General features: G+C 71.6%; 58 protein-coding genes and 1 riboswitch (1 of these 59 cut by a window edge). Of the genes, 30 read left to right on the forward strand and 28 right to left on the reverse strand.

The window, feature by feature from the left end; all coding sequences use genetic code 11:
• Positions 1-447 precede the first annotated feature (447 nt).
• From ACWCRJ_RS11250 to ACWCRJ_RS11265, 4 genes are all read left to right on the forward strand, one after another.
• Positions 448-1794: an MFS transporter gene (locus tag ACWCRJ_RS11250; protein WP_450939028.1), complete on the forward strand. Its 1347-nt coding sequence runs from the start codon at positions 448-450 to the stop codon at positions 1792-1794.
• A gap of 74 nt (positions 1795-1868) precedes the next feature.
• The gene (locus ACWCRJ_RS11255; RefSeq protein WP_450939029.1) at positions 1869-2339 is read left to right on the forward strand and encodes a hypothetical protein; all 471 of its coding nucleotides are present in this window, start codon (positions 1869-1871) and stop codon (positions 2337-2339) included.
• 16 nt (positions 2340-2355) lie between these two features.
• Positions 2356-3099, forward strand: coding sequence for a futalosine hydrolase (locus ACWCRJ_RS11260; protein WP_450939030.1), 744 nt, complete (start codon positions 2356-2358; stop codon positions 3097-3099).
• Positions 3100-3109: 10 nt separating this feature from the next.
• Positions 3110-3979 (forward strand): 1,4-dihydroxy-6-naphthoate synthase, encoded by an 870-nt coding sequence (locus ACWCRJ_RS11265; RefSeq protein ID WP_450939031.1) that lies wholly within the window; start codon positions 3110-3112, stop codon positions 3977-3979.
• Positions 3980-4000: 21 nt separating this feature from the next.
• Here ACWCRJ_RS11265 and ACWCRJ_RS11270 read toward each other — a convergent pair whose 3' ends face one another.
• Positions 4001-4384, reverse strand: a complete 384-nt coding sequence (locus ACWCRJ_RS11270) for a cold-shock protein (protein ID WP_319368057.1) — start codon at positions 4382-4384, stop codon at positions 4001-4003.
• A gap of 193 nt (positions 4385-4577) precedes the next feature.
• Here ACWCRJ_RS11270 and ACWCRJ_RS11275 point away from each other — a divergent pair, with 193 nt between their 5' ends.
• Positions 4578-4829: a hypothetical protein gene (locus ACWCRJ_RS11275; RefSeq protein ID WP_450939032.1), complete on the forward strand. Its 252-nt coding sequence runs from the start codon at positions 4578-4580 to the stop codon at positions 4827-4829.
• Between the two features lie 15 nt (positions 4830-4844).
• On the opposite strand, the gene ACWCRJ_RS11280 is transcribed toward ACWCRJ_RS11275, so the two are convergent.
• Together ACWCRJ_RS11280 and ACWCRJ_RS11285 are read right to left on the reverse strand one after the other, a co-directional pair.
• Entirely contained in the window at positions 4845-5462 is a 618-nt protein-coding gene (locus tag ACWCRJ_RS11280) for an HAD family hydrolase (RefSeq protein WP_450939033.1), read from the reverse strand.
• Between the two features lie 337 nt (positions 5463-5799).
• Positions 5800-6852, reverse strand: coding sequence for a hypothetical protein (locus tag ACWCRJ_RS11285; RefSeq protein ID WP_450939034.1), 1053 nt, complete (start codon positions 6850-6852; stop codon positions 5800-5802).
• Between the two features lie 188 nt (positions 6853-7040).
• Here ACWCRJ_RS11285 and ACWCRJ_RS11290 point away from each other — a divergent pair, with 188 nt between their 5' ends.
• Positions 7041-9647 carry a helicase-associated domain-containing protein gene (locus ACWCRJ_RS11290; protein WP_450939035.1) on the forward strand — a complete coding sequence of 869 codons (2607 nt, stop codon included), beginning with the start codon at positions 7041-7043 and terminating at the stop codon, positions 9645-9647.
• A gap of 215 nt (positions 9648-9862) precedes the next feature.
• Entirely contained in the window at positions 9863-10036 is a 174-nt protein-coding gene (locus ACWCRJ_RS11295; protein WP_450939036.1) for a hypothetical protein, read from the forward strand.
• On the opposite strand, the gene istB is transcribed toward ACWCRJ_RS11295, so the two are convergent.
• On the reverse strand, positions 10020-11486 hold the full coding sequence (gene istB / locus ACWCRJ_RS11300; protein WP_450939037.1) for an IS21-like element helper ATPase IstB: 1467 nt from the start codon (positions 11484-11486) through the stop codon (positions 10020-10022). The two genes, ACWCRJ_RS11295 and istB, sit on opposite strands and share 17 nt — an antisense overlap.
• A 779-nt stretch (positions 11487-12265) precedes the next feature.
• On the opposite strand from istB, the gene ACWCRJ_RS11305 reads away from it, so the two are divergent.
• Both ACWCRJ_RS11305 and ACWCRJ_RS11310 read left to right on the forward strand, forming a co-directional pair.
• The gene (locus ACWCRJ_RS11305) at positions 12266-12790 is read left to right on the forward strand and encodes a hypothetical protein (protein WP_450939038.1); all 525 of its coding nucleotides are present in this window, start codon (positions 12266-12268) and stop codon (positions 12788-12790) included.
• Positions 12791-13367: 577 nt separating this feature from the next.
• On the forward strand, positions 13368-13700 hold the full coding sequence (locus tag ACWCRJ_RS11310; RefSeq protein WP_450939039.1) for a hypothetical protein: 333 nt from the start codon (positions 13368-13370) through the stop codon (positions 13698-13700).
• A gap of 76 nt (positions 13701-13776) precedes the next feature.
• On the opposite strand, the gene ACWCRJ_RS11315 is transcribed toward ACWCRJ_RS11310, so the two are convergent.
• On the reverse strand, positions 13777-15384 hold the full coding sequence (locus ACWCRJ_RS11315) for a recombinase family protein (RefSeq protein ID WP_450939040.1): 1608 nt from the start codon (positions 15382-15384) through the stop codon (positions 13777-13779).
• 60 nt (positions 15385-15444) lie between these two features.
• On the opposite strand from ACWCRJ_RS11315, the gene ACWCRJ_RS11320 reads away from it, so the two are divergent.
• Complete coding sequence (locus tag ACWCRJ_RS11320; RefSeq protein ID WP_450939041.1) at positions 15445-17085, forward strand: DNA repair helicase XPB; 1641 nt, start codon at positions 15445-15447, stop codon at positions 17083-17085.
• A gap of 190 nt (positions 17086-17275) precedes the next feature.
• Here the strand turns inward: ACWCRJ_RS11320 and ACWCRJ_RS11325 are convergent, their stop codons facing one another.
• A complete protein-coding gene (locus ACWCRJ_RS11325) occupies positions 17276-17473 on the reverse strand; it encodes a hypothetical protein (RefSeq protein ID WP_334658743.1) in 198 nt (65 codons plus the stop codon).
• A 314-nt stretch (positions 17474-17787) separates the two neighbouring features.
• On the opposite strand from ACWCRJ_RS11325, the gene ACWCRJ_RS11330 reads away from it, so the two are divergent.
• A complete protein-coding gene (locus ACWCRJ_RS11330; RefSeq protein WP_450939042.1) occupies positions 17788-19863 on the forward strand; it encodes a HelD family protein in 2076 nt (691 codons plus the stop codon).
• On the opposite strand, the gene ACWCRJ_RS11335 is transcribed toward ACWCRJ_RS11330, so the two are convergent.
• Both ACWCRJ_RS11335 and ACWCRJ_RS11340 read right to left on the reverse strand, forming a co-directional pair.
• A complete protein-coding gene (locus ACWCRJ_RS11335; RefSeq protein WP_450939043.1) occupies positions 19860-20426 on the reverse strand; it encodes a hypothetical protein in 567 nt (188 codons plus the stop codon). The two genes, ACWCRJ_RS11330 and ACWCRJ_RS11335, sit on opposite strands and share 4 nt — an antisense overlap.
• A 100-nt stretch (positions 20427-20526) precedes the next feature.
• The gene (locus ACWCRJ_RS11340; RefSeq protein ID WP_450939044.1) at positions 20527-21783 is read right to left on the reverse strand and encodes a trypsin-like serine peptidase; all 1257 of its coding nucleotides are present in this window, start codon (positions 21781-21783) and stop codon (positions 20527-20529) included.
• A gap of 379 nt (positions 21784-22162) precedes the next feature.
• On the opposite strand from ACWCRJ_RS11340, the gene ACWCRJ_RS11345 reads away from it, so the two are divergent.
• Complete coding sequence (locus ACWCRJ_RS11345) at positions 22163-22948, forward strand: NPP1 family protein (protein ID WP_450939045.1); 786 nt, start codon at positions 22163-22165, stop codon at positions 22946-22948.
• Positions 22949-23180: 232 nt separating this feature from the next.
• Here ACWCRJ_RS11345 and ACWCRJ_RS11350 read toward each other — a convergent pair whose 3' ends face one another.
• A complete protein-coding gene (locus ACWCRJ_RS11350; RefSeq protein WP_450939046.1) occupies positions 23181-23882 on the reverse strand; it encodes a copper homeostasis protein CutC in 702 nt (233 codons plus the stop codon).
• Between the two features lie 30 nt (positions 23883-23912).
• Between ACWCRJ_RS11350 and ACWCRJ_RS11355 the strand changes: the two genes are divergently transcribed.
• From ACWCRJ_RS11355 to ACWCRJ_RS11370, 4 genes are all read left to right on the forward strand, one after another.
• Positions 23913-24206, forward strand: coding sequence for a DUF397 domain-containing protein (locus ACWCRJ_RS11355; RefSeq protein ID WP_450939047.1), 294 nt, complete (start codon positions 23913-23915; stop codon positions 24204-24206).
• Positions 24207-24311: 105 nt separating this feature from the next.
• On the forward strand, positions 24312-25022 hold the full coding sequence (locus ACWCRJ_RS11360; protein ID WP_450939048.1) for an HD domain-containing protein: 711 nt from the start codon (positions 24312-24314) through the stop codon (positions 25020-25022).
• A 61-nt stretch (positions 25023-25083) separates the two neighbouring features.
• The gene (locus ACWCRJ_RS11365; protein ID WP_450939049.1) at positions 25084-26340 is read left to right on the forward strand and encodes a Cmx/CmrA family chloramphenicol efflux MFS transporter; all 1257 of its coding nucleotides are present in this window, start codon (positions 25084-25086) and stop codon (positions 26338-26340) included.
• A gap of 29 nt (positions 26341-26369) precedes the next feature.
• Positions 26370-27473 (forward strand): GNAT family N-acetyltransferase, encoded by a 1104-nt coding sequence (locus ACWCRJ_RS11370; protein ID WP_450939184.1) that lies wholly within the window; start codon positions 26370-26372, stop codon positions 27471-27473.
• 82 nt (positions 27474-27555) lie between these two features.
• Here the strand turns inward: ACWCRJ_RS11370 and ACWCRJ_RS11375 are convergent, their stop codons facing one another.
• Entirely contained in the window at positions 27556-27831 is a 276-nt protein-coding gene (locus ACWCRJ_RS11375; RefSeq protein ID WP_450939050.1) for a DUF4031 domain-containing protein, read from the reverse strand.
• Complete coding sequence (locus ACWCRJ_RS11380) at positions 27828-28283, reverse strand: hypothetical protein (RefSeq protein WP_450939051.1); 456 nt, start codon at positions 28281-28283, stop codon at positions 27828-27830. The genes ACWCRJ_RS11375 and ACWCRJ_RS11380 overlap by 4 nt, the downstream gene beginning before the upstream one ends.
• Before the next feature lie 55 nt (positions 28284-28338).
• Between ACWCRJ_RS11380 and ACWCRJ_RS11385 the strand changes: the two genes are divergently transcribed.
• Together ACWCRJ_RS11385 and murQ are read left to right on the forward strand one after the other, a co-directional pair.
• Positions 28339-29322, forward strand: a complete 984-nt coding sequence (locus ACWCRJ_RS11385; RefSeq protein ID WP_450939052.1) for a MurR/RpiR family transcriptional regulator — start codon at positions 28339-28341, stop codon at positions 29320-29322.
• Between the two features lie 99 nt (positions 29323-29421).
• Positions 29422-30405, forward strand: coding sequence for an N-acetylmuramic acid 6-phosphate etherase (murQ, locus tag ACWCRJ_RS11390; RefSeq protein ID WP_450939053.1), 984 nt, complete (start codon positions 29422-29424; stop codon positions 30403-30405).
• Here the strand turns inward: murQ and ACWCRJ_RS11395 are convergent.
• Together ACWCRJ_RS11395 and ACWCRJ_RS11400 are read right to left on the reverse strand one after the other, a co-directional pair.
• A complete protein-coding gene (locus ACWCRJ_RS11395; RefSeq protein WP_450939054.1) occupies positions 30390-30806 on the reverse strand; it encodes a PIN domain-containing protein in 417 nt (138 codons plus the stop codon). The genes murQ and ACWCRJ_RS11395 overlap by 16 nt on opposite strands.
• A complete protein-coding gene (locus ACWCRJ_RS11400; protein ID WP_450939055.1) occupies positions 30803-31027 on the reverse strand; it encodes a type II toxin-antitoxin system VapB family antitoxin in 225 nt (74 codons plus the stop codon). Before ACWCRJ_RS11400 ends, ACWCRJ_RS11395 begins: the two co-directional genes overlap by 4 nt.
• Positions 31028-31203: 176 nt before the next feature.
• On the opposite strand from ACWCRJ_RS11400, the gene ACWCRJ_RS11405 reads away from it, so the two are divergent.
• Together ACWCRJ_RS11405 and ACWCRJ_RS11410 are read left to right on the forward strand one after the other, a co-directional pair.
• A complete protein-coding gene (locus tag ACWCRJ_RS11405) occupies positions 31204-31782 on the forward strand; it encodes a hypothetical protein (RefSeq protein ID WP_450939056.1) in 579 nt (192 codons plus the stop codon).
• 230 nt (positions 31783-32012) lie between these two features.
• Complete coding sequence (locus ACWCRJ_RS11410; protein ID WP_450939057.1) at positions 32013-32906, forward strand: hypothetical protein; 894 nt, start codon at positions 32013-32015, stop codon at positions 32904-32906.
• Here the strand turns inward: ACWCRJ_RS11410 and ACWCRJ_RS11415 are convergent.
• The 3 genes from ACWCRJ_RS11415 to ACWCRJ_RS11425 form a co-directional block, all read right to left on the reverse strand.
• The gene (locus tag ACWCRJ_RS11415) at positions 32897-33580 is read right to left on the reverse strand and encodes a preprotein translocase subunit SecD (protein WP_450939058.1); all 684 of its coding nucleotides are present in this window, start codon (positions 33578-33580) and stop codon (positions 32897-32899) included. The genes ACWCRJ_RS11410 and ACWCRJ_RS11415 overlap by 10 nt on opposite strands.
• A 269-nt stretch (positions 33581-33849) precedes the next feature.
• Complete coding sequence (locus ACWCRJ_RS11420) at positions 33850-34062, reverse strand: hypothetical protein (RefSeq protein ID WP_450939059.1); 213 nt, start codon at positions 34060-34062, stop codon at positions 33850-33852.
• Positions 34059-34289 carry a hypothetical protein gene (locus tag ACWCRJ_RS11425; RefSeq protein WP_450939060.1) on the reverse strand — a complete coding sequence of 77 codons (231 nt, stop codon included), beginning with the start codon at positions 34287-34289 and terminating at the stop codon, positions 34059-34061. The genes ACWCRJ_RS11420 and ACWCRJ_RS11425 overlap by 4 nt, the downstream gene beginning before the upstream one ends.
• Positions 34290-34403: 114 nt before the next feature.
• Between ACWCRJ_RS11425 and ACWCRJ_RS11430 the strand changes: the two genes are divergently transcribed.
• Complete coding sequence (locus tag ACWCRJ_RS11430) at positions 34404-35243, forward strand: helix-turn-helix domain-containing protein (protein WP_450939061.1); 840 nt, start codon at positions 34404-34406, stop codon at positions 35241-35243.
• Positions 35227-35421 carry a DUF397 domain-containing protein gene (locus ACWCRJ_RS11435; protein ID WP_450939062.1) on the forward strand — a complete coding sequence of 65 codons (195 nt, stop codon included), beginning with the start codon at positions 35227-35229 and terminating at the stop codon, positions 35419-35421. The genes ACWCRJ_RS11430 and ACWCRJ_RS11435 overlap by 17 nt, the downstream gene beginning before the upstream one ends.
• On the opposite strand, the gene ACWCRJ_RS11440 is transcribed toward ACWCRJ_RS11435, so the two are convergent.
• Positions 35418-36008: a hypothetical protein gene (locus tag ACWCRJ_RS11440; protein ID WP_450939063.1), complete on the reverse strand. Its 591-nt coding sequence runs from the start codon at positions 36006-36008 to the stop codon at positions 35418-35420. The genes ACWCRJ_RS11435 and ACWCRJ_RS11440 overlap by 4 nt on opposite strands.
• A 76-nt stretch (positions 36009-36084) precedes the next feature.
• Entirely contained in the window at positions 36085-36969 is an 885-nt protein-coding gene (locus ACWCRJ_RS11445) for an LLM class flavin-dependent oxidoreductase (RefSeq protein ID WP_450939064.1), read from the reverse strand.
• A 479-nt stretch (positions 36970-37448) separates the two neighbouring features.
• Here ACWCRJ_RS11445 and ACWCRJ_RS11450 point away from each other — a divergent pair, with 479 nt between their 5' ends.
• From ACWCRJ_RS11450 to ACWCRJ_RS11460, 3 genes are all read left to right on the forward strand, one after another.
• Positions 37449-38309, forward strand: coding sequence for a hypothetical protein (locus ACWCRJ_RS11450; RefSeq protein ID WP_450939065.1), 861 nt, complete (start codon positions 37449-37451; stop codon positions 38307-38309).
• Between the two features lie 88 nt (positions 38310-38397).
• Positions 38398-38625 carry a hypothetical protein gene (locus ACWCRJ_RS11455; protein ID WP_450939066.1) on the forward strand — a complete coding sequence of 76 codons (228 nt, stop codon included), beginning with the start codon at positions 38398-38400 and terminating at the stop codon, positions 38623-38625.
• Positions 38626-38765: 140 nt separating this feature from the next.
• Positions 38766-38888: a hypothetical protein gene (locus ACWCRJ_RS11460; RefSeq protein WP_450939067.1), complete on the forward strand. Its 123-nt coding sequence runs from the start codon at positions 38766-38768 to the stop codon at positions 38886-38888.
• A gap of 44 nt (positions 38889-38932) precedes the next feature.
• On the opposite strand, the gene ACWCRJ_RS11465 is transcribed toward ACWCRJ_RS11460, so the two are convergent.
• The 6 genes from ACWCRJ_RS11465 to thrC all read right to left on the reverse strand — a co-directional run bounded on the left by ACWCRJ_RS11465 (position 38933) and on the right by thrC (position 45496).
• On the reverse strand, positions 38933-39556 hold the full coding sequence (locus ACWCRJ_RS11465) for a superoxide dismutase family protein (protein WP_450939068.1): 624 nt from the start codon (positions 39554-39556) through the stop codon (positions 38933-38935).
• A 188-nt stretch (positions 39557-39744) separates the two neighbouring features.
• Complete coding sequence (locus tag ACWCRJ_RS11470) at positions 39745-40896, reverse strand: NADH:flavin oxidoreductase (RefSeq protein ID WP_450939069.1); 1152 nt, start codon at positions 40894-40896, stop codon at positions 39745-39747.
• 215 nt (positions 40897-41111) lie between these two features.
• On the reverse strand, positions 41112-42734 hold the full coding sequence (gene groL / locus ACWCRJ_RS11475) for a chaperonin GroEL (protein WP_059080350.1): 1623 nt from the start codon (positions 42732-42734) through the stop codon (positions 41112-41114).
• 396 nt (positions 42735-43130) lie between these two features.
• Positions 43131-43337, reverse strand: a complete 207-nt coding sequence (locus ACWCRJ_RS11480) for a cold-shock protein (RefSeq protein ID WP_005486335.1) — start codon at positions 43335-43337, stop codon at positions 43131-43133.
• 462 nt (positions 43338-43799) lie between these two features.
• Positions 43800-44075: a MoaD/ThiS family protein gene (locus tag ACWCRJ_RS11485; protein WP_275457709.1), complete on the reverse strand. Its 276-nt coding sequence runs from the start codon at positions 44073-44075 to the stop codon at positions 43800-43802.
• Between the two features lie 128 nt (positions 44076-44203).
• Positions 44204-45496 carry a threonine synthase gene (gene thrC / locus ACWCRJ_RS11490; protein WP_450939070.1) on the reverse strand — a complete coding sequence of 431 codons (1293 nt, stop codon included), beginning with the start codon at positions 45494-45496 and terminating at the stop codon, positions 44204-44206.
• 17 nt (positions 45497-45513) lie between these two features.
• Positions 45514-45660, reverse strand: a riboswitch (SAM riboswitch).
• Between the two features lie 131 nt (positions 45661-45791).
• Between thrC and ACWCRJ_RS11495 the strand changes: the two genes are divergently transcribed.
• Complete coding sequence (locus ACWCRJ_RS11495) at positions 45792-46736, forward strand: glucosyl-3-phosphoglycerate synthase (RefSeq protein ID WP_450939071.1); 945 nt, start codon at positions 45792-45794, stop codon at positions 46734-46736.
• 285 nt (positions 46737-47021) lie between these two features.
• On the forward strand, positions 47022-48440 hold the full coding sequence (locus tag ACWCRJ_RS11500; RefSeq protein WP_450939072.1) for an alpha,alpha-trehalose-phosphate synthase (UDP-forming): 1419 nt from the start codon (positions 47022-47024) through the stop codon (positions 48438-48440).
• Positions 48441-48474: 34 nt separating this feature from the next.
• On the opposite strand, the gene otsB is transcribed toward ACWCRJ_RS11500, so the two are convergent.
• The 3 genes from otsB to ACWCRJ_RS11515 all read right to left on the reverse strand — a co-directional run bounded on the left by otsB (position 48475) and on the right by ACWCRJ_RS11515 (position 51062).
• Positions 48475-49335, reverse strand: coding sequence for a trehalose-phosphatase (gene otsB, locus ACWCRJ_RS11505; protein ID WP_450939073.1), 861 nt, complete (start codon positions 49333-49335; stop codon positions 48475-48477).
• A 16-nt stretch (positions 49336-49351) separates the two neighbouring features.
• On the reverse strand, positions 49352-49579 hold the full coding sequence (locus ACWCRJ_RS11510; protein ID WP_450939074.1) for a DUF3263 domain-containing protein: 228 nt from the start codon (positions 49577-49579) through the stop codon (positions 49352-49354).
• Positions 49580-49841: 262 nt separating this feature from the next.
• Positions 49842-51062: an extracellular solute-binding protein gene (locus ACWCRJ_RS11515; protein WP_450939075.1), complete on the reverse strand. Its 1221-nt coding sequence runs from the start codon at positions 51060-51062 to the stop codon at positions 49842-49844.
• A gap of 250 nt (positions 51063-51312) precedes the next feature.
• Between ACWCRJ_RS11515 and ACWCRJ_RS11520 the strand changes: the two genes are divergently transcribed.
• From ACWCRJ_RS11520 to ACWCRJ_RS11530, 3 genes are all read left to right on the forward strand, one after another.
• Positions 51313-52293, forward strand: coding sequence for an ROK family protein (locus tag ACWCRJ_RS11520; RefSeq protein ID WP_450939076.1), 981 nt, complete (start codon positions 51313-51315; stop codon positions 52291-52293).
• Entirely contained in the window at positions 52293-53597 is a 1305-nt protein-coding gene (gene nagA / locus ACWCRJ_RS11525) for an N-acetylglucosamine-6-phosphate deacetylase (RefSeq protein ID WP_450939077.1), read from the forward strand. Before ACWCRJ_RS11520 ends, nagA begins: the two co-directional genes overlap by 1 nt.
• Before the next feature lie 116 nt (positions 53598-53713).
• Positions 53714-54640: a 1-phosphofructokinase gene (locus ACWCRJ_RS11530; protein WP_450939078.1), complete on the forward strand. Its 927-nt coding sequence runs from the start codon at positions 53714-53716 to the stop codon at positions 54638-54640.
• A gap of 10 nt (positions 54641-54650) precedes the next feature.
• Here ACWCRJ_RS11530 and ACWCRJ_RS11535 read toward each other — a convergent pair whose 3' ends face one another.
• On the reverse strand, positions 54651-54653 hold the 3' end of the coding sequence (locus ACWCRJ_RS11535) for a carbohydrate-binding protein (protein ID WP_450939079.1). The gene runs 987 nt beyond the window's last position; the window shows 3 of its 990 coding nt (coding positions 988-990); the start codon falls outside the window, past its right edge — the gene reads right to left on this strand; it ends in the stop codon at positions 54651-54653.

Here is a 54653-nt window from a genome sequence, read left to right on the forward strand (position 1 = left end):
ACAACCGACCGCACGAAGGGCCAGGGGCGCAGCCCCAGCCCTCCAGGGGCGCGGGGAACCGCGCGAGAAGCCCCACCAACCCGCACACGCACAACCGACCCCAACAGGCCCGCACCCGAAACCAGCGGATCGACAGCCCGAAAGCACGGGGCGCAGCCCCGGCTTTCCAGGGGCGCGGGGAACTGCGCGAGAAGCCCCACCGACCCGCACACACACAACCGACCGCACGAAGGGCCAGGGGCGCAGCCCCAGCCCTCCAGGGGCGCGGGGAACCGCGCGAGAAGCCCCACCAACCCGCACACGCACAACCAACCCCCGCCCACCCCCACGGCGGCAACCCCCACCCCCGGGGCCATCCGAGCGGTAAACGCACTACGGTCCCCCTTCTCGGGGCACTATGACGAGGTGACCGGCGCCGAGCGGAGCGGAGCGCGCGGATCGGGTCGGGTGACCGGCGCCGTCCGCTCGGTCGGCCGCGCCCTGCACCTGCCGTTCACCGGCCCCGCCCGAGGCATCCGCAGAGCCACCCACGCCCACGGCGCCGGTGAGTCCGGCCTCGGCAAACTCATCGAACTGCACGGAGTGAACGGCGCGGGCGACGTGATGATCACCGTCTCCCTCGCCTCCACGGTGTTCTTCTCCGTCCCCACCGACGAGGCCCGCGGCCGAGTCGCTCTCTACCTCGCCATCACCCTCGCCCCCTTCGCCCTCCTCGCCCCCGTCGTCGGCCCCCTGCTCGACCGCCTCCCGCACGGCCGCCGCGCCGCGATGGCCGGCGCGATGCTGGCCCGCGCCCTCCTCGCCCTGCTCCTCGTCGGCGCCGTCGAGACCGGCAGCCTCCAGCTCTACCCCGCCGCCCTGGGCGTCCTGGTCGCGTCGAAGGCGTACGGAGTGGTCCGCAGCGCCGTCGTACCCCGCCTCCTCCCACCCCGGTTCTCCCTGGTGAAGGCCAACTCCCGCGTCACCCTCTGCGGTCTGCTCGCCACCGGCGTCGCCGCGCCCATCGGCGCCGGACTCCAGGCACTCGGCCCGCGCTGGCCGCTCTACGGCGCCTTCGTGATCTTCGTCGCGGGGACGTTCCTCTCCTTCACACTCCCCGCGAAGGTCGACTCCGCGAAGGGCGAGGACAGGGCCCTGCTCGCGGCCGACCCCGAGCATCTGCACGGCCCGCACCGCAGCGGAACGCTGAAACGGCCCGGCCTGCGGACGGTCGGCCCGGCGGTCACCCACGCCCTCGGCGCCAACGCCGCGCTGCGCGGCCTCTCCGGCTTCCTGATCTTCTTCCTCGCCTTCCTGCTGCGCATCCACCCCCTCCACGGGCAGAGCGCCGCCGTCTCCCTCGGCATGGTGGCCGTGGCCGCCGGCCTCGGCAACGCGCTGGGCACGGCCGTGGGGGCGTGGGCGAAGCAACGGTCGCCGGAGCTGATCATCGTGACCGTCGTCGCCGTCGAACTCGGCGTGGCGATCACGGCGGCCCTGTTCTTCAGCGCGTTCTTCATCGCCTGCCTCGCCGCCGTCGCCGGCTTCTCGCAGGCCCTGTCGAAGCTGTGCCTGGACGCCCTGATCCAGCGTGACGTCCCCGAACTCGTCCGGACCTCCGCCTTCGCCCGCTCCGAGACCCTGCTGCAGATGGCCTGGGTGGTCGGCGGCGCCATCGGTATCGCCCTCCCCCTCAACGGCACCCTCGGGATGGCCGTGGCCGCCGCGATCGTCGCCGCGGGCTGGCTCACCACGGTCCGGGGCCTGCTCTCCTCGGCCCGCCACGGCGGCGCCCCCCGCGCCCGTGTGGCCTGACCGGATCCCCGACCGGCCCGGCACGCCGTACCCCACGTAGGGGCACCCCTGGACGGGCCAGATAGCCTTCGCCCATGACCTTCCCGCGTTCCCGTCGCGCCGCAGCCACTCTCGGCGCCGTTTCCGCCGGACTTCTCGTCCTGTCGGCCTGCGATGAGCCGACGCCGATGGCCACCGTCACGATCGGCACCGAATCGATCAGCGCCGAGGCCGAGTGCTACCGGACCCTCGACGCCGCTCAGGCCAAGGAGTGCGCGGAGGAGAAGCCCTCCAAGTCGATCGAACTGCCGGAGGGCAAGGCCCTGCGCATCGGCGTCGACCCGGAGGTGGCGAAGACGGGCTGGGCCCTGTGGATCAACGGGGAGCAGGCCACCAGCGACACCTTCGACAAGACGTACTGGTCGTTCGACAACCCGGGCCTCTTCGCCACCCAGCCCGGTCAGCCCGCCCAGAAGTCGCTCACGATCAGCATCGTCGAGCAGAACGCCTCGGGCTCGGCGATCAAGGGCGTGTGGAACTTCAAGCTGAAGAACCCGGACGCCTGATCCCCTGCCGCCGCCCATGCGCATCCTCGTAGCCACCGCCGTCCCCGCCGAACGGGACGCGGTGGCACGAGCGCTCCCGGGCCCCGCCACCGAGGTGCGCCTCCCGGCGGGGACCCTCCACCGCTTCCGCACGTCCCCGCACGAGCACGACCTCCTCGCCGCCGGTGTGGGCCCCGCCCTCGCCGCCGCCTCCACCGCCGCCGCGCTGACCGCGGCGGTCCTCGCGGGCAGGCCGTACGGGTTGGTCGTGTCCGCCGGTATCGCGGGCGGCTTCCCGCCCGAGGCCCCCCTCGGCTCGCTCGTCCTCGCCGACGAGATCACGGCCGCCGATCTGGGCGCCGAGACCCCGGACGGCTTCGTCCCGGTCACCGACCTGGGCTTCGGCACCGTCACCCACCGGCCCCCGCACGGCCTCGTCCACGCCGCCGCGACCGCCACCGGCGCCCGCGCGGGCACCGTGCTCACCGTCTCCACGGTCACCGGCAGCGCGGCGCGCGCGGCCGCCCTGCGGGCCCGGCATCCGCGCGCGCTGGCCGAGGCGATGGAGGGCTTCGGGGTCGCCGAGGCCGCCGCCGCGCACACCACGCCCGTCCTCGAACTGCGCGCCGTCTCCAATCCCGTGGGCCCGCGCGACCGCGCCGCCTGGCGCATCGGCGACGCGCTGACCGCACTCACCGAGGCCTACGGGAAGCTGACGCCCGTACTGGAGAGTTGGGACCCCCATGAGCCCTACGAGTCACATGAGCCCCACGAACACTGAGGCGACGCCCATGAACCGCGCGACCACTCCCGCCGGGGCCGGCGGACTGCGGATGGCGTACTCGCCCTGCCCCAACGACACCTTCGTCTTCGACGCCTGGGCGCACGGCCGGATCCCCGGCGCGCCCGCGCTCGACGTGACGTTCGCCGACATCGACATCACCAACGGCATGGCCGAGCGCGGTGAACTCGACGTACTGAAGGTGTCGTACGCCGTGCTGCCGTACGTCCTCGACGAGTACGCGCTGCTGCCCTGCGGCGGTGCGCTCGGGCGGGGCTGCGGCCCGCTGGTGCTGACGCGCGAGCCGGGCACGGACCTCACCGGCCGTACGGTGGCCGTGCCGAGCGAGCGGTCGACGGCGTATCTCCTCTTCCGCCTTTGGGCGGCGGACACCCTGCCCGGCGGGGTCGGCGAGATCGTGGTGCTGCCGTTCCACGAGATCATGCCCGCCGTGCGGGACGGCAAGGTCGACGCCGGACTCGTCATCCACGAGGCCCGCTTCACGTACCGGAACTACGGCCTCCACAAGCTCGCCGACATGGGCGAGCACTGGGAGGACACCACGGGCCTGCCGATCCCGCTGGGCGCGATCATCGCGAAGCGCTCGCTGGGCGCCGACACCCTGACCGGGCTCGCGGAGACGGTCCGCGCCTCCGTCCGCGCGGCCTGGGACGACCCCGAGGCCTCCCGTCCCTACGTCCTCGAACACGCCCAGGAGATGGACCCGGCCGTCGCCGACCAGCACATCGGCCTGTACGTCAACGAGTTCACGGCCGACCTCGGCGAGGACGGTTACGCGGCGGTCAGGGGACTGCTCACACGTGCGGCGGCCGAGGGACTGGTACCGCCCCTCGGCCCGGACGCGCTCGAATTCCCTTGAGCCACCTCGGAAGTTGTCGCTCTACACGTCCAACTGGTCGGCCACGGCACGGAGAAGACCCGCGATCTTCCCGCCCGCGGCGCGGTCGGGATAGCGGCCACGCTCCAACATGGGCGTGATGTTCTCCAGCAGCGTGGTCAGATCCTGCACGATCGAGGCCAGCTCGTCGGGCTTCTTGCGCTGGGCGGCGGCGACCGACGGGGCCGGCTCCAGGATCGTCACGGAGAGGGCCTGGTCACCGCGCTGACCGGCGACGACCCCGAACTCGACCTTCTGGCCCGGCTTCAGGGTGTCGACACCGGCGGGCAGTACGGAGGAGTGGACGAAGACGTCACCGCCGTCGTCACGGGAGAGAAAGCCGAAGCCCTTCTCGGTATTGAACCATTTGACCTTGCCGGTAGGCACGTCTGTCCTCGTCCTCGTACTCGTCGGAAACTGCGTATGGAAAGTGCTCTGAAGGTGTTCTCGGTGGGCGCGAACTGCTCTGGACAGCACTGCAGCGGGTCGTCGGACCCGCCGGTCCCCAGCCTATTGGTCCGGGGGCGGGTGACAAGACGTCGGCCGACTGTTCCCTCGCGCTGGGAACTACCCTGGTCGGGTGCGTGACAAAACCCAACCGAATTCCGCCGAACCCGGTGACCGGCTGATCCGTGCCGGTGCCATCGTGTTCTTCGTCGGCGCCGTGGCCACTCTCGTCACCGTGGCGCCGCTGTTCCTCGGGACGAGTCCTTTCCCGACCTACATGTTCGTCCTGAGCATGCTCATGGGCGTCGGCTTCCTCATCTCCGGCGCGGGAGTCCTGCAGTCCGTCGCGGCGGGGCGCAGGAGGGCGCGCGAGGTGCGTCCCTGACGCTTCCCCGACGCTTCAGGGCCGGTGGTGGGTGGTGAGCCACGCGGGGAACGCGGTCAGGTCCGGGAGGACGACGTCGGCGCCGGCCTCGCGCAGCTCCCGCTCGTCGCAGGGCCCGGTGGCGACCGCGACCGCGTACGCCTGTGCCGTGCGGGCGCCGCGCACGTCGCCGGTGTGGTCGCCGACGTAGACACTCGCGCCGTGCTCGCGCAGCGCGGCCGCCTTGGCCTCGGCCCACAGGTCGCCCACGACCACGTCGGGCTCGATGCCGAGGTGCTCCAGGTGCCGCTTGGCGTTGGGCTCGTACTTGGCGGTGACCACGATCGCCCGCCCACCGGCCGCGCGGACCGCCGCGATGGCCTCCGGCGCGCCCGGCATCGCGGGGGTCGCGGCGATCGCGATCGCCGGGTACATCTCGCGGTAGAGGTCCGCCATCGCCGGGATCTCCGCCGCCGGGAACCAGCACGCCAGCTCGTCCGCGAGCGGGGGGCCGAGCCGGGTGATCGCCAGGTCGGCGTCTATGTACGTCCCCGTCCGCGCCGCCAGCGCCTCGTAGCAGGCGTGGATGCCCGGCCGTGAGTCGATCAACGTCATGTCGAGATCGAACCCGACGGTGAGTGCGCGAGAAGTCATACGCCCATTGTGGGGCGGGGGTCGTGTGGGGTCGGGGGGAGGGGCGAGTGTGGGGTCGTCTGGCTGTGGGGGCGGGGTTGCGGTTCGGGGGCGGGTCCGGTGGGGGGGCGGGTGCGGGCCCGGTGGGGGCTTGTCGCGCAGTTCCCCGCGCCCCTGAAAAGCAGGGGCTGCGCCCCATGCTTTTCGGGCCGGCGGGCCGTCCTCTTCCAGGCCCGCGGGGGCCTGGGCTTTTAGGGGCGCGGGGAACTGCGCAAGCGCCCCCCACCGGGCCGCACCCGCCCACAAGCGCACCTGCCCACAACCGAACCACACCCTCCGGGCGTCCCGCGCCCCGCGCTCACCGGGCGCGTTGGGAGCGCCAGAGCAGGTACAGCGCGGAGGACACCGCCGCGATCCGAAGCATCCAGGGCCACGCCCCGGCGAGCGCCGCGTCCATGTGGCCCTTGGCGATCGGCTCACCCCAACGCCCGTCCGTGCGCCCCCACAGCCAGACGACCCCGCCCGCGGCCACCACCCCCGGAATCCCCATGACCGCCCACTTCGACTCGGAAGGCGTCAACTTCCGCGACAGATAGGCGATCAGCCACCCGAGCCCCAGCGGCACCAGACTCCCCATGACCGCCCCCGCGACCAGCAACGCGGCGGCCAGCAGCAGCAGCGGATTGCTCCACCCCCCGCCTCCCGGGGCCCGCAGCCGGGGCAACGGCAACCGTCGCCGCCGAGCCCCACCCTCCTGTGCGGGGGCCGCGGCAGGCGCGGCGGCAGCACCCTCGGCCGCAGCGGCCTTCCCCGCCACCTCCTCCGCCGCCTCCACCGGAGGCGGCGGGGCCTTCAGCAGCTCGGGAATCTCCACTCCCCCGACGAACCCGGGCACGGAATCCCCCAGCCCGAACCCGATGTCGCCGCCCCCGGGCCCCCCACCGACCCGCCACCAGTCGGGCTGCGCATCCCCGTCGCCCAGCTCGTGCAGCGGAGCGAGATGCGGCGGCGCGGCACCGCCCGCCGACGGCGGCACGGCGTCGGCGGGACGCGGTCGCGGTACGACCCGCCGCAGCCCCTTGCCCGGCTCCCCGGCCCCGTGCGCGTCGTCCCCGTCGTCCCCGTCCGCACCGGTGACCCGCTGCACGGGCACCGCCGCGGCCCGGGGCTCCGGTACGTCGCCGGGCACGCCGGCCGCCTCGACGACCTCACCCGGCGTACCGAGGCGGGCGATGATGCGCCGCACGGCGGCCGGGCTGTCCACCGGCGCCTTCGCCCGCCGCCGGTCGATCTCGTCGCGCAGCCCCGCCACCAGACGCATCCGCGTCGCCGACGGCAACTGCCGCTGCTGAGCCAGATCACCGACCCGGCTCAGATACTCGTAGACGACCTGGTCGCTCTCAATCCCCACGAAGCCCCTCCGGGGTTGGCGCGCGTACTTCCTCCCGACGGTATCGCTTCCGACCACGCGAAAGCCGCGAGGAACTGCGCGACCCCACCCCCACCGGCCCCGCACCGGACCCTCACCCGCCGACGCACCCGCACGCCGACCCATGAGGCGCCCCGGCCCGGCGGAACCCAGGCGCTAACGTTGGCCGGATGAGCACCGAGGAGCACACCCCCACGGAGGCGGCGCCTGCCGGTGGGGCCCCCCGTTCGCTGGCGGAGGCGCTGCGCGGGCGGGACGACCGTTCGCTCGCCGTGCTGCTCCGGGCGCGGCCGGATCTCATCACGCCCGTACCGACCGACCTGACCCAACTGGCGACCCGGGCGGGGACCCGCGCCTCGGTCGTCCGGGCCCTGGAGCGCCTGGACCGGTTCGCCCTGCAGACGGCGCAGGCCCTGGCCGTGGCGGCCGACCCGGCGTCGTACGGCGAGCTCGCGGGCCTGCTGGCCGGTGACGAGGCCGACCCCGCCGTCACCGCCGCGCTGCCCCACGCGCTCGGCACGCTGCGCGACCAGGCCCTGGTGTGGGGCCCCGAGGACCGTCTGCGGCTCGTCCGCACGGCCCGTGAGCTGCTCGCCCCCTCTCCGCAGCACCCGTCCCCCACCGGTCTCGGACCGACCGTCGCGGAGGCCACGGCGGGTATGTCGCCGGGGCGGGTGCAGGAGATCGTGGCGGAGGCGGGTCTGCCGAGCACCCATGACTCGGTGTCGGCCGTCACCGCCCTCAGCGGCCTCTTCTGCGACCGTCGCCGCATGGCCGCGCTCCTCGCCGCCGCGCCCCCCGAGTCCCTCGACGTCCTGACCCGCCTGGTGTGGGGGCCGCCGTACGGGCAGGTCACGGCCAGCCCGGCGGCGCATCTGCGCTGGCTGCTGGACCGGGGGCTGCTGCTGCCGACCGCGCCCGGCACGGTCGTCCTGCCGCGCGAGGTCGCCCTGCATCTGCGGGCGGGCCGGGCGCATCGGGAGGTGCGGCCGGTGCCGCCGCCCGTGGAGGCGTCGGCCGCGCACCGTCCCCAGGTGGTGGACGCGACGGCGGCCGGTCAGGCGTACACCGCGCTGGCGACCGTGGAGGAGTTGCTGAAGGACTGGGACGAGGGCGGGCCGGGTGTCCTGCGCGCGGGCGGGCTCAGTGTGCGGGATCTGAAGCGGACCGCCGTGGCCCTGGACCTGTCCGAGCAGGTCGCCGCGTTCTGGGTCGAACTCGCCTATGCCGCCGGACTGTTGGCGTCCGACGGCGAGGCCGACGAACGGTACGCCGCGACCCCCGCGTACGACGAGTGGCTGGAGCTGCCCGCCGCCGAGCGCTGGGCGCGGCTGGCCACGGCCTGGCTGTCGGCGACCCGTACGGCCGGGGTGATCGGCGAACGGGACGCCAAGGACCGTACGTTGTCGGCGCTGGGCCCGGGTCTGGACCGTTCGGCCGCGCCGGAGGTGCGCCACCGGGTCCTCGCGCTGCTGGCCGGGCTGCCCGCGGGCACGTCGGCCGCCCCCGACTCCGTACTGGCCCGTCTGCACTGGGAACGCCCCACCCGCGGCGGCCGGCAGTCCCCGTCACCGCAGCCGGGGGCCTCGCACACCGGGCAGGGTGAGGATCTGCGGGCCCGGATCGCCCGCTGGACCCTGTCGGAGGCCGAGTCGCTCGGGGTCACCGGGCGCGGCGCGCTGTCCTCGCACGGCCGCGCCCTCCTCGGCTTCCCGCACGAGGCCGGGGCCGGCGCCGATCTGCCGGAGACCCCCGGCGACAAGCTCCCCGCCCATCACGTCCCCCTGCCGCATGCTCCTGCGCCGTCCGCCGACCCGGTCGCCGAGAGGGCCGCTGCCGCCTCCCGGGCCGCGCGGCTGCTCGCGCCACTGCTCCCCGAACCGCTGGACCACGTGCTGCTGCAGGCGGACCTGACGGCCGTCGCGCCGGGCCCGCTGAAGCGGCCGCTGGCGGACGCGCTGGGCGTCCTGGCGGACGTGGAGTCGAAGGGTGGCGCGACGGTGTACCGGTTCACGCCGGGGTCGGTGCGCCGGGCGCTGGACGCGGGCCGAAGCGCCTCCGACCTGCACGACTTCCTGACCGCCCACTCCCGTACACCGGTTCCGCAGCCGCTCGCGTACCTGATCGACGACGTGGCCCGGCGCCACGGGCATCTGCGGATCGGCGCGGCGTCGGCGTACGTGCGCTGCGACGACGACGCGATGCTCAGCGAGATCCTCGCCGACAAGCGGTCGCAGGGGCTCGGGCTGCGGCGGCTGGCGCCGACCGTGCTCGCGGCCCAGACGGATCCCGCGGCGCTGCTCGACGGGCTGCGGGCGATGGGGTACGCGCCGGCCGCCGAGTCGGCGGAGGGCGACGTGCTGATCACCCGGGCGCACGCCCACCGCACCCCGCCCCGCACGGCCCCGGAGCCGGTCCCGGAGGGTCCCCCGGCCCCGGACGACACGCTGCTGGGCGCCGCGATCCGTGCCATCCGCGCCGGTGACCTGGCCTCCACCGCGCCCCGGCGGACGACCGGGGACCCGGCCCCGGCCGGCGCGCTGCCCCGCACGGGTTCCGCCGAGACCCTGGCGACGATGCAGGCGGCCGTCCTCACGGGCGAGGCCCTGTGGATCGGCTACGTCAACGCTGAGGGCTCCGCCAGCCAGCGTGTCATCGCCCCGGTCCGGGTCGAGGGCGGTTTCGTGACGGCGTACGACCACACGGCGGACGAGGTACGGACGTTCCCGCTGCACCGGATCACGGGTGTCGCGGAGCTGGCGGACGACGCGACCTGAGGGGCGCCGCCGCCCCGGTCACGGCCGTGTTGATCAAGTCGCTTCCCGTCGCTCACCCGTATGGGCGTACACCGGAGTTCATGCAGGCCATCGGGTGATTTCCCTCCGATGAGCGATCACGTGGGGGCGGGCGCATCGTGGGGTGGGCGGCGGGGCAGCCACCCTGTGTCCGATCGAGATCGACTCCCCTGCGCTCGAAAGGCCCACCCGTACGCATGCGTCCCGTCCTCACGCTCGTCTCCGTCGTCGCCGCCGTCGTCCTGGTGGGTGTCCTCTCCTCCCCGGCCGCGGCCAACCCGCCCCTGCCCCTCCCCGAACTCGGCACGCTGGTGGGTGAGGGCGTCGGCGTGGAGGGGCCCTTGATCCAGAACGTCAGCCTGCTGAAGTAGGGGCGCGGCCGGCCCGGTAGCTGTCCCCTTCGAGGCGGACGATCTCGGCGTGGTGCGCGAGGCGGTCGACCATCGCGGGGGCGGCCCCGCCGAAGATCTCCTCCCAGCGGCCGAGCGGCCGGTCGCTGGTCACGATCAGTGAGGCCCGCTCGTAGCGGTGCGCGATCAGCTGGAAGACCAGCCGGGCGGTGTCCGTGTCGAAGGGGAGGTAGCCGACCTCGTCGACGACCAGCAGGGGGCAGGCGTCGAGCGCGGACAGTTCCTCCGCGAGCCTGCCCTCGGCGCGCGCCCCGGCAAGGCGGGCGGCCCACTGAGTGGCGGTCGCGAACAGCACCCGGTGCCCGGCCTGGCAGGCCCGTACGCCGAGCCCGATCGCCAGATGCGTCTTGCCGGTGCCGGGGGCGCCGACGAACACCACGTTCCGCCCGGCGGCCATGAAGTCCAGCGTTCCCAGCCGGGTCAGCACCCGCCGGTCGAAGGAGCGCGGGTGGCTCGTGTCGAAGTCCTCCAGCAGCTTGCGCGCCGGGAAACCGGCCGCCCGCACCCGCCCCTCGACCCCGGTCTCGGCCAGGGGCGGCGTGCGCCGGGTCTCGTACGGCACGAGCCGGGCCCCGCCGCGCGTGAACCGGGTCTCGTGCTCGTGGATCCCGTGCTCGCGGAAGGAGCCCCGGCCGTCGTGGCTCAGGTAGTTCTCGTACGAGGTGGCCTGGGCCGGGATCGGCAGCGGGCCCCTCGGCGGAGCGGGGGCGACGGGGCCCCGCTGCCGGGCCGGTTCCGTCGGCTGCGACGGCTCCCCAGGGCACCGGTGTTCCGTGGGCTCCAGCGGCACGGGCGGCGGGCCCGGCGGCTGCTTCGGGGCGGCGGCGGTCGGGCCGTGGTGGGAGCCGTGTCCCTTGTCCTCGCGCAGCATCGGGCCCGACATGTACGCCAGGAGCACCGCCGAGGCGATGAAGGCCATGTGGATCACCGTGCCCCACAGCAGCGCGTGGTGCGAGGTGTGGTGGACGTCGACGAACATCTGGAGCAGATGGACGGAGGAGATGCCCACGATGGCGGTGGCGAGCTTGACCTTCAGCACGTTGGAGTTGACGTGCGAGAGCCATTCCGGCTGGTCGCGGTGGCCCTGGAGGCCGATTCGGGAGACGAAGGTCTCGTAGCCGCCGACGATCGTCATGATCAGCAGATTGGCGATCATGACGACGTCGACCAGCTTGAGCACGGCGAGCATCACATACGTCTCGGAGGCGTTGCCGCCCACGCACCTGACGATTAACGTCCACAGCTCGTTGAAGAACTTGTAGACGTACACCCCCTGTGCCGCGACGAGACCGAAGTACAGCGGTGCCTGGAGCCAGCGGGTGGCGAAGAGGGCGTAGCCGAGCGTGGTGCCCTGCGGAGAGACGGACGGGGTGACCGGGTCTGCCGGGGTGGTTGGCTGCACGGTCCGCATTCTTCGGAACTTTTGCCGCAAATCTGAATTCCCGCCACTCATCGGAATGAATAGACATGTAATAAGACCGGGATCCGGAGGGCTGGGCGCCACGGAAAGCCTCGTTGATCAGGCACACTGGACGTTTGGCCGAATCGAAAGGTGCCGCGTGTGAATGGTCCCCTCATCGTCAATACGATCAGGTGTGATGCACACTCGACAGGCTAAGGAAGAGCACCGACGCCGATCGTCGACGGCGGTGATCGCCGGTCTCTGCGTGCCGTCGTGCCATCAAGGTTGCGTCCTGGCATGACCCGCTGTATGAGCAGGAATCTGCTTGGGCCGCTGGGCTTAGTCGTCGAGGCGATGGGGTGGCTAGTAGTCCAGCAGTAGATCGCGATCTTGCTGGTGGGATGCCTGAATGTTGAGTCGCCGGCTTGCGACGACGGGCCGTCTGATCTGGCGGATTGCGGCTGGCCTTCACCAGATCCCGGACCCCGATGCCCCCTTCACGGCAGGCCAGTTGTCCGGTGGTCGGCGCCCATCGGCGCCGACGGGCTCGGCAAGTGACCGCGGCTCTGCCGGGGAGATGGGCCGGCGTTCATCGCGAGGCCCAGAAGTCACCCGGGTGACCCAGAGCCCGACGTTGACGCCAAGGTTCCGCCAACGCCGTGCGAACGGGCAGCCGACGGCGCATGTCGGTATCGAGCCGACGGGGCGGGCGGCTTGCCGAGGCGCGCGCGGTGTGCATAGTAAATGCTGCGTCCGTCCCGGGCGGGCGCGCGCGGAGGGGGAAAACCGTGGTGCGCTACGTTCACCATCAATTGATAACCGTCGTCGAGGCGGGAGTTGCCGTGGCCGTCACCGCGCCCGTGGTCTTCGGCGTGCGCGGGCTGCCGCAGGTCGACAGCGCCAAGGTGCCTCTCTTGCTGTACTTGGCAGGGGCCAGCGCGCTCTTCGGCCTGCTGGCGGTTTCGACCCGGTTGCACTGGCTGGGCGGCGAGAAGCACGATCTCGAGAGCGCAGTCCCCCTGACCGACCCCGAGGCGATACTCCCCGCCCCGCGTGAGTCCCTGCGCCGCAGCTTCGACGGAGGCTTCGTTCTCATCGTCGGACTGCCCTCCCTGGTTTTCGGCCTGCTCTGGGATCCCTGGGCCATCGGTTGGGCGGTCTTCTTTGTACCGGAACGGATTGTCAAGGGCGTGTACGTGTTCTTCTGGGAGCAGCGCCACGCCGTACTCCTGTGGCGTGGCAAGGTCGAGGAACAACCCCTGGGCAAGGACCAGTTCCTCTATTCCTCACCGCGGATCGCGACGCCCAGGTGACTTTCGGTCTGCGCGTCGGGTGCCTGGTCCCGCATCGGACTGATCCTCGCCTCGATTGGTCCGGTCCGATGCGCTTGCTGTCTCAGCTGGACTGGTCAGCGGAGGGGCTGATGGCGCTGCCCGTGCCGTAGGAGTGGCCCTGGTCACACAAGGCGTCGATCGGCGTTGTCTCCCTCGCTCAGTTGTGCATCCAGCGCGACGCTGATGACGCGTAGGGCACAGGCCAATCGCCGCGACATGCCAGTCGGCGACGAATTTGCCGACGGTGCGCTCGTCGGCGCTTCCGGATGCCTGGCGGGATCCGAGTCGGTCGAGGGAACACCGAACTCGTTAAGGCCCTGCAGTACTGCGACGACCTCGCTGAGGGGCACCGGGTCTCTCGGGAGGCCATGTCCATCAGCCGATTCAACTCCAGAGCCGGCACTCAGGCGCCCATCGGCCGCACAATCCACAATGAGCCCTGCCACGACCGCGCGCGGAAGTCGCCACGGTCATCGGGCAGCTCTTCGGCAGGCAATCGCCGTCCCCCGACAGCCACGAAGCCGACCGCTTCGAAGTGCTGCCCCGATCAACCTCCATGCGGGTAGTCATCTCCGGTCCCGAATCCATCAGGGCCGGCCTGCTGACAGCCGCACCCCGCTATGACCCCCAGCCCAGTACTCGCCTCTCGTTCCGCCTCGCCGACGCATACGCCCTCGGCGGCTTCCGCCTCAGTTCCCCCTCATGGGACCTGGCAGAGTCCGTCCCCACGCTGAGGACGGCACTGTCCGAGACAGACGGGGATGCCCTCTGCGCACTCGTTGCAGAGACAGTCGAGTTCACAACCCGCGACGGTGCGGCGCTGTCGTATTGCCGCACCTCTATCAAGGTCATCGGTCCCTGGCACAACGCCGACCAGCACGCCACCTGACCTGAACACACGCAGCGGCGCCCCCACCTCGTCCGTCCGGTGGGGGCGCCGCTGCGTGTGTCCGGTGACGTCGGCGTCAGCCCTGGCCGTCGCCCGCCTCGGTCTCCCGTCCGCTCTCCTTCGCCGCTGCCGCCCGCCGCATGTGGCCCTCCTCGCCGAAGTACACCGACAGACGCGACGTGTCCAGCTTCTTGCCGCCACGCCGCGCGGGTGCCACCTCGACGTAACCGCCCGCGTTCAACAGCAGATCTCGCTTGCCGGCCACGTCCGAGCGCTTCCACTGCTCGGCGTGCGTCTCGCCGGTCGGCTCCGCCTTCACGCCGCCCGGCCTCGCCGTTCGCTGCCTCTCCTTCAGGGTCGCCAGTCGCTCTTCCAGCTTGGCGTACTGCTCCGCGTACCGGATCGCTCCGTCGTCTCCCCTGAACAAGCCCCGGTCGTAGCGATCCTTCTGCAGATCGGCCAATGCTTCCTCGGCCTGCCTGATCTGCGGGCGGAAGTCCTCGCCCACCTCCTGGACCATCCGCATCACGGAAAGGTGCCCGTACTTCGCGAGGAACCGCTCGATGACGTACTCCTCGGTGGTCACCCCCGCCACGGTCGGCCCGTAGCACTTCACGCCCGGCTTCTCCTCCCCCTTCGCCGCCCGCTGGCGGTACTTCAGAGGGCCGATGCACCGGTACCGAAGCTGACCGTTGCGCCCGCTGAAGGTGTACATGCGCTCACCGCAGACTCCGCAGTGCATGATGCCGCGCAGCAGCGACGTCCCCTCGCGGCGCTTCTCACCGGGGTTGGCCCGGCGCTCCAACTCGTCCTGGAGCGTCTGCCAGGTGTCCGTGTCGAGGATCGGCGGGCGGTTGACCAGGGGCAGGCCGTCCGTCCGCAGGATCGGCTTTCCGTCCTCGATGACCTGGCCGAGCAACTGGGGGTTGCCGAGCATGCTGCGCAGCGTCGTCGTGTACCACTGCTTGGAGTCGCTGCGCTTGCCCGTGGTCTGGCGTGAGGAGTGGCCGGGCGACGGGACGCCCTCCTTGTTGAGGTCGTTGATGATCTGCATGAGCGAGTCCTTGGCCAGGACCCGCTCCACGATCCGCTTGATCGTCTTGGCCTCGTCCTCGTTGACCGTGAGGAGCTTGCCCGCCCCGTTGGGGTTGGGGACGACCATGTACCCGTACGGGACCCGGCCGCCGGTGTAGCGGCCCTCGCGGCGCAGGTGCTCGTGCGCGCTGGACACCCGCATCCCGATGGTGTCGGACTCCAGCTCGGCGAAGACCGCGATCACCTTCGCCATGGCCCGGCCCATGGACGACGTGAGGTCGAGCGGCTCCGTCGCCGACGCGAGCGCAACGCTCTGGTGCTCGGCGAGTCGCATGATCTCCGCGAAGTCGACCGTCGAGCGTGCAAGCCGGTCGATCTTGAAGAACACGATCACATCCAGCTCGGCGAGCCTGGTCAGGATGCGTTGCAGTCCCGGCCTTTCGAGCCCTCGTGAGAAGCCCGAGACATCAATGTCCTCTTCGGCGGCTACGACCTCCCAGCCGCGTGCCTCGCACAGCGCTTCACAGGCCGCGCGCTGGCGTTCCGGCGAAGTCGTCTCGTCGGTTTCGCGCGATAGGCGAACATAGATAGCGGCGCGCATCCCCGGCGCGCCGGCCGGGACGCCCTTCCGGCGTCGGGCACGGGGCATAGCCCGTGCTGTGACAGACGTTGGTTCTGTCATGAGACGACCCTATCTCCGGAGGTATGTGTGTCCTGCCTAATCGTCCAGTCCGACAAGACGCTGCTCCTGGAGGTCGACCACGAGCAGGCGGACGAGTGCCGTCGGGTCATCGCGCCGTTCGCCGAGCTGGAGCGGGCGCCCGAGCACATCCACACCTACCGGGTGACCCCGCTCGGCCTGTGGAACGCGCGCGCCGCCGGGCACGACGCCGAGCAGGTCGTCGACGCGCTGGTGCAGTACAGCCGCTACCCGGTACCGCACGCGCTCCTCGTGGACGTCGCCGAGACGATGGACCGCTACGGCCGCCTCACCCTCTCCAAGCACCCGGTGCACGGCCTCGTCCTCACCACCACGGACCGGCCGGTGCTGGAGGAGATCCTGCGGTCCAAGAGGATCACTCCGCTCGTCGGCGCCCGGATCGACCCGGACACCGTCGCCGTGCACCCCTCCGAGCGCGGGCAGATCAAGCAGACCCTGCTGAAGCTGGGCTGGCCCGCCGAGGACCTCGCCGGATACGTGGACGGCGAGGCCCACCCGATCGAGCTGGCCGAGGACGGCTGGGCGCTGCGCCCCTACCAGAAGCAGGCCGTGGAGAACTTCTGGCACGGCGGAAGCGGGGTCGTCGTGCTGCCCTGTGGCGCCGGAAAGACGCTGGTCGGGGCCGGGGCCATGGCGCAGGCCAAGTCGACCACCCTCATCCTCGTCACCAACACCGTCTCCGCGCGCCAGTGGAAGCACGAGCTGATCAAGCGGACGTCGCTGACCGAGGAGGAGATCGGCGAGTACAGCGGGACACGCAAGGAGATCCGGCCGGTCACCATCGCCACCTACCAGGTGCTGACGACCCGCCGGAAGGGCGTCTACCCGCACCTGGAGCTGTTCGACTCCCGTGACTGGGGGCTCGTCGTCTACGACGAGGTGCACCTCCTTCCCGCTCCGGTCTTCAAGTTCACCGCCGATCTGCAGGCGCGCCGGCGGCTGGGGCTGACGGCGACCCTCGTCCGGGAGGACGGGCGGGAGTCGGACGTGTTCTCGCTCATCGGGCCCAAGCGGTTCGACGCCCCCTGGAAGGAGATCGAGGCGCAGGGCTACATCGCGCCCGCCGACTGCGTCGAGGTCCGGGTGAACCTGACCGACTCCGAGCGGCTCGCCTACGCGACCGCCGAGCAGGAGGAGAAGTACCGCTTCTGCTCCACCACCGCGACCAAGCGGAAGGTGGCCGAGGCGATCGTCCGCCGCTTCGCGGGGCAGCAGATCCTCGTCATCGGCCAGTACATCGACCAGCTCGACGAACTGGGCGCCCACCTGGACGCGCCGGTGATCAAGGGCGAGACCAGCAACGCGCAGCGCGAGAAGCTCTTCGACGCCTTCCGGCAGGGCGAGATCAACGTCCTGGTGGTGTCGAAGGTCGCGAACTTCTCCATCGACCTCCCGGAGGCCACGGTCGCCATCCAGGTCTCCGGCACCTTCGGCTCCCGTCAGGAGGAGGCCCAGCGCCTCGGCCGCGTCCTGCGCCCGAAGGCCGACGGCCACAAGGCCCACTTCTACTCGGTCGTGGCCCGCGACACCATCGACCAGGACTTCGCCGCCCACCGCCAGCGCTTCCTCGCCGAACAGGGGTACGCCTACCGGATCATGGACGCGGACGAGCTGCTGACGGAGGGCTGAGGCCGGGCGGGCCGGCAGGACGGACGCGCGGGCGGGACGGTCAGCCGCGCCGTGCCGCCGAGGACCGAGGCCGCCTTGAGTGCGGGCAGCGGGAGCCGGGTCGCCGGACGGGCGGGCGCAGGGGTGACCGCCCCGCGGGTGGCGCGGGACTCCAAGGAGGGAGCGGGGGTACGCGGGGTGAGGCCGGGCCTCACCGGCGGCGTATGCCCGCTTCCTCCGCGTATTCACCGAGCACGATCACGCCGAAGGCGGCGCTCGCGAAGACCTTGACGGCACGCAGGGCGTCGGCGAGGCGGTGACGGTGGTGGTGGTCGTCGAGGCCGGTGGCGCCGGGCGGCGGACCGGGTCGGCCGGAGGCCGAGGCGGGGATGAACGTCGCTGCACTCATGACTCCATGGTGGAACGTCCGCCTTTGGATTACGTCGGTCTGGGGAGTGAACCCGCTGAGGCCCCGGCTCACCCTCAGGTCCCCCCGCCCCCTCATACCGGCGACCTACGCACCCCCTAGGGGTACGGCGCGGAATTTTCGTTGGCCTCCAGCCCCTCGCCTCACCTACACTCTCCGCTCTTGCCCGCCTCCCTTCCGTGGAGCGCCGTCGCCCGGACGGAAACCGGTCGGCCACCGCCCCTGGCATAAGACCGCCGTCAGGCGGCACTCCCAGGCACACCCCTAGGTCCCGTAGGCCACCCGGAGGCACCCCCTTGTCCGCGCACTCCACCGCCGACCCCACCGCCGACCCCACCGCCGACCCCGCAGACCCGCTCTCCCGAGAGCGTTCGCACCTCTCCGCCTCCCGTTCGGCCCTGCGCGCCATGCGGGAGGACGTGGAGGCCCTGGACATCAAGGACGTCACCGCGAACTGGGTGAACGCGGAGGTGCTGGCCCGCCAGATCGAGGAGCGGATCAAGTCGCTCGCCGACCTGAGCCACACCCCGCTCTTCTTCGGCCGCCTCGACTATCTGCACGCCCCCGGCGCCGACCGCGCCGAGGGAGCGGACGGGGAACGGTTCTACATCGGCCGCCGCCATGTGCACGACGCGGACGGCGACCCGATGGTCATCGACTGGCGCGCCCCCGTCTCGCAGCCGTTCTACCGGGCCTCCAAGACCGATCCGCTGGACGTCGGACTGCGGCGCCGCTTCGGTTACACCGGCGGCGACCTCACCGCGTACGAGGACGAGCACCTCTCCGACCCCGGCGAGGCGGCCACCACCAGCAAGCTCCTGCAGCAGGAGATCGAGCGGCCGCGCGTCGGCCCGATGCGGGACATCGTGGCGACGATCCAGCCGGAGCAGGACGAGATCGTCCGGTCCGACCTCGCCGGTTCCCTCTGCGTCCAGGGCGGCCCCGGCACCGGAAAGACCGCCGTCGGCCTGCACCGCGTCGCCTACCTCCTCTACGCCCACCGCGAGCGCCTCGCCCGCACCGGCACCCTCGTCATCGGGCCGAACCGGTCCTTCCTCCACTACATCGAGCAGGTCCTCCCCGCGCTGGGCGAGCTGGAGGTCAAGCAGGCGACCGTCGACGACCTCGTCTCCCACGTCGAGGTGCGGGGCGCGGACGAGGCACCGGCCGCCGTCGTCAAGGGCGACGCCCGCATGGCCGAGGTGCTCCGCCGGGCCGTCCGCTCGCACGTCACCCTCCCCACCGAGCCCGTGATGGTCGTCCGGGGTTCGCGTCGCTGGCGCGTACCGGCGTACGAACTGGCGGACATCGTGCGGGAGTTGCTGGAGCGGGACATCCGCTACGGAGCCGCCCGCGAGGCCCTGCCGCAGCGGATCGCGCACGCCGTGCTGGTGCAGATGGAGCGGTCCGGGGAGGCGCCGGACGACCGGGTGCAGGACGCGGTGGCCCGCAACACCGCCGTGAAGGCGGCGGTCAAGGCGATGTGGCCGCCCGTCGATCCCGCCAGGCTCGTCCTGCGCCTCCTCTCCGACCCGGACTTCCTCGCCGCGCACGCGGACGGGATCCTCACGGGTGACGAGCAGAAGACGATCCTGTGGGCGAAGCCGGCGCGGAGCGTGAAGGCGGCCCGCTGGTCCGCCGCCGACGCCGTGCTCATCGACGAGACCACCGACCTGGTGCAGCGCACGCACTCCCTCGGGCATGTCGTCCTCGACGAGGCGCAGGACCTCTCCCCCATGCAGTACCGGGCGGTCGGGCGCCGCTGCACCACCGGCTCCGCGACCGTCCTCGGCGACCTCGCGCAGGGCACCACCCCCTGGGCGACGCGGAGCTGGGAGGAGGCCCTGACCCACCTCGGCAAGGCGGAGGCCCATGTGGAGGAGCTGACGGCCGGTTTCCGGGTGCCGACCGACGTGATCACGTACGCCTCCCGGCTCCTGCCCCACATCGCGCCCGGTCTGACGCCGGTCGCGTCGGTCCGTGAGAACCCGGGCTTCTTCGACGTACGGCCGAGCACGGACGACTCCCAGGTCGTCGCCGCCTGCGAGGAGCTGCTGCGCAACGAGGGCTCGACCGGGCTCATCGCCGCCGACGCCCGGATCCCCGCGCTCGCGGAGGCGCTCACGGCGGCCGGGATCGGCTATCTGGCGCCGGGCGAGGAGACGACGTACGAGACCCGCCTCACCCTCGTCCCGGCCTCGCTCGCCAAGGGCCTGGAGTACGACTACGTCGTCCTGGACGAGCCCCGGGCGGTCGTCGACGGCGAACCGGACGAGCGCACGGGCCTGCGCCGCCTGTACGTGGCGCTCACGCGAGCGGTGTCGGGCCTGATCGTGACCCACGCGACCCCACTGCCGCCACAGCTCGGCTAGCGCGCGTCCGGTCCGTCCCCGGCGTCCCGTCCGTCCCATCGGGCCCGGTCGTCCGGGGTGTGCGGGGAGGCGAAGCGGAAGGGGACCGAGAGGCGGTCGGCCAGGGCTCGGCCGCAGCGGCCGGCGGCCACGGCCGACGGGTGGCCCATGACCCGGTCCTTCTCCTCCCCGAGGTACCGCTCGGCCGTCCCCCGGTAGAGGGTGGCCAGCCGGTGCTCGCCCGCCGGGTCGGCGGTGAGGGCCAGCAGTTCCACGAACCAGTCGTGGAACGTGTCGCCGTCCCAGACCGCCTCGATCGCGGTGACGCGGCCGGGGCAGCCGGCGGCGAGGGCGGCCAGGGAGTCCGGGTCGAGGGGGCTGTCGGGAGTGCGGGCGACGCGGTCCTTGTGGTGGAGGTAGCGGTCGTTGACGACGTGCTGGGCCTCGACGAGCCCCAGGCCGTGGGCCCGGCCGGCCGTGAAGACGACGCGGATCGCCTGGAAGCCGGCGTCCTGGAGGACGTACCCGTCGACCTGTTCACGGATGCCGGCGGGCAGCCGTTCCCACCACTCGGACGTGTTCATGGCGTCGAATGTACGTGCATGCGTGGTACGCGCGACGGCCCCCGGCGACCGAGGTCACCGAGGGCCGTGGTGTGCGGGTGGCCGTGCCTGTGCGGGTGGCCTACTTGAACTTGTTGCTGGTCGCCAGGTAGACCTGCTTGGCGTTCTTGCCCAGGCGCGGGCCGGTGATGAACGTGGCGCGGTCGCTCAGGGAGTTGTTGGAGACCAGGTAGGTGCGGCCCTTGTAGGTCGTGAACCAGGGGCCGCCGGAGGCGCCGCCGTTCATGGTGCAGCCGACCATGTACTGGGCCGGGTAGTCGCTCGGGTAGCTGTAGCCGAGGACAAAGCGCTTGGTGGCGCCCTGGCAGTGGTACATCTTCGAGCCGTCGTACGGGGCCTCGGCCGGGTAGCCGCGGACCTTCATGTTCTTGACCTTGTTGGCGGCGGGGGCGTTGAACCACACCGGCAGGGCCGAACCGACGCGCTCCTCCAGGGACTTGGCGCCCTTCTCCGGCTTCATGTGCAGGACGGCGTAGTCGTACGCGGCGGCCACGGTGCCCTTGCTCGCGGCGCCGCCCTTGATCCAGGTGCCGGAGGTGGTGGCCCAGTCGGCCCAGGCGAGGCCGTACGGGGAGACGTTGCCGGCGCGGTAGTCCCGGGACGCCTGGTCGATGTTCAGCTTGCCCGAGTTGTTGAAGGACGGGACGAAGGCGATGTTGCGGTACCAGCCGCCGCCCTTGCCCGCGTGCACGCAGTGCCCGGCGGTCCACACGAGGTTGGACTTGCCCGGGTGGGCCGGGTCCTTCACGACCGCGGCGGAGCAGACGCTCGACCCCTGGGGCGTGGTGAAGAACAGCTTGCCGACCGGGGCGGCGTTCTTGTGGTAGGTCGCCTTGACCTTGGCGGCCTGCTGCTTCTTGACCTTGCCGTCGGGCAGCCAGACCTGGGTGGTCTTGCTCGACCCGGTGGCGGTGTTGCCCGCCTCGGCGATCGCCGGCAGGTCCGGGAGGTTCTCCTCGGCCTCGGCGATGCGCTCGGGCGTCCAGAAGTCCTCGATGTACGGGTTGGCGAAGTCCTCGGCCCTGGAGGCCCAGTCGCCGCCGAAGTCCTGCCAGCCACCGTCCTTCCACTTCCGCAGCGCGTCACCGCTGAGGTCGGTGGGCACGCCCTTGGGGAGCTTGAAGCCACCGACGGTCGTGTCACCGCCGCTCTCGTTCTCGCCGGTGTCGACGCCGTCGCCCGCGTCCGCCTGGGCGGTCGTGGAGTCCGAGGCCTTGGCCCCGCTCTCGTCGGTCTTGCTGCAGGCAGTGGTGGTGACCATGATCGCGGCGATCACGGCGGCCGCGGCCGTGAGGCCGCGGCGGCGTATGAATGGCATGGAAGCCCGTCCCCCGTGTGATGAAACTTGTCATGCCCCCGCTTAGCTGGGGCGGAGACCACTATGCACGCGGGCGGGAGGCGGAACGATCTCCGAGCGGGTGCGCGCGGCGACTTCGCACACAACAACTACGCGGCGGATATCTACCCGTGATGTGTGAGCGCGCGACGGCGTCCGGTGCGCCCGGCGTGACCACCGGGGTAACGCACAGGATCCGCACAACATTTGATTCTTCATCACTCCGACACCCCCCGCCTCTTGCGCACTACCCGCCAGTACGGCGAATCTGACCTGCGCATGCCACTTCGCAGCACGTGGCACCCCCGCACCCCGGCTCCCGGCCGTCTCCCCCCGCGCCGCGGTCCATCAGGAGGTCGCAGTGAAGACAGGTTCACGCACGCGTACTTCGCGTCGTTTCCGCAGATCCGCAGTCACCCTGGGCGCCACCGTCGCACTGGTCGTCGGTGTCGCGGGCAGCGCGTACGCGGCGCCGCCCGCCGCGCTTCCCGCCAACGCCGAGGCGCTGGAGAAGACATGGCAGCCGGCGTACGACTACGACACGGACGGCTGCTACTCGACTCCCGCGATCGGCCCGACGGGCACGGTCAACGGCGGCCTCAAGCCGACCGGTTCACTCAGCGGCGACTGCCGGGGCGCGTCCGACCTGGACAACACCAACGGCTACTCGCGCTACAAGTGCAACAACGGCTGGTGCGCAATCATGTACGACCTCTACTTCGAGAAGGACCAGGCGGTCGCGGGCAGCAGCATCGGCGGGCACCGGCACGACTGGGAGCACGTCGTCGTCTGGGTGCAGAACGGCACGGCCCAGTACGTCTCGACCTCCAACCACGGCGGCTTCACCGTGCACGCCGCGTCGTCGGTGCGCTGGGACGGCACCCACGCGAAGATCGTCTACCACAAGGACGGAATCCGGACGCACTGCTTCCGCCTCGCGGGCTCCAACGACGAGCCGCCGGAGAACCACAAGGGCACCTGGCAGTACCCGCCGCTCGTCGGCTGGAACGGCTACCCGTCCGGCGTCCGCGACACCCTCGTCGCCTACGACTTCGGCAGCGCCAACTTCGGCCTCAAGGACGGCAGTTTCGCCTCCAACCTCACGAAGGCGATGCCGTCGGGCATCACGTTCGACCCGAACGCGTAGCCCAGCGGGCGGCTTCGGCGGGGGCGGGGCCGCCTCGGAGGCGGCGGCCGGAAGTCCCGGCCGGCCCTGCGGCGGCGGGTTCCGTCGCCGCTCCGGCCGGACCGTCGCGGTGCCGCGCCACGGTCCGCGTCGGCAGCATGGACCACTTGCCCGCGCGGGTGGCAGCCCGCGCGGTCAGGTGCCCTGTGAGCCGAGCGGCCGAGGCGGGCCACGCGCGGGCCCGTGTCCGGTGCTATGCGACGCGACCGGCGTCCAGGGCTCGGCGCCATGCGCGTACCGCGTCCGCGTCGACCGGCGCGGACCAGCCTCCCGGGCGCGCCGCTCCTCCGATGTGGAAGGCGTCCACGCGGGCGGCGCGCAGCCGGGGGACGTGGTCGAGCCGCAGGCCCCCGCCGATCAGCAGGCGCTGGGTGTAGCCGGGGTCACCGCGTCGCGCGGCCTCGGCCAGCAGCACCGGGAGCCCGGCGTCGACCCCGGACGCCGAGCCCGCCGTGAGGTAGGTGTCCAGCCCCGGCAGGTCCGCGAGCTGCTTGCGCAGGGCCTCCCGGTCGGCGGCGCGGTCGATCGCCCGGTGGAACGTCCACGCCCGCCCGTCCAGCTCGGCGACCACCCGCTCCACCGCGTCCAGATCGGGCCCGCCGTCCTCCCCGAGGAACCCGAGCACGAACTCCTCCGCCCCGGCCGCCCGCAGATCGCACGCCACCCGCACCAACGCGTCCACACACCCCGCCGCGAACCCGTCGGCGAGCCGCAGCATGACCCGTACCGGGATGTCTACGGCGGCCTGCACCTCCACGAACGTCGCGACCGCCGGGGTGAGTCCGTCGGACGCCATGTCCGCGACCAGCTCCAGCCGGTCGGCACCTCCGGTCTGGGCGGCGACGGCGTCCTCGGCACCGAGGGCGATCACCTCCAGAAGCGCGCGCGTGGTCATGGGGCCCCTTCCCTCGGGCTTCGGCTTCGCGTGGACGACAACAGGTCTAGTCCAATTTACAACAGGTGGCCGTGCTGGACGCGGTCGTCACGTTTCACACTGGGACGAGCACGCTCCGCATCTACCCTGATCGGGGCTCCGTTCAACAAGAGCGGCTGCGCGAGAGGGAGTTGCCGATGCCGAAGCCGAAGACACTCAACCCCTCCGGGTCCGGACTTCCCCGGCCTCGTCCCCGTCCGCGACAGCAAGAACCCGGCCGGCGGTGTTCTCGTCTTCGGGGCCGCCGCCTGGTCGCACTTCGTGGCGGCGGCCCGTGAAGGGTGACCGCCCTCAGCAGCCCTTCGCGCGGGGGGCGAGAGAGACGACCCGTCTCGATCTCGCGGAGGTCGGGGTGGGTGGAGTCGAGCCCGGTCACGGCACAATGCGTACATGTCCGCCCCCGAGACACCTGACGCCCCTGAGACACCGGAGACGCCTGAGACACCCGGCGTCTCCGAGGCCCGCCGCGTGGCCCTCCGCCACCGCTGGCTCCCCGCGCTGCTCTCCGCCCGGGACGGGGCCTGCGATCCCGCGCCGGGACCGTACGCCGAGAACCTGATCGAACGGTGGTCCGAGCCTCAGCGGAAGTACCACACCCTCGATCACCTCACGGCGGTGCTGGACCGCGTCGAGGTACTGGAGGAGTACGCGGCGGACCCGGATCTCGTGCGGCTGGCGACCTGGTTCCACGACGCCGTGTACCTGCCGGACAGGTCGGAGAACGAGGAGCGGTCGGCCCGGCTCGCCGAGCGGGCGCTGACCGAGGCAGGGGTGCCGGCGGCGAAGGTGGCGGAGGTCGCCCGGCTGGTGCGGCTGACGATCACCCATGATCCGGCCGACGACGACTCCAACGGGCAGGTGCTGTGCGACGCGGACCTCGCGATCCTCGCGTCGCCGCCGGACGCGTACGCCGCCTACGCCGCCGCCGTGCGGGAGGAGTACGGGTTCGTACCGGACGAGGCGTTCCGGGAGGGCCGCGCGGCGGTGCTGCGCCAGCTCCTCGACCTGCCCCGGCTGTTCAGGACGCCGTACGGGGAGCGGGAGTGGGAAGGCCGGGCGCGGGAGAACCTCCGCACCGAGCTGGCGCTGCTGACGGGCTGACCGGGCGCATCGATCGAGCCACGAGGGAATGCGGTCCCCCGGCCGCCGGTTGCCCCTGTATATGTCTTCTGCCGCCACCGCCCAGGACCACCCCGCCCGCTTCCGCATACCCCTCTCCGTCTACGTCCTCGGCCTCGCCGTCTTCGCGCTCGGCACCAGTGAGTTCATGCTCTCCGGGCTGCTGCCGCCCCTCGCCGAGGACATGCACGTGTCCATTCCACGGGCGGGGCTGCTGATCTCGGCGTTCGCGATCGGGATGGTGGTCGGGGCGCCGCTGCTGGCGGTGGCGACGCTGCGTCTGCCCCGGCGTACGACGCTGGTCGCGCTGATCACGATCTTCGGGCTGGGGCAGGTCGCGGGTGCCCTCGCCCCGAACTACGGCGTCCTCTTCGCCTCCCGGGTCGTGAGCGCACTCGCCTGCGCGGGGTTCTGGGCGGTCGGGGCGGCCGTGGCCGTGGCGATGGTGCCGGTGAACGCGCGGGCGCGCGCCCTGGCCATCATGATCGGCGGGTTGTCGATCGCGAACGTGCTCGGGGTGCCGGCGGGGGCGTTCCTCGGGGAGCACTTCGGGTGGCGGTCGGCGTTCTGGGCGGTGGCGGTGGCCTCGGCGATCGCGCTCGTCGGGGTCGTGACACTGGTTCCGGCCATTCCCCGGCCCGAGGAGCTGCCCCGGCTCGGGCAGGAGGTCCGGATCTACCGCGACCGGCAGGTCTGGCTGACCATCGCCGTCGTGGCGCTCGCCGCCGGCGGTGTCTTCTGCGCGTTCAGCTATCTCGCGCCGCTGCTCACGGACGTGGCGGGGCTGGACGACGGATGGGTGCCGACGGTTCTCGCGCTGTTCGGGATCGGCGCGCTGATCGGCACGGCGATCGGGGGCCGGGTCGCGGACGCGCACCTCTTCGGGGTGCTGCTCAGCGGTATCACCGCCTCCACCGTCTTCCTCGTCGCCCTGGCGCTGCTCGCCCAGTACGCCGTCGCCGCCGTGCTGCTCTCCTTCCTCCTCGGGGTGTCCTGCTTCTACACCGCCCCGGCGCTCAACGCCCGGCTGTTCAACGTCGCGGGCGCCGCCCCGACCCTGGCCGGCGCCACCACCACCGCCGCGTTCAACCTCGGCAACACCGGCGGCCCCTGGGTCGGCGGGGTGGTCATCGACGCGGGCTTCGGTTTCGCCTCCACCGCCTGGGCGGGCGCCGCCATCACCGCCGCCGCGATCGGCACCACGGCCGTGTCGCTGCGCCTGCACCGGCGTACGCGGGCCTCCCGGCTGGTGGCCGGGAGCGGTGACAGCGCCGTAAATCCGGTACGTACGGACGTCTGACCCCGCCTATCCTCGCCGCCATGCGACCAATGGGTGGGGATCAGGTACAGGAAGCGGTCGAACACTGTCTGGCGGTGCTGGAGACGGTGGTCGACCAGGACTGGGAGGGCGTCAAGGCCGGTCGGCTGGAGTGGAGTTGCCGGGGGACGGCCGACCACATCGCGTCGGACCTGCTCGCGTACGCGGGGCAGTTGGCGGGGCGGCCGACGGCTCGCTGGGTGCCGTTCGAGATCGACATGTCCGAGTGCGAGGACAACGCCGACGTACTGGAGGTGATCCGGACGACCGGTGTGCTGCTGGCCGCCACCGTCACCGCCACTCCCCGCTCGGTGCGGGGCTACCACCCGTATCCGTTCCGCGCGGCCGACCGTGAGGGCTTCGCGGCGATGGGGGTCGCCGAGGTGCTGCTGCACACGTACGACATCGCGGAGGGCCTCGGACTGCCCGCATCCGCGCACCTGCCGCCCGTCGGGCTCTGCGAGACCGTGCTCGCGCGCCTCTTCCCGCATGTCAGGCCCGGTGACGACCCCTGGGCGACGCTGCTGTGGGCCACCGGCCGGGGCGAGCTGCCGGGGCGCGCGCCCGTCACGGAGTGGCGGTGGCGCAACCCGCTGCACATCGACGCCGGGCGGATCGTCCTCCAGGGCGTCCACCCGGCCGCCGCGGCCGATCTCGCCGAGAGCGGCACGGGGGGCTTCGACTGGATCGTGGGCGGGCCCATCGACGGGACGCGGGTCGGGGCGGGGCTGGTGTTCCAGGCGTACGAGGCGGGGGTGCACCGGCCGGAGTGGGGCATGTTCGTGCTCGTACGCGAGGAGGACGGCATGGCCGTCGGCGCGCTCGGCTACCACGGCGCCCCGGACGAGGAGGGCCGCGTCGAGGTCGGCTACGACCTGGTCGAGGGGGCGCGCGGACGCGGCTACATGACCGAGGCACTGCGCGGGCTGGCCGACTGGGCACGGGAACGGGCCCGGGAACAGGGCGACGTACGGTCACTCTTCGCGGTCGTCGACAAGACGAACACTCCTTCACAGGGCGTCGTCACCCGGGCCGGCTTCCACAAGGTCAGCGACGACTGGGGCGACGGCGAGCACGGGACGCAGTTCGCGTACGAACTCCGCCTCGGCACCTGACGTCCACCGGGTCCGACTCGCACCGGCCGGGACCGCACGGGCCCGGGACCGCACGGGCCGGTACCGCACGGGCCGGGACCGCTCAGGCCGTCGTGGCGCCCCGCCGCTTCGGTCTGCGCAGGCCCGCCTCCGTCAGCCTGCGCAGCAGCTCCTTCGAGCCGACCTCCGCGGCTCCCGCCCGCACGACCTCCTCGTAGCGGTGGGACGGGATGTCGTAGTGGTCGCGTTCGAAGGCGCGCTCGGGGATGCCCAACCGCTGCGCGAAGGCGTGCAGTTCGTCGAAGGAGTGGTCGCTCACGAGGTGGGACCACATGCGGCCGTGCCCCGGCCAGGTGGGCGGATCGATGTAGAGGCTCACGAGGAACGCCCCTCTCCGAACGCCCCTCCGGGCCCCTCTTCGAACGCGCCTCCGGGCCCCTCTCCCGCCGCTTCTCCGATCGCCGTCCTCAGCGCCCCCACCGCCGCGACCCGCACCCCCGCCTTGTGGCACACCCATCGCGGGTCGGGTCCCAGCTCCGGTTCCACGTCGAGCGCGTGCGGGTCGCCGTCGTCGCAGACCGGGCAGAGGGGCCAGCGGCCGTACCGTTCGAGCAGGGCGTCCTGGACGTCCTGGGCGACGAGCCCGGCGACGTACGGCACCCCGTCCGGCCACTGCTCGACCCACCAGCGGCGTTGCACGACCGACTCCTCGACCATGGACACGACATCGGCCTCGGCGACCCTCCCGGCCGCCAGATCGGCGAGTACGAGGGCGCGGGCCGCGTGCAGCGCCTGCTCAAGGGGGCTCACGGGGTCACTGCTGGGGCTCATGCACCCATTGTGCGGCCCTTGACCATACGGCCGGAAAGAAAATATCTTTCATCATGTGAGTGATGACGTGAAGGAAAGTTTCGCAGCCGCGACCGGACAGGCCGCCGGCCGCCCGGCCGAAGGCCGGAGCGGCTCCGCGACCACGTCGTCCGCACCACCCGCCCCCGCCGCCCTCGCGGCGAAGGTGCGGACGCTGGCCCCGTCCATGACCCGCTCGATGCAGCGCGTCGCGGAGGCCGTCGCGAACGACCCGGCGGCCTGCGCCGCCCTCACGGTCACCGGCCTCGCCGAGCTGACCGGCACCAGCGAGGCGACGGTCGTCCGCACCGCCCGCCTCCTCGGCTACCCCGGCTACCGCGACCTGCGCCTCGCCCTCGCCGGACTCGCCGCCCACCAGCAGTCGGGCCGCGCCCCTTCGGTCACGGCCGACATCGCGGTGGACGACCCGCTGCCCGACGTGGTCGCCAAGCTCGCCTACGACGAGCAGCAGACCCTCGCGGACACGGCGGCCGGACTCGACATGGCCCAGCTCGGCGCGGCGGTCGGAGCGCTCGCCGGGGCCCGCCGTATAGACATCTACGGCGTCGGGGCGTCCGGGCTGGTCGCGCAGGACCTCACGCAGAAGCTGCTCCGCATAGGGCTGATAGCCCACGCCCACAGCGACCCGCACCTCGCCGTCACCAACGCGGTGCAGCTCCGCGCGAAGGACGTGGCCGTGGCGATCACCCACTCCGGCTCGACGGGCGACGTCATCGAGCCGCTGCGGGTCGCCTTCGACCACGGGGCCACGACGATCGCGATCACCGGACGGCCGGACGGACCGGTCTCCCAGTACGCCGACCACGTCCTGACGACGTCCACGGCCCGGGAGAGCGAGCTGCGACCGGCGGCGATGTCGTCCCGGACGAGTCAGCTGCTGGTGGTGGACTGCCTGTTCGTCGGGGTGGCGCAGCGCACGTACGAGTCGGCGGCGCCCGCGCTGTCGGCGTCGTACGAGGCGTTGGCACACCGGCACCGGGTCGGCGGCCCGTCCCGGTAGCACCCGGTGACGAGCGCCCCGGCACCGCGCAGGCCTCCGCAGCGAAGCACCCGCAGCACCGCCGTACCACCGCACGGCCCCGTACGGAATGAGCCCCCCATGCCCTCCACTCCCGGCACTCCCGACGCCTCCGCCCTCCCCAACCACCTGGCCGTGCGCGCCGAGTTGGAGTCGCTGACGACCGAGGCGTTCCGGCCGGAGCTGGCCGACATCGATCAGCTGCCGACGCTGGACATCGCGAAGCTGATGAACGCCGAGGACGCGACCGTGCCGACGGCGGTCTCCGCGCAGTTGCCCCTGATCGCGGCGGCCATCGACGCGATCGCGGAGCGGATGGCCCGGGGCGGCCGGCTCGTCTACGCGGGGGCGGGTACGGCCGGGCGGCTGGGCGTCCTGGACGCGTCCGAGTGCCCGCCGACGTTCAACACCGCGCCCTCGCAGGTCGTGGGCCTGATCGCGGGCGGCCGGGATGCCGTGATCACCTCGATCGAGGGGGCGGAGGACTCGGCGGAGCTGGCCCGGACCGACCTCGACGCGCTCGGACTCACGCCCGACGACACCGTGGTCGGCGTCTCCGCCTCCGGCCGCACCCCGTACGCGGTGGGCGCGGTGGAGCACGCGCGCGCGGTCGGCGCGCTCACCATCGGTCTGTCCTGCAACGCGGCCAGCGCGCTCGCCGCGGCGGCCGACCACGGCATCGAGATCGTCGCCGGACCGGAGCTGGTCACCGGCTCGACCCGCCTCAAGGCCGGCACGGCCCAGAAGCTGGTCCTCAACATGCTCTCGACGATCACCATGATCCGTCTCGGCAAGACCTACGGAAACCTCATGGTCGACGTCCGCGCCACCAACGACAAGCTCCGCGCCCGCTCCCACCGCATCGTCGCCCTCGCCACGGGCGCGACGGACACCGAGATCGAAACGGCCCTCACGGCCACGAACGGCCAGGTCAAGCACGCCATCCTCACCATCCTGACCGGCGTGGACGCGGACACCGCGACCCGCCTGCTGACGGAGAACGAGGGCCACCTGCGGGCGGCCCTGGCGGCGGCGATGACGGGGCCGACCTACAAGGGCCCTTGATGAACGTTGAGCTGTCGCAGCTCGACCGCCAGACGGGCAGCTCTCACGAAGTCCCTGTCGTCGTGCAGGACGACCAGACCATGGTGAGCGGCGGTGGCGCAGATCTGCAGATCGACGGCGGACAGTGCCTGGTGTTCACCCTGCTCGGCGGCCCTGAGCTGCAGCCCGCCGATCCAGTGCGGCGCGTTCTTCGGTACGGAGACGTCGGCGTAGAGGGCCGCGAACATCGCGTGGTACGCCTCGTACTCCTTGAGATCACGAGCGGACCGCAGGAACTCCGCCCGCTGCGGGTAGCACGACCGGAGGTCGCCGTCCATGACGACCGGACGCCACACGTCGTGGAGATGCCGGTCCCGGAGCAGGCGCCACAGGGCGGACGAGTCCAGCAGATAGCCGCTCACGCGCGGTGGGCCTCCTTGTCCGCGCGATGCGCGGCCTCGGCTCCCTCGATGTCCCACTCCTCGGCGAGTTCGAAGTACTTGTCATGGGCGGCGCCGCGCTGCAGCCGCAGGTTGTACTCCTCCAGCGCCTTCGCCACGGCCGCCGTCTTCGTCCGGTGCCCGCCCAGGCGCTTGGCGGTCTCCAGCGTCTCGTCGTCGATGTCGATGTGCGTCAGGGACATGCGACCCTCCGGCTCCCACGATGTACAGAATCATCGTTGATCTCGCCCTTCAGTGTACATAGCCGGATCGATGCGGCCCGGCCCCGGAGTCGCTGTCAGTGGTATGTGGCACGGTGGTGGGGATCGCTGATGTCCCGCATGCCCCCATGCCCACTTCCCAGGAAAGGACCGAGCCCGTGAACCACGCCCAGCTCACCGCCCTCGGCCGTGCCCTGCGTCTCCTCGGGGAACACGGCGAGACGCTGAGCGCCGAGACGACGGACGCCCGGCTGCACGAGGTGAAGGCGGACATCAGGCGTGCCCTGGAGCTGCTGGACGACACGGTCACGGCGGCCAAGCCGACGACCCGCTGCGCCGAGCATCCGAACGGCCCGGTCGACGAGGAGGCCCCGGACCGCTGTCTCCTCTGCGAGACCCGCCGCCGCGCCGCCCGCCGCACCCAGCTGAACGACAGCTACGGCCCTCCCCGCCCCACCGGCCCCGCCGCCCAGGCCCCCTCGCGCTACGGCATACGGGACGACCGCCCCCAGCCCCAGCAGCGCTGGCTCCCCGAGGCGTGGAACGGCCAGGTCTGGCAGCTCTGCGGCACCCCCCGCCGCGACCGCCGCGAGGCCGAGCTGTTTCTCGCCGCGCAGCGCCGGGGCCCCCGCCCCGCCATCGCGTACCGCCTGGTCCAGGAGTTCACGGACTACGACGTGACGCGTATCTGGGGCGAGCCGGTCCGGATGGACATCGAGCCGATGGGGAACGTCTGAGCGGGTCCCCCGCAGGACGCCGCACCCCCCGACACCCACACCCACACCCGACGCCCGGCTGACGCCCAGCCGACACGACATCCGCTGATCGGACCAACGCACGCTCCGACACCGGGCCGCCTCCCCCCGGGTCTGGCAGAGTCGACGGGGGTTCAGGGTCCGCGGTCGACGGCACCCGGCCCCTCAGTGACCTGGGGAGATGCCATGGGCGCAGCGGCAGACGGCCCTCGATGAGACAGCCCGGACAGCTCGGAGAGGCCGGACAGGCCCGACAGCACGCCGAGGGCGCCGGGCCGTTCACGACACGGCTCACCTGGCAGCCGCCCGGCGGCGGTACCGCGGTCTGGGAGTCGCGGCTCGCCCGGCGCCGCGGACTCATCACCGTCCACCCGACCGGCGCGGCCGCCGCCCGTCACGCCAGCGCCGACGACACCGCCGTCGCCCGGCTGCGCAGGCTCAACGCGATCGCCGCCACCGTCTTCGTCCTCGGCGGAGCACTGTTCGCCGCGGGTGCTGCCGTCGCCCAGTTCGGCTCGGGCGACGCCACCACCGCCGCGTCGATCTACTTCGCCGGCGGCCTGTGCTTCAACACCGGCGGCTATGTGTCCCTGCTCCAGGTGATCAACGCGCCTCGCCATGTGCCGGGCGGCGAAGGTGTCCTGGTCACCCGGCGCTGGCGTTGGTGGAGCTACGAGCCGGCGCGGGCCGACTGGCTGAGCACGTTCGTCCTGTTCGCCGGCACCCTGGTCTTCGCCGTCAACCTGCTCGACTCCTTCCTCCAGGGCCTGAGCGTGCAGCAGGTCAACCGTCTGATCTGGACGCCCGACATGATCGGCTGCGTGCTCTTCCTGATCTCCGGGCACCTCGCCCTCGTGGAGATCTGCCACGGCCGGCCGCGCCTGCTGCCGCACGACCTCGGCTGGTGGATCGTCGCCGTGAACCAGCTCGGCTCGGTCCTCTTCATGGTCTCGGCGTTCGCCGCCTACACCCGCCCGGCCACCGGAAGCCTGATCAACGCCGACATCGCCAACTGGGGCACCCTCACCGGCGCCCTCTGCTTCTCCGTCGGCGGCATCCTCCAGTACCTCGAACGGCCCCGGCCCGGTCACCGTGGTCAGCCCTGAGAAGCCGGCACCGTCGTCACGGAGGACACCCTCAGCCGCACGGGCAGGGCGCCCGTGTCCAGGTTGGCCGCCAGTTCCTCGGCCTCCTGCGGGGTGAAGTCGCCGGAGATCTCGGCCGTGCCGCCCGTGATCGCGGTGCTCACGGAGGGAGCGGAGACGACAGTACCGTCGAGGACGATGGCGAACTGGTTCTGTGGCGGGGTCTGCCGGGCCAGCCGGCCCGTGACGTCAGCGAACTTCTTCGCGCCCGCCGAGGTGAACTCCAGCGTCACGAACCAGCCGCCGCCACGCGCCGCGTCGACGTCCGCCGCCGCGTCGGACACATCCGTGCCGGGCACGGCGACGGGGCCGAGTTCGTACGTGGACAGGGCGTCCTGCTGCTCCCCGCACGCGGTCAGCGGCTGCGACGGGGAAGCGTCCGCCTCCGCCCGGCACGTGCCCTTGTCCTGCGTCGGAAGCTGGCTGAGCACCGGCCGGAACGCCAGCTCGGCCGGCGCGCCCAGCGCCTTCAACGACTCCTGACTCTCGGCCGGGCCCGCCACCGTGATCTGCCGCTTCTCCTCGACCGTCACCTCGACATCCGTCAGCTTGGCCGCCTTCACCCGGTCCCGCATCAGCCCGGCGGCCCGTTCCAGGGTGTCCGGGCTGACCGGCTCGGCGGACGTGAACGTCACGTACGCCCGGCCCCCGCCCCCGGAATCCGAGGCAGAGGGGGAGGCCGGGGCCGTGGCGCGCGGCCTGTCCGGCCCCGCCTTCGCGTCGCCGCCGGACCCGCCGCCCGTATCACCGCCCGACCCACCGCACCCGCACACCAGTCCGACCAGACACGCCACCAACCCGAGCGTCCCGCGCATCGCCGTCCCCCGCCCTCGATCCATGACCGTCCAGCCTGGCACGGTCACCCCGCAAAGGGGACAGTTTCCCTCCAAGTGTCACCAAGCGCTCAACACGGCAGCCTTCCCTCCTCGTTGACCTGTCGCACCCGGGCCCGCAGCACCTCCCCCGGGGCCGCCTCGCGGAGCGCGCCCGGCGGACAGTCCCACTCCCGTCCGCCCCCGACCGGCCGCAACTGCACGTAACCGCCCTCCCGGCCCATCACCTCGCCGATCCGGCCGTCCCGCACGTCGACGGCGTACGACCGCGCCGACGCCGTCACGTCTCGGCCGCCTCGCGCAGGACGGCGGCCAGGTTGGCGGCGACCTGGAGATTGCAGCAGCCCAACTCGACCAGTGGGTAAGGCAGTTCGCTGGCTCCGGTGATCGGATCGACCCGCAGCGACGGCAGGACGATCCCGACGCCGCGCAGCGCCCGGTCGAGCTGCTCCACGGCCTCCTCGGTCGTCCGCACCGGGTTGCGCCCCTTCGCCGCCGCTCTGTTCTCCACGTCCACGCCCTCCACACTGGGTTGCCGATTCACCACACAGCGTGTCCGAAAGGGCTTTAGCCTGGCCAGATACGACGCCCCAACAGGGGTTCTGCTGGACAGGGAGCCGTGGCCATGCCAGGACCGAAGGATCTGGACCCGTCGTCGTCACCCCGGGCGCTGCTGGGGGCGGAGTTGCGGCATGCCCGGGAGAGGGCGGGGCTCAGCCAGGAGGATCTGGGCCAGCGGTTGTTCGTGAGCGGGTCGTTCGTGGGGCAACTGGAGTCGGCGGTACGGCGGTTGCAGCCGGAGATCGCGCGGCTGATCGATGTGGCGCTGGAGACGGGGGACTTTTTCCTGCGGAATTGCCAGGCCGCCGCCAAGTCCAAGTATCCGGAGCACTTCGCGGAAGCTGCGGAGGCCGAGACAGAGGCCACGGAGATCAGGGAGTACGCGCCTCTACTGATCCCCGGATTGCTCCAGGCACCGGCGTACACACGTGCCGTGTGCCGGGCGTACCGACCGACGGCACCACAGAGAGTGATCGACGAACTGGTCACGGCCCGAATGGAGAGGGCACGCATCCTCGATGATCCAACCGAACCGCTGTTGTGGGCGGTGCTGGACGAGGCCGCCCTACGGCGTGTGACGGGCGGACGCGAGGTGATGGCAGAGGCCCTGCTCCACATCATCGGCTTGGTCCGACAGAGTCGGGTCGTCGTACAGGTACTGCCGTTCGAGGCGGGAGCGCATGCGGCGATGCAAGGTGCTCTCAAGCTGATGGACTTCGACGAGGCCCCGCCACTGGTCTACTACGAGGGGGTCGGCACCGGGCGTCTGGAGGACGACCCGGCCACAGTCCGACACCAGAGACGCACCTACGAGTTCCTCACCGCCGCAGCGCTCTCGCCCGAGAAGTCCCTGGTCATGCTTGAGGTCATGGCCCAGGATTACACGCATGAGGAACATCTCTGACACCGCCACCTGGCACAAGTCGACCTACAGCGGCGGCGACGGCGGCAACTGCCTCGAAGTCGCCGAAGGCCACCCCACCCACATCCCCGTGCGGGACTCCAAGACCCCCCTCGGCCCGGCGCTCGTGTTCCGGGCCGAGGTGTGGTCCGCGTTCGTCGACGACCTGAAGCGGCGCTAGCCGAACGGGTTGCCGTGGCCCGGCAGTCGGCCGCCCGGCGGCAGATACCGCAGGCGGCCGGCCCGGTCGGTCACCGGCGTGAACCCGGCGGCCTCCAGCCGGGCGGTGTACTTGGCGTTGCGACGACGGGTCGCGACAAGGCCCGCATACGCCATACCCATGAGCACGACCCAGCTGCCGATGCCGACGACGACACCCACGCCCACAGCGACGTCCTTGAACAGGTATCCGATACCGAAGGCCAGCCCGCTGAGACCGATGCCCGCGATGGCCAGCCGCTGCTTGTCCGTGTGCTGATGCCCGAGGTCGAACAACATGCGGGCCCTGAGCAGTTCGACCTCTTCGGGCACGACGGGCGGCAGCGAACCACCGTTCCGCGCGTCGGGATACCGCGCCCGGTTCCGCTCGGCACGCTCCCGGCCCTCGGGGCTCGGGTCGGGCACGAGGCGCAGCGCCATCTTGTTGTCACTGGTGATGTTCAGGTCCATGTACTCGTACCCGAACTGCTCGGCGATGAAGGCGAGCCGGGTGAGCCCCTTCATCGTCGTCATGCTGATGACGAGCTGCACGGGCTCACCGCTCTCCATCTTCCGCAACATCTTCCGCGCGCGTCTCGTACCCACCAGGACCCCCGTCCGTCACCAACGCCTACTGCACCAACACCTACTGTTCGAACAGCATTTCACTGAGGCGCCCGATCTGGCCGGGGTCGGGTGACCAGCAGTACAGGATCACCTCGTCCGCCCCGATCCCGGCGTACCCGGCGACCGCCGCCCGTACGGCCTCCGGTGTGGTCAGCAGCCCCTCCGCCATGTACTCCGCGCGGCCGGTGAAGGCGTAGTAGCGCAGCAGGTTGGCGCGGGCGTCGGCGATCACGGACGGCGGCCCGACCGCGACGCTGACCTGCGCCACGAGCTTCGGGCGCCCGGAGCGCCCGTGCCTCTCCCAGGCGGCCTCGACGTCGCGGAACAGACGGTCCAGGTACGTCGGAGGCAGCGCCGCGCCAAGGAAGCCGTCGCCCCAGCGTGCGACGCGTTCGAGCGCGGCAGGGGCGAAGCCGCCGAAGAGGACCTCGGGGCCGCCGGGGGTGGCGGGCAGCGGTCCGACCGCCCCGACCCCCTCCGCGTAGGGCTGACCTGACCAGGCCCAACGCAGTTGCTCCAGCTGCTCGTCGAGGCGACGGCCGCGCCGCCGGATGTCGATCCCGGCGACCCGGCAGTCGTCCTCACGCCCGCCCACCCCGATGCCGAGGGTGAAGCGCCCGCCGGAGATCCGGTCCAGCGTGGCCGTCTGCTTGGCGAGGACCGCGGTGTTGTGGTGCGGGGCGAGCAGGACTTCGGTCTGGACGCGGACACGGCTGGTGGCCCCGGCGAGCGCGGCCAGCGTGACCAGCGGTTCGGGGTTGTCGTAGACCAGGCGGTCCAGCAGTCCAAGTGTGCGGAAGGGGCTGGCGTCGGCGAGCCGGGCCCAGGTCAGCAGACCGGCGGGGTCGTCGACGGGCAGACCGAGCCCGACGGGGATGCGGGCGGATACAGCTACGGAACTCATGGCGGGACACTCCTGTGCGCGGGAGAAGGGCAGGGCAAACTCACTGCCGCCCGCTTCTTGGCCACGCACAGGTGTGCGTGCTCGCCCGCTCCCGTTCTGCGGCGTCCTTCTGGAGAGCGTGATCACCGAAGTGCCCCCACGCTACTCATCCGCCCCGCCCCCGGGCGAGCGAATTAACCCTCGCCGATACGCCCCGAAGCTCAAGCCGTCAGCCGCGAGCCCTCTTTTTTCGGATGGGGAGGTGGGCCTCAACCCACCCTCCCACCCGGCAAGTTGACGTCACGCGTTCGACTTGCCACGCACGGTGACGATGCTGATACGGTGCCCGCAGACGAAACAGCCCCCGCCAGGTGCTACCAACACCTGCGGGGGCTTGACCTACAAGATCGAAGGAAAAGTTCGATCCCATGGCTGTTGCCAACTTTAGTGCCGCCGCCCCGCCCGCGCACGCGGACTCACACCCTCCGCATCGCCATCCCATGGCGGCCCCGGGCTACGGCAAACGTGCCGCCCCTGGGCAACTCCCCCGCACCACACACGACTTCGCGGACCTTCTCCCCCGCGAAGCAGCGATCGCCGCGTACCTCGACCGGCTTCCCGACGGCGCCGACATCAGCGTGAAAACGCTGGCCAAGGAGCTGCCGTACGGCCAGTGCGCCCTGCGGACCGCCCTCAACAGGCTGCAGGGGGCGGGGTACTTGCGCCGGGGCCGCGAACACCTGACCGCCGAGTCGGGCACCGCGCACTGGATCACCCGAACGTGGTTCTCCCGTACCGCGCGCGACGACGACTGGTGGGCGGGCTTCACACGGGGTGACGTACCCGAGGAGGAATCGGAACGGACCCGTCCCACCCGCTCCCGCGCCCACATCCTGCTCGCCGCCCTCGGCCGTACGGTTCCGGCCCTGTCCCTCTCGCAGGCCGACTGCGTGGCCCTGGCCCCGCTGCTGGCACCGTGGTTCGAGCGCGGCGCCACCGAGGAGCACATCCACCGGGCCCTCACCGCGGGCCTCCCCGTCCCGGTCCACAGCCCGGCGGCCCTCATCCGCACCCGCCTCCGCGACAAACTCCCACCGGAGCCGGAGCCGCAACCGCAACGGGAGCCGGACCGGGCCCCGGAACCACACCCTTCCCGTCCACCCCTCCGCATGCTGGAATGCGCCCACTGCCGTACCCCGGGCCGCCCGGAAGCCCTGCCGGGCGGTGTCTGCAGCGCCTGCCGAGGCGAACGCGCCCCCGCCCACCCCCATACGCCCCTCTCCGCCGCCGCAGTCCACACCCACGCGGCCCGGATCCGTGCGGCGATGTCACCACAGCCACGCGAAAGGACACTCGTATGACGCTCCTACGGTCCGGCGGCATCGCACCGGGGCACGACGGGGGAAGGAGGCGACACCATGACCCCCTGACACCGATGAGCGCCCGCAGATGTCCGTCGAGGACTTCGAGGAACTCGTCCGCAGGGCTCCCAGGGAGCAGCGGAACCGGCTGGAGTTCCTCGGCGGGAAGCTGTGCGTCCGGCACGGCCCGCTCGACGTCGACGAGTTCGAGGAGCTGGCCGCAGCGGCTCCCGAAACCGTGCGGCTTGAGTACCTCAACGGAAAAGTCGAGGTCAAGGCAATGCCGGACGGCAACCACCGCTCGATCTTCATGTAGCTGCTGCGTCAGTGCATGCAACACCGTCCGGACCTGGGCCTCGTACCCGAGTCCGGAGTGAAGGCCGAGACATATCGCAAGGGCCGCGCGCGCACCGACGGCACGCTCGTACCGGTGGACCATTTCCGGGGAGACGGCGAGTGGTCCGACCCCCTCGGCGGTACCGGCAGACCGAGTCCCACCCGTGGGGCGCGACCGTCGAGATCCCGGCGCCCGTGAGCAACACGTTGGACACCGAGAAGCTCAAGGACTACGCCGACTGACCCGCCTCGGCGCGGCGGCTGGTTCCCGCGCGCCCTGCCCGCCCCTACACGAACGGCACGTTCACGCAGGCCAGTCGCGCGCCGGCCGTCCCCGCGTGACCCTCGTGCGTGGACGTGGCGGCCTCGTGCAGCACCACGGAACGGGCCCCGCCCTCGCGGAACCGCCAGTCTACGACCGCGATCGAACGCGCCGAGCCGTTCCCGTTCGTCCTCAGGTCCAACCAGACCTCGTTCTCGGGGTTGGCGTAGGCCGGGTCGACGGAGGGCTGCTTCGGGTCCAGCTCGTTCTGGTAGTGCGGCCCGGCGTCGGCGGGCAGCTTGCCGCACGGCTTGGTGTGTACATGAGCGCCGTACGTACGGTCCGCGGCGAGGTCCCGCAGCCGCAGCTCGATCCGCGTACCGCCGTCGCGCCGCAGCTCCTCCTTGACCTGCACCCGGCCGGCCACGGGCACCAGTTCGGTGGAGTAGGTGACGGCCGGGGCCAAGGCGGCGGTGTCGGCCGGTGCGAACACCGTCCTGACGACGACCTTCTTCACCGGGGTCTTCCGGGCGACGGGCTCGCCGGCGTCCGCGGTGGCGGCCACACCGAGACCACCGGCGACGGCCGCCACGGCGGCAGCGGCCGCGACGTACCGCTTGTTCTTGAGGATGAGCTTGTGTCGTGCCATGGGGATGCCTGTCCGATGCGTGGGGGGATCCGATCATCAGCCCATCGGCGCCCCAACTACCAGGATAGTCACCGGAGTTGGGGCGCCGACGGCGCTGTGCCCACGACAGTACAACGACACATATGACGGAATTGGCTCGCTACCGCCGGGTACTGGGGAGACTTGGCGAAAGGTACGGGTGATGAGGTTCAGCTGAGCGAGGTCAGCGCCGCCGGCTGGAACGCCTTCAGCTCGTCGAAGCGGCCGTCGAGGACCTTCGCGGCCCACTGCGGGTCCTGGAGGAGTGCGCGGCCCACCGCAACGAGGTCGAACTCCTCGGCCTCCAGGCTGTTCAGCAGGTCGTCGATCGCCTTCGTCGTCGCGCCCTCACCGGCGAACGCGGTGAGGAACTCGCCGTCCAGACCGACCGAGCCGACCGTGATGGCGGGCTTGCCGGTGAGCTTCTTCGTCCAGCCCGCGAGGTTCAGCTCGGAACCCTCGAACTCCGCCTGCCAGTAGCGGCGCGTCGACGCGTGGAAGGCGTCGACGCCGGCCGCGACGAGCGGGTTCAGCAGCGCCTCCAGCTCCTCGGGCGTCTGGGCGAGGCGGGCGTCGTAGCCGTCCTGCTTCCACTGCGAGTAGCGGAAGATGACGGGGAAATCGGCGGACACGGAGTCCCGCACGGCCGCCACGACCTCCGCCGCGAACCTCGTCCGGGCGACGAGGTCACCGCCGTAGGCGTCCGTACGGCGGTTGGTGCGCTCCCAGAGGAACTGGTCGATCAGGTAGCCGTGGGCGCCGTGCAGTTCGACGCCGTCCATGCCGATGCGCTCCGCCTCGGCGGCGGACTTGGCGAAGGCCTCGATGACCTCGTCGATGTCGGCCTGCGTCATGGCCCGGCCGCCCTCGGCCTCGGTGCCGTCGACCCGCAGACCGGACGGGCCGAGGACCGGCGCCTCGGGGAAGAGCTGCCCCCGCTGCCGGACGGCCCCGATGTGCCACAGCTGCGGGACGATCGTGCCGCCCCCGGCGTGCACCGCCTCCGCGACCTTCGCCCACCCCGCGAGCTGCTCCTCACCGGCGAACCTCGGCACGTTGTCCAGGTCCCCGGCGGTCTCGTGCCCGACGTAGGTCCCCTCGGTCACGATCAGCCCGACCCCCGCGGCCGCCCGCCGCCCGTAGTACGCGGCCACGTCCGCCCCCGGCACACCACCGGGCGAGAACGTCCGCGTCATGGGCGCCATGACGATCCGGTTCGGGACGGTCAGACCGTTGATCGTGACGGGCCGGGACAGTACCTCGGCGGCACGGGCGGTGGAGGCGGTGGTCACGTGGGACTCCTCGGGACGTTCGGACGGCATGGGTGGCATGGGTGCCACGGGTGGTTCGAAGGTGGCACGGACACTGCACTACATGCGCATGCATATAGTCACCTCCGCACAACCGCCCCGCCCGCCACCGCATTCCGCCGCCGCGCCCACGTCCGATGTGACCCCGGACACGCCCGAGGGCGGCACCCCCCGTTTCCGGGGAGTGCCGCCCTCGGTACCGCAGGACGGTGATCGACCGGGGTCGATCAGAAGTCCATGTCACCGCCCGGCATGCCGCCACCGGCAGGCGCGGACGCCTTCTCCGGCTTGTCGGCGATGACGGCCTCGGTGGTGAGGAACAGCGCGGCGATGGAGGCCGCGTTCTGCAGCGCGGAGCGCGTGACCTTCGCCGGGTCGATGATGCCCTCGGCGATCATGTCGACGTACTCACCGGTCGCGGCGTTCAGGCCGTGGCCGACGGGCAGGTTGCGCACCTTCTCGACGATGACACCGCCCTCGAGGCCGCCGTTGACGGCGATCTGCTTGAGCGGGGCCTCCAGGGCGAGCTTCACGGCGTTGGCGCCGGTCGCCTCGTCACCCGTCAGCTCCAGCTTCTCGAAGACCGAGGAGGCCTGCAGCAGGGCCACGCCACCACCGGCGACGATGCCCTCCTCGACGGCCGCCTTCGCGTTGCGAACGGCGTCCTCGATGCGGTGCTTGCGCTCCTTGAGCTCGACCTCGGTCGCGGCACCGGCCTTGATGACGGCCACGCCGCCCGCGAGCTTCGCCAGGCGCTCCTGGAGCTTCTCGCGGTCGTAGTCCGAGTCGCTGTTCTCGATCTCGGCGCGGATCTGGTTGACCCGGCCCTGGACCTGCTCCGAGGAGCCGGACCCGTCGACGATCGTGGTCTCGTCCTTGGTGATGACGACCTTGCGGGCACGGCCCAGGAGGTCGATCGTGGTGTTCTCCAGCTTGAGGCCGACCTCCTCGGAGATCACCTCGCCACCGGTGAGGATGGCGATGTCGTTCAGCATCGCCTTGCGGCGGTCACCGAAGCCCGGGGCCTTGACGGCGACGGACTTGAAGGTGCCACGGATCTTGTTGACGACCAGGGTCGACAGGGCCTCGCCCTCGACGTCCTCGGCGATGATCAGCAGCGGCTTGCCCGACTGCATGACCTTCTCCAGGAGCGGGAGCAGGTCCTTGACGTTCGCGATCTTGGAGTTCGCGATCAGGATGTACGGGTCGTCGAGGACGGCCTCCATACGCTCCATGTCGGTGGCGAAGTACGCCGAGATGTAGCCCTTGTCGAAGCGCATACCCTCGGTGAGCTCCAGCTCCAGACCGAAGGTCTGGGACTCCTCGACGGTGATGACGCCTTCCTTGCCGACCTTGTCCATGGCCTCGGCGATGAGCTCGCCGATCTGGGTGTCGGCGGCGGAGATGGAGGCCGTGGAAGCGATCTGCTCCTTGGTCTCGACATCCTTCGCCTGCTCCAGCAGGGCGCCGGAGACGGCCTCGACGGCCTTCTCGATGCCGCGCTTGAGGGCCATCGGGTTGGCACCCGCGGCGACGTTGCGCAGGCCTTCGCGGACCAGCGCCTGGGCCAGGACGGTCGCGGTCGTCGTGCCGTCACCGGCTACGTCGTCCGTCTTCTTCGCGACTTCCTTTACCAGCTCGGCGCCGATCTTCTCGTACGGGTCCTCGAGCTCGATCTCCTTGGCGATGGACACACCGTCGTTGGTGATCGTGGGGGCGCCCCACTTCTTCTCGAGGACGACGTTGCGGCCCTTGGGGCCGAGCGTCACCTTGACGGCGTCCGCGAGCTGGTTCATGCCGCGCTCGAGGCCGCGCCGTGCCTCCTCGTCGAACGCGATGATCTTGGCCATGTGAAGTGGTCCTCCCGGACAGGGGGTGGATTGCTCCGGACCGCGCTGGCGCCCGCGACGGACGGCCTGCCTGCCTCGTGGTTCCTTGCCCCACCCGGCTTGCGGGCCTCGCCGACCCGGTCCTCGTTGTCACTCTCACCTTCAGAGTGCTAACGCCAATGATTAGCACTCGACCCCTGCGAGTGCAAGCGCCTTTCGGTGATCCGCAGGTGAACGCGCCCCCCGCGCCCCCGTGCGCAACCCCCTGCGCGACCGACGCACGCCCCGCCCCGGACCGATCACGGCCCACCGCGCACCCCACACCGCGCACACAAGAGGGCCCGCACCCCGAAAACGGGGTGCGAGCCCTCCTACGAAGAACGAAGAACGTCGCTGCGTTGAACCCGGCGCGTTACTTCAGCCGGCCGCGAGTCGGACCATGTCCGCCTGCGGCCCCTTCTGACCCTGCGAGATCTCGAACTCGACCCGCTGGCCCTCTTCCAGGGTGCGGTAGCCGTCCATCTGAATCGCGCTGTAGTGGACGAATACATCCGCACCACCGTCGACCGCGATGAAGCCGTACCCCTTCTCCGCGTTGAACCACTTGACGGTGCCCTGAGCCATGCCTAACTCCCCTATTACTGGCCCTTGCACAGATCCACACTTCGCGGATCCGGGTCAGACCTCACCCCCCAACGGTTGGGGGTGTGCGCCGGAACGCGTCGACCGCGGCCGAATGTATCTGTCCAACTGCCCTCTGCAACAGGTCAATCGGACGAGAATTCTGGACACGACCGGTCGGGAATGTACGAACAATTCGCCCGAATTCAGGGCAAGTCGGGCCCCACAAAAGGAGCGAAATACACAAAAGGCCTGCACACTTTGGCTACTTCATATAGGGCGTGCGGCGGAATCACATATGCATCCGGCATGGAATCACTACGGTGATCGGACCGGGTTCCCCAACTCTACAGTGCTCAACCATAGAGAATTGCCCCCTCCGCTTCTCTCACGGAGGGGGCAATTCGATGAACTCTCGGTAATCAAAGTTACCGACGGTTACTACCGACGGGTACGGACCGGGGGTCAGCCACCCGCGACGGCGGGAATGATCGACACGCCCGCGCCGTCCGGCGTCGCCGTCTCCAGGCCCTGCTCGAACCGGACATCGTCATCATTCACGTACACATTCACGAACCGCCGCAGCTTGCCCTGATCATCGAGAACCCGGGCGGCGATCCCGTTGTGGTTCTTCTCCAGGTCGGCGATCACCTCGGCGAGGGTGCCGCCCTCGGCACTGACCTCGGCCTGACCGCCGGTGTAGGTGCGAAGGATGGTGGGGATGCGGACGTTGACGGACATGATGGGAAACCTCCGGGGAGTGCAGCGAACCTAAGGGGCGCGGGGCCGTGTTCCATGTGCGGCTACCGCCGCGTGGGCGCGACAAGCCCCGCCTACCCGCAGCCGAACGACTTGCTGACGGGTCCTGCTTACGCGAGACCGGCCTCTCGGAACGAATCGAGGCTGGGCCGGATGGTCGCGGTCAGGCCGGTCCCGGCCACCGCGTCCAGCGTCTTGAGACCGTCCCCGGTGTTGAGGACGACCGTGGTCAGCGTCGGGTCGAGGACGCCGTCCTCGATCAGCTTCTTCGTGACGCCGACGGTCACGCCGCCGGCGGTCTCCGCGAAGATCCCCTCGGTCCGGGCGAGCAGCTTGATCGCCTCGACGATCTGCTCGTCCGTCACGTCCTCCACGGCCCCACCGGTCCGCCGTGCGATGTCGAGCACGTACGGCCCGTCCGCCGGGTTGCCGATCGCGAGCGACTTGGCGATGGTGTTCGGCTTCTGCGGCCGCACGACGTCGTGGCCGGCCTTGTAGGCCACCGACACCGGCGAGCACCCCTCGGCCTGCGCACCGAAGATCTTGTACGGCTTGTCCTCGACGAGTCCGAGCTTGATCAGCTCCTGCAGCCCCTTGTCGATCTTCGTGAGCTGCGACCCGGAGGCGATCGGCACGACCAGCTGGTCCGGCAGCTTCCAGCCGAGCTGCTCGCAGATCTCGTACGCCAGGGTCTTGGAGCCCTCCGCGTAGTACGGCCGCAGGTTGACGTTCACGAAGCCCCAGCCCTCGCCGGCCGGATCGCCGATCAGCTCGGAGCAGAAGCGGTTCACGTCGTCGTAGTTGCCCTCGATGCCGACCAGCTCGCCGCCGTAGACCGCGGCCATGACGACCTTGCCCTGCTCCAGGTCGTGCGGGATGAACACGCAGGACCGGAAGCCGGCACGGGCTGCGGCGGCGCCGACGGCACCGGCCAGGTTGCCCGTGGAGGAGCAGGAGAGGGTGGTGAAGCCGAAGGCGCGGGCGGCTTCCAGCGCCTGGGCCACGACACGGTCCTTGAAGGAGTGCGTCGGGTTGCCCGAGTCGTCCTTGATGAACAGCTTGCCGGCGTCGACGCCGAGCGCGGCGGCCAGGTTGTCGGCCTTGACGAGCTGGGTCCAGCCGGGGTTGATGTTCGGCTTGGTCGCCACGTCGGCCGGGACGGGCAGCAGGGGCGCGTACCGCCAGATGTTCGCGGGGCCGGACTCGATCGTCTTCCGCAGCTCCTCCGTGTCGTACGCGGAGTAGTCGTACGCGATCTCCAGAGGCCCGAAACACTCCTCACAGGCGAAGACCGGTCCGAGCGGTACCCGGTGACCGCATTCCCGACAGCTCAGGGCGGCGGCGGGCCCGAGGTCTACTGTGGAGGTGGAATCGGTGGTGCTTGCAACAGTCTGCGCAGCCATGGAGGCGAGGCCCTTTCTCCTCATCTTCCTCACGACGCACTTCGCCGTGAGACGGATTTGGCACCTTCCCGAGCCGGGAGCCTCACCACGACAACGTGGTCAGACCGGCTGGAGGGTTGCCGGGGCTTCATCGGGCCGTATCCCTCTGCCCCTCTGGATGAGCGGTATTTGGTTGTATACGCCGACGGGCACCGACATGCGATGGTCACCAGCGTTGTCCAAGACTGTAACCGAAGGCCAGGACAGTTGAGAGAGCCGTCCGAACCGCGAGATGAACGCAGAGGAGCCGCGCACTGTGCTGAAGGAAGTCGAGCGCTGGCTGAGTACCCGCTCCTGGTCCATGGCCGACCGCCCGCTCCACAGGATCATGGCCGCCAAACGCGCCTGCGGCCAGTCGGTCAGCGTGGTCCTGCCCGCACTGAACGAGGAGGAGACCGTCGGCGACATCGTCGCGATCATCCGCCACGACCTCATGCGGCAGGTCCCGCTCGTCGACGAGATCGTGGTCGTCGACTCCGGCTCCACCGACCGGACGTCGCAGGTCGCGGCGGCGGCCGGCGCGCGGGTCGTCCACCGCGACGACATACTGCCCCGCGTCCCGGCCGTGCCCGGCAAGGGCGAGGTCCTGTGGCGGTCCCTGCTCGTCACGAGCGGTGACGTCGTCTGCTTCATCGACGCGGACCTCAGGGAGTTCTCGTCCGACTTCGTCTCCGGGATCGTCGGCCCGCTGCTGACGGACCCCGGTGTCGACCTCGTCAAGGCGATGTACGACCGTCCCCTCGGCTCCGCCGCCGGCCAGGGCGGCCGTGTGACGGAACTCATGGCCCGCCCCCTGCTCAACATGCACTGGCCCCAGCTGGCCGGCTTCGTCCAGCCCCTCGGCGGCGAGTACGCGGCCCGCCGCTCCCTCCTGGAGCGGCTCCCGTTCCCCGTCGGCTACGGCGTGGAGCTGGGCATGCTGGTCGACGCGCTGCACCTGGTCGGCCTCGACGCCCTGTCCCAGGTCGACGTGGGCGTCCGCAAACACCGCCACCAGGACGGGCAGGCGCTGGGCCGCATGTCCGCGGCGATCTACCGCACGGCCCAGCTCCGACTGGCCCGCGGCCACCTGATCCGTCCCGTCCTGACCCAGTTCGAGCGCGGACGGGAGGGGTTCGAGCCGCGGACGTACTCGGTGGACCTGGAGGAACGGCCGCCGATGGTGGAGATCGCGGAGTACGCGGAGCGGAAGGCGGCATAGGGGGAGGGGGTGCGGTTTTCGTCGCCGGGTGCGAGTGTGTGGGGCTTCTCGCGCAGTTCCCCGCGCCCCTAAAAGCCCAGGCCCCTGCGGGCCTGCAAGGTGCCGGCGTCGGCACTGAAAAGCACGGGGCGCAGCCCCTGCTTTTCAGGGGCGCGGGGAACTGCGCGAGAAGCCCCACCGGACCCGCACCCGCCGACGCACCCGCACCCCCCACCCCCCGAGGCACTCCTGTATACGGCCGAACCGCACGTTTGACCTCCGAACCCCCGGGCTAGGTTGAGCCTTATGGCATCAACGCACGGCTCGGCCCACGTACTCGTCGCGTCCAACCGGGGACCCGTCACCTACACGCTGGACGAGAGGACCGACACACTCGGCGCGAAGCGCGGCGGCGGCGGTCTCGTCTCGGGCCTCTCCGCGATCGACCCGTCCTCCGGCGCCGTCTGGGTCTGCTCCGCCCTGGGCGACGGCGACCGCGAGGCCGTACGACGCGGCATCGGCGAACCGGGCGTGCGCATGCTCGACATCCCCGCCGACGTGCACCACGACGCGTACAACGGCGTCGCCAACTCCACGCTGTGGTTCGTGCACCACATGCTCTACCAGACCCCCCTGGAACCGGCCTTCGACGCGGAGTTCCGGCGGCAGTGGGCGGCGTACGAGACGTACAACCGCGCCTTCGCCGAGGCGCTCGCCGACGAGGCGGCGGACGGCGCGGCCGTCCTGGTGCAGGACTACCACCTGGTCCTGGTCCCCCGCATGCTGCGCGAACTCCGCCCCGACCTGCGCATCGGCCACTTCTCGCACACCCCGTGGGCGCCCGTCGACTACTTCCGGATGCTCCCCGACGACATCGCCGCACAGGTGCTCGACGGCATCCTCGGCGCCGACCGCGCCGCGTTCCTCACCCGGCGGTGGGCGGACGCGTTCACCGCCTGCTGTCACGCCGTCCTCGGCCCCGACGCCACGTCCGGCACGAGGATCGGCGTGCACGGCCTGGGCGCCGACGCCGAGTTCCTGCGGACCCGCGCCCACCAGCGGGACGTCGACGAGCGCATCGTCACGCTGCGGGAGCAGATCGGCACGGCGCCCGACGGCACCCCGCGCCGCACGATCGTCCGCGTCGACCGCACCGAGCTGTCGAAGAACATCGTGCGCGGCCTGCACGCCTACCGGCAGCTCCTCGACGACCGGCCGACCTGGCGCGAGCGCGTCGTGCATGTCGCCTTCGCGTACCCGTCGCGCCAGGACCTCGCGGTGTACCGGGACTACATGGCCGAGGTCCAGCGCGTCGCGGACGACATCAACGAGCTGTACGGGACACCGGACTGGACCCCGGTCATCCTCCACCTCAAGGACGACTTCGCACGCTCCCTCGCCGCGTACCGTCTCGCGGACGTGGCCCTGGTGAACCCCATCCGCGACGGCATGAACCTCGTCGCCAAGGAGGTGCCGGTGATCTCCGACCGGGGGTGCGTGCTGGTGCTGTCGCGGGAGGCCGGGGCGTACGAGGAGCTGGGGGACGACGCGGTGGTGGTGAACCCGTACGACGTGGTGGGTACGGCGGCCGCGCTGGACGAGGCGTTGAACCTGCCGGCGGCCGAGCGGGCGGAGCGGGGCAAGCGGCTGGTCGCGGCGGCCACCGCGCTGCCGCCCACGCAGTGGTTCCTGGACCAGCTGAGGGCGCTGGAGGAGGCCCGGTAGCTACGGGAGGCCGGGCCCTCTCCTCGTCTCCTCGCTATACGTGCCCGGCGATGCCCGCCAGGAGGCGGACGACCCCCTCCGGGCCGTTCACCACCAGGTCGGCCCGCTCCGACAGTTCGGTGACCTCCGCGCTGCCGCTGCAGACCAGGAGGCCGGGCGTGCCCTCGGTGCGGAGTTTCTCGACGGCGGCGAAGGCGGGGAGGTCGCCGAGGTCGTCACCGGCGTAGAGGACGGATTCGGCGGCGGTTTCCGCCAGGTACTCGCGGAGGGCGACGCCCTTGTCCATGCCCGGGGGGCGGAGTTCGAGGACCATGCGGCCGGGTTCGACGATGAGGCCGTGCCGGGCGGCGAGGTCGGTGAGCGGGGCGCGCAGTGCGTCGAAGGCGGCCTGGGGGTCGCCGGCGCGGCGGGTGTGGACGGCGACCGCCCGTCCCTTCTCCTCGATCCAGGTCCCCTGCCACGCGCCGACGCCGTCCAGGAAGCCGGGCAGCTCCGCGCGGACCGCCGCGACACCGGGGTGCGGGGCGGGGGCGCTGACCGTGCCGGTGACGGCGTCCCAGCGTTCGGCGCCGTAGTGGCCGAGGACGACGAGGCGCTCCAGCCCGGGGACACCGGCGAAGCCGCCGTGGCGGACGGCGACGGCCGCCGGGCGGCCGGTCACCACGGCCACGGAGGCGACCTTGGGGGCGAGGGCGGCGAGGGCGGCGACCGCGTCGGGGTGGGCGCGGGCCTGCTCGGGGTCGGGGACGATCGGGGCGAGCGTGCCGTCGAAGTCGAGCGCGATCACCGTGCCGCTCGGGCGGTCGAGGATCGCGTCCAGCGCGTCCCGCCCGGCCGGGGTCACGGGTGTCGGCAAGGTGGCCTTGGGGTTCTCTGCGTCCTTGTGGCTGCCCATGGTTCGACCCTATCCGTCATCGCTCGGCCCGGCGTGCCTCCCGGACTCTTCGCAGCCGGTTGACGGTGACCGGGTCGTGGGCGAGGGCGCGGGGGTCGTCGAGCAGGGCGTTGAGCAGTTGGTAGTACCGCACCGGCGCCAGACCGAGCCGCTCCCGGATGACCCGCTCCTTGGCCCCCGGCCCCTCCCACCCCTGCCGCTCCACGGCGAGGATCGCCTGCTCCCGGGTGCCCAGCTCGTCCATGCGACGACCGTAACGGAGGGGTGTGACAACGCGAGGGGGTGGGGCGGGGTGGGTGCGTTGCCGGGCGCGGGTGCGTGGGGGGGGCTGGTCGCGCAGTTCCCCGGGCCCCTGAAAAGCAGGGCTGCGGGAGCTGGGTCTTCAGGCCCGCAGGGGCCGTGTCTTTCAGGGGCGCGGGGAACTGCGCGAGCAGCCCCACCGAGCCGCACCCGCCGACGCACCCGCACCCCCACCCCATGTCGCGCCCCCCGACCCCCAGGCCGCCCTACTCCTCCCGATCAGCGACAGTCGCCGTCTGCTGCAGCTCACCGAGCACGGTCGCCGGCTTCGCGTCAGGCCGCACCGCCCGCCCGATCTGCTCCTTCAGCGCCGCACTGACATCCGCCCAGGACGTCTTGCCGACCGGATACAGCTCCGCGCTGGGCAGCGCGTCGAGGAAGGGCCCCAGCTCCGCGTCGCCCTTGTCCCCCGCCATAGCCTCGGACGCGGACGCGGTCACCGGCAGCAGGTCGTACTCCCGGGAGAAGTCGAGCACGTTCTCGTCGCTGTAGACGAAGTCGAGGAAGTCACCGATCTCGTCCTCGTGCCCGTTCTGCTTGAAGGCCATCATCCAGTCGGCGACCCCCATGGTCGCGTGCTTGCGCGTGTCACGCCCCGGCATGGGGGCCGTCCCGTACTCGACCCCCTTGTCGGCGGCCATCTTCATCAGGCTGGGGTGCCCGTTGAGCATGCCGACCTCGCCGCGCGCGAACGCCGCGAACGCGTCGGCGCGGTTGAGTTCGGCAGGGGCGACGGGCCCGGTGAGGCCCTTGTCGACGAGCTTGTCCTTGAGCCAGGTGAAGGTCCGGACGTTGTCGTCGGAGTCGATCCGGTAGGTGCCGACGTTGTCGGTGTAGCCGCCCCCGCCGCTGAACAGCCACTGCATGGTCTCGGCCTGCGCCTCCTCGGACCCGAGCGGCAGCGCGTACGGGGTGCCGACCCCGGCCCCGTCGAGCGCCTCGGCGTCGGCGGCCAGCTCGTTCCAGCTGCGCGGGGCGCGGTCGATGCCCGCCTCGGCGAAGAGTTTCCTGTTGTAGAAGAGGACGCGGGTGGACGCGGCGAACGGCATCCCGTACGCGACCCGCTTCACCTTGCCCGCGTCGGCGAGCTGGGGGAGGAAGCCGGCCTGGACGGGGATGGAGAGCAGGTCGTCGACCTCGTAGAGCCGGCCGGCCGAGGCGTAGTCCGCGTAGGTGCCGGCCTGCGCGAGATCGGGGGCCTCGTCGGCGGCGACCATTTCCTTGATCTTGCGGTCGACGTCGTTCCAGGAGTAGACGCTGACATCGATCTTGACGCCCGGAGTCTTCTTCTCGTACGCCTTCACGACCGCGTCCCAGTACTTCTGGGAGCTGTTCGCCTTGGAGTCGCCGTAGTCGGCGGCGACCAGTCTCAGCGTGACGCCGGGACCCTCGCCCTCCGAGGCGCCGCAGCCCGCAAGCATCGCCATCAGTCCCAGCGCGGACGCCACCGCTATGCCGCTTTTCCTGCCCCCGGTGTTCGTCCGCCGCTGCCGCTGTCGCACTCCCACTGCCCCAACCTGTCGCACGAGCCCCGCGCACAACAGCCTGAATCACAGGCCCCGCGTCAAGGCCGTTGATCTCTCAACTTCCCAAACCTTCCATAAGGTCTACACCACAAGGTCTACACCACGTAAGTGGACTAGACCTCTCGCGGGTAAAAGGGCCACACTGTTCCCCGTGAGACATGTCATCGCCCTCGATGTGGGCGGCACCGGGATGAAGGCCGCACTGGTCGGGGCCGGCCCCGCGCCCGGCGCACCCCCCGTGCTGCTGCACCAGACCCGGCGCGCCACCGGACGCGAGCGCGGGGCGGAGGCGGTCGTCACCTCGATCCTCGACCTCGCCGCCGAACTGCGCGCGTACGGCGAGCGGCACTTCGGCGAGCCCCCCGCCGCCGCCGGGGTCGCCGTGCCCGGCATCGTCGACTCCGGCCGGGGCATCGCGGTCTACGCCGCCAACCTCGGCTGGCGTGACGTCCCCTTGCGCGACCTCCTCGCCGAACGCCTCGACAGCGTCCCGGTCGCCCTCGGCCACGACGTGCGCACCGGCGGGCTCGCGGAGGGGCGCGTGGGCGCGGGCCGGGGCGCGGACCGCTTCCTCTTCGTGGCGCTCGGCACCGGGATCGCCGGCGCGATCGGCGTCGACGGCCGGGTGGAGGCGGGCGCCCACGGCTTCGCGGGCGAGATCGGCCACATCGTCGTACGGCCCGGGGGCCTTCCGTGCCCCTGCGGTCAGCGCGGCTGTCTGGAACGGTACGCCTCCGCGGCGGCCGTCAGCGAGGCCTGGGCGGAGGCCGCCGGCGAGCCCGAGGCCGACGCCGCGGACTGCGCCAAGGCCGTCGAGTCGGGCGATCCGCGCGCGGTCGCCGTCTGGCAGCACGCCGTCGACGCCCTCGCCGACGGCCTCGTCACCGCCCTCACCCTGCTCGACCCCCGCACCCTCATCGTCGGCGGCGGCCTGGCGGAGGCCGGTGACACCCTCTTCGCCCCGCTGCGCACCGCCGTCGACCACCGGGTCACCTTCCAGAAGGTGCCCACCATCGTCCCGGCCGCCCTGGGAGACACCGCGGGCTGCCTCGGCGCCGGCCTCATGGCCTGGGACCTCCTCACCCCCACGACCCCCACGGCTCCCAAGGCCCCTTCGGAGGTAACCACCTGATGGCCCCCGCACTTTCCGACACCGGGTCCGACAGCAGCACCCCGTCAGGGACCGCGCATCCTGCCACCGGTTCCGACAGCGCCCCGTCAGGGGCGCGGGGAACTGCGCGACCAGCCCCCACGAGTCCGCGGTCGCCACACACAGCGCATCCCTATGTCCTGGAAGGCGCCAACGTCGTCCTCCCCACCGGCACGGTGAAGAACGGCCGTCTCACCATCGACGGCACCAAGATCTCCGACAACCCCCCGGAGAACGCCCACACCATCCCGGTCCACGACCACTGGCTGCTCCCCGGTTTCGTCGACCTCCACAACCACGGCGGCGGCGGAGCCTCCTTCACCTCCGGCACCGTCGAGGAAGTCCTCCAGGGCATCCGCACCCACCACCTCCACGGCACCACCACCCTCGTCGCCTCCACGGTCACCGGTGACATGGACGGCCTCGCCCACCGCGCCGGCCTCCTCTCCGAACTCGCCGAGCAGGGCGACATCGCCGGCATCCACTTCGAGGGCCCGTTCATCTCCCCGTGCCGCAAGGGCGCCCATGCGGAGGCCCTCCTGCGCGACCCCGACCCCGCCGAGGTCCGCAAACTGATCGACGCGGCACGCGGCCGGGCGAGCATGGTCACGCTGGCCACCGAACTCCCCGGCGGCCTCGACTCCGTACGTCTCCTCGCCGAACTCGGCGTCCTCGCGGCGATCGGGCACACGGACGCCACCTACGAGCAGACGGTCCAGGCCATCGACGCGGGCGCGACCGTGGCGACCCACCTGTTCAACGCCATGCCCCCGCTCGGCCACCGCGAGCCCGGCCCGATCGCCGCGCTCCTGGAGGACGAACGGATCACGGTCGAGCTGATCAACGACGGTACGCATCTGCACCCCGCCTCCCTGCAACTGGCGTTCCGTCACGCGGGCGCCGCGCGGGTCGCGTTCATCACCGACGCCATGGACGCCGCCGGCTTCGGCGACGGCCGCTACATGCTCGGCCCGCTGGAGGTCGAGGTCGCGGACGGTGTGGCCCGCCTGGTGGAGGGCGACTCGATCGCGGGCTCCACCCTCACCCAGGACCGCGCCCTCAGACGCGCCGTCACCGTCGACCGCCTCCCGATCGAGGACGCCGTCGCCGCCCTCTCCGCCAACCCGGCCCGCCTCCTCGGTCTCTACGACCGCATCGGCTCCCTCGACCCGGGCAAGGACGCCGACCTGGTCCTCCTCGACGCGGACTTCGACGTCAAGGGCGTCCTGCGCAAGGGCGAGTGGGTGGTGAACCCGTTCGGCGACCGGCCCGGTCAACTGGCCTGAAACGTCTGCCTGTCGGCACCCGGTTCGCGGCGGCGGACGGCCGGGGGGTCTGGGCCGGCCGCCGCGCGTTTGGCATGATCGAGCCTCCGCGCAGTCGTCCCAGGGGGTGAGCCCAGGTGATCCTCACGGTCACACTGAACACCGCTCTCGACATCACCTACCGCGTACGGGACCTCAGGCCCCACGCCACACACCGGGTGACGGACGTGACCGAACGCCCCGGCGGCAAGGGCCTGAACGTGGCCCGCGTCCTCGCGGCGCTCGGCCACGAGGTGACGGTCACCGGCTTCGCCGGCGGCGCGACCGGCCGGGCCCTGCGGGACCGGCTCACGCACACACCGGGTGTGGTGGACGCGCTGCTCCCGGTGGAGGGCGCGACCCGCCGGACGGTCGCCGTGGCCGACGCGAGCGGTGACACCACACAACTCAACGAACCGGGCCCGCTCATCTCACCCGCCGAGTGGGGCGCCTTCCAGGAGGCGTACGCCGATCTGCTGCGCTCCGCCTCGGTGGTGGCCCTGTGCGGCAGCCTGCCGCCGGGGGTGCCGGTGGGCGCGTACGCGGGTCTGGTGCGGACCGCCCGCACGCTGTCCGTCCCGGTCCTGCTGGACACCAGCGGCGAGCCGCTGCGGCGTGGGGTGGCCGCCCGCCCCGACCTGGTGAAGCCGAACGCCGACGAACTGGCCGAACTGACCGGCTCCCACGAGCCGTCCCGAGCGACCCGTGACGCCCGTCGCCGAGGCGCCCAGGCGGTCGTGGCCTCCCTCGGCCCCGAGGGCGTCCTCGCCCACACCCCCGACGGCGTCTGGCGCGCCGCCCCGCCCCGCCGCTTCCGCGGCAACCCGACCGGAGCGGGCGATTCGGCGGTCGCGGGCCTGCTCTCCGGCCTGACCGACCACCTCCCCTGGCCCGCCCGCCTGGCCCGAGCCGTGGCCCTGTCGGCGGCGACCGTACTGACCCCGGTCGCGGGCGAGTTCGACCGTCAGGCGTACGAGGAACTGGTGGGGCAGGTGACGGTGACGGAGGAGGTCACGGCGGCTTGAGCGGAGGCTCTCA

Source organism: Streptomyces sp. NPDC002324 (genome assembly GCF_053593335.1).

What these genes read in the sequence shown, in the direction of transcription:
- ACWCRJ_RS11255 (WP_450939029.1), top strand. Translation starts at nt 1,869, where the DNA reads ATGACCTTCCCGCGTTCCCGTCGCGCCGCAGCCACTCTCGGCGCCGTT.
- ACWCRJ_RS11260 (WP_450939030.1), top strand. Translation starts at nt 2,356, where the DNA reads ATGCGCATCCTCGTAGCCACCGCCGTCCCCGCCGAACGGGACGCGGTG.
- ACWCRJ_RS11265 (WP_450939031.1), top strand. Translation starts at nt 3,110, where the DNA reads ATGAACCGCGCGACCACTCCCGCCGGGGCCGGCGGACTGCGGATGGCG.
- ACWCRJ_RS11280 (WP_450939033.1), bottom strand. Translation starts at nt 5,462, where the DNA reads ATGACTTCTCGCGCACTCACCGTCGGGTTCGATCTCGACATGACGTTG.
- ACWCRJ_RS11290 (WP_450939035.1), top strand. Translation starts at nt 7,041, where the DNA reads ATGAGCACCGAGGAGCACACCCCCACGGAGGCGGCGCCTGCCGGTGGG.
- ACWCRJ_RS11295 (WP_450939036.1), top strand. Translation starts at nt 9,863, where the DNA reads ATGCGTCCCGTCCTCACGCTCGTCTCCGTCGTCGCCGCCGTCGTCCTG.
- istB (WP_450939037.1), bottom strand. Translation starts at nt 11,486, where the DNA reads ATGCGGACCGTGCAGCCAACCACCCCGGCAGACCCGGTCACCCCGTCC.
- ACWCRJ_RS11310 (WP_450939039.1), top strand. Translation starts at nt 13,368, where the DNA reads ATGCGGGTAGTCATCTCCGGTCCCGAATCCATCAGGGCCGGCCTGCTG.
- ACWCRJ_RS11315 (WP_450939040.1), bottom strand. Translation starts at nt 15,384, where the DNA reads ATGCCCCGTGCCCGACGCCGGAAGGGCGTCCCGGCCGGCGCGCCGGGG.
- ACWCRJ_RS11325 (WP_334658743.1), bottom strand. Translation starts at nt 17,473, where the DNA reads ATGAGTGCAGCGACGTTCATCCCCGCCTCGGCCTCCGGCCGACCCGGT.
- ACWCRJ_RS11335 (WP_450939043.1), bottom strand. Translation starts at nt 20,426, where the DNA reads ATGAACACGTCCGAGTGGTGGGAACGGCTGCCCGCCGGCATCCGTGAA.
- ACWCRJ_RS11340 (WP_450939044.1), bottom strand. Translation starts at nt 21,783, where the DNA reads ATGCCATTCATACGCCGCCGCGGCCTCACGGCCGCGGCCGCCGTGATC.
- ACWCRJ_RS11350 (WP_450939046.1), bottom strand. Translation starts at nt 23,882, where the DNA reads ATGACCACGCGCGCGCTTCTGGAGGTGATCGCCCTCGGTGCCGAGGAC.
- ACWCRJ_RS11360 (WP_450939048.1), top strand. Translation starts at nt 24,312, where the DNA reads ATGTCCGCCCCCGAGACACCTGACGCCCCTGAGACACCGGAGACGCCT.
- ACWCRJ_RS11365 (WP_450939049.1), top strand. Translation starts at nt 25,084, where the DNA reads ATGTCTTCTGCCGCCACCGCCCAGGACCACCCCGCCCGCTTCCGCATA.
- ACWCRJ_RS11370 (WP_450939184.1), top strand. Translation starts at nt 26,370, where the DNA reads ATGGGTGGGGATCAGGTACAGGAAGCGGTCGAACACTGTCTGGCGGTG.
- ACWCRJ_RS11380 (WP_450939051.1), bottom strand. Translation starts at nt 28,283, where the DNA reads ATGAGCCCCAGCAGTGACCCCGTGAGCCCCCTTGAGCAGGCGCTGCAC.
- murQ (WP_450939053.1), top strand. Translation starts at nt 29,422, where the DNA reads ATGCCCTCCACTCCCGGCACTCCCGACGCCTCCGCCCTCCCCAACCAC.
- ACWCRJ_RS11400 (WP_450939055.1), bottom strand. Translation starts at nt 31,027, where the DNA reads ATGTCCCTGACGCACATCGACATCGACGACGAGACGCTGGAGACCGCC.
- ACWCRJ_RS11410 (WP_450939057.1), top strand. Translation starts at nt 32,013, where the DNA reads ATGAGACAGCCCGGACAGCTCGGAGAGGCCGGACAGGCCCGACAGCAC.
- ACWCRJ_RS11430 (WP_450939061.1), top strand. Translation starts at nt 34,404, where the DNA reads ATGCCAGGACCGAAGGATCTGGACCCGTCGTCGTCACCCCGGGCGCTG.
- ACWCRJ_RS11435 (WP_450939062.1), top strand. Translation starts at nt 35,227, where the DNA reads ATGAGGAACATCTCTGACACCGCCACCTGGCACAAGTCGACCTACAGC.
- ACWCRJ_RS11440 (WP_450939063.1), bottom strand. Translation starts at nt 36,008, where the DNA reads ATGGAGAGCGGTGAGCCCGTGCAGCTCGTCATCAGCATGACGACGATG.
- ACWCRJ_RS11445 (WP_450939064.1), bottom strand. Translation starts at nt 36,969, where the DNA reads ATGAGTTCCGTAGCTGTATCCGCCCGCATCCCCGTCGGGCTCGGTCTG.
- ACWCRJ_RS11450 (WP_450939065.1), top strand. Translation starts at nt 37,449, where the DNA reads ATGGCGGCCCCGGGCTACGGCAAACGTGCCGCCCCTGGGCAACTCCCC.
- ACWCRJ_RS11455 (WP_450939066.1), top strand. Translation starts at nt 38,398, where the DNA reads ATGTCCGTCGAGGACTTCGAGGAACTCGTCCGCAGGGCTCCCAGGGAG.
- ACWCRJ_RS11465 (WP_450939068.1), bottom strand. Translation starts at nt 39,556, where the DNA reads ATGGCACGACACAAGCTCATCCTCAAGAACAAGCGGTACGTCGCGGCC.
- ACWCRJ_RS11470 (WP_450939069.1), bottom strand. Translation starts at nt 40,896, where the DNA reads ATGCCGTCCGAACGTCCCGAGGAGTCCCACGTGACCACCGCCTCCACC.
- groL (WP_059080350.1), bottom strand. Translation starts at nt 42,734, where the DNA reads ATGGCCAAGATCATCGCGTTCGACGAGGAGGCACGGCGCGGCCTCGAG.
- ACWCRJ_RS11480 (WP_005486335.1), bottom strand. Translation starts at nt 43,337, where the DNA reads ATGGCTCAGGGCACCGTCAAGTGGTTCAACGCGGAGAAGGGGTACGGC.
- ACWCRJ_RS11485 (WP_275457709.1), bottom strand. Translation starts at nt 44,075, where the DNA reads ATGTCCGTCAACGTCCGCATCCCCACCATCCTTCGCACCTACACCGGC.
- thrC (WP_450939070.1), bottom strand. Translation starts at nt 45,496, where the DNA reads ATGGCTGCGCAGACTGTTGCAAGCACCACCGATTCCACCTCCACAGTA.
- ACWCRJ_RS11500 (WP_450939072.1), top strand. Translation starts at nt 47,022, where the DNA reads ATGGCATCAACGCACGGCTCGGCCCACGTACTCGTCGCGTCCAACCGG.
- otsB (WP_450939073.1), bottom strand. Translation starts at nt 49,335, where the DNA reads ATGGGCAGCCACAAGGACGCAGAGAACCCCAAGGCCACCTTGCCGACA.
- ACWCRJ_RS11510 (WP_450939074.1), bottom strand. Translation starts at nt 49,579, where the DNA reads ATGGACGAGCTGGGCACCCGGGAGCAGGCGATCCTCGCCGTGGAGCGG.
- ACWCRJ_RS11515 (WP_450939075.1), bottom strand. Translation starts at nt 51,062, where the DNA reads ATGGCGATGCTTGCGGGCTGCGGCGCCTCGGAGGGCGAGGGTCCCGGC.
- nagA (WP_450939077.1), top strand. Translation starts at nt 52,293, where the DNA reads ATGGCCCCCGCACTTTCCGACACCGGGTCCGACAGCAGCACCCCGTCA.